60 protein-coding genes and 2 tRNA genes (1 of these 62 running past the window's edge) are annotated in these 57,347 nt (G+C 44.0%); 26 read left to right on the top strand and 36 right to left on the bottom strand.

Annotated features, from left to right (window positions below; genetic code table 11):
• The 8 genes from HY805_04925 to HY805_04890 form a co-directional block, all read right to left on the bottom strand.
• Window positions 1-1,749, bottom strand: partial view of an HD domain-containing protein gene (locus HY805_04925; GenBank protein MBI4823557.1) — the 5' portion only. Its footprint begins 228 nt before the window's first position; only the first 1,749 of its 1,977 coding nucleotides appear in the window; the start codon lies at window positions 1,747-1,749; its stop codon lies off the left edge, out of view.
• A 200-nt stretch (window positions 1,750-1,949) separates the two neighbouring features.
• Window positions 1,950-2,023, bottom strand: a tRNA-Met gene (locus tag HY805_04920).
• Window positions 2,024-2,054: 31 nt separating this feature from the next.
• On the bottom strand, window positions 2,055-3,167 hold the full coding sequence (rodA, locus tag HY805_04915; GenBank protein ID MBI4823556.1) for a rod shape-determining protein RodA: 1,113 nt from the start codon (window positions 3,165-3,167) through the stop codon (window positions 2,055-2,057).
• Window positions 3,160-4,899 carry a penicillin-binding protein 2 gene (gene mrdA, locus HY805_04910; protein MBI4823555.1) on the bottom strand — a complete coding sequence of 580 codons (1,740 nt, stop codon included), beginning with the start codon at window positions 4,897-4,899 and terminating at the stop codon, window positions 3,160-3,162. The genes rodA and mrdA overlap by 8 nt, the downstream gene beginning before the upstream one ends.
• On the bottom strand, window positions 4,892-5,350 hold the full coding sequence (mreD, locus tag HY805_04905) for a rod shape-determining protein MreD (GenBank protein MBI4823554.1): 459 nt from the start codon (window positions 5,348-5,350) through the stop codon (window positions 4,892-4,894). The genes mrdA and mreD overlap by 8 nt, the downstream gene beginning before the upstream one ends.
• Window positions 5,347-6,126 carry a rod shape-determining protein MreC gene (gene mreC, locus HY805_04900; GenBank protein MBI4823553.1) on the bottom strand — a complete coding sequence of 260 codons (780 nt, stop codon included), beginning with the start codon at window positions 6,124-6,126 and terminating at the stop codon, window positions 5,347-5,349. Before mreC ends, mreD begins: the two co-directional genes overlap by 4 nt.
• Window positions 6,126-7,160, bottom strand: coding sequence for a rod shape-determining protein (locus HY805_04895; protein ID MBI4823552.1), 1,035 nt, complete (start codon window positions 7,158-7,160; stop codon window positions 6,126-6,128). Before HY805_04895 ends, mreC begins: the two co-directional genes overlap by 1 nt.
• The gene (locus HY805_04890; GenBank protein MBI4823551.1) at window positions 7,160-7,594 is read right to left on the bottom strand and encodes an RDD family protein; all 435 of its coding nucleotides are present in this window, start codon (window positions 7,592-7,594) and stop codon (window positions 7,160-7,162) included. The genes HY805_04895 and HY805_04890 overlap by 1 nt, the downstream gene beginning before the upstream one ends.
• A gap of 50 nt (window positions 7,595-7,644) precedes the next feature.
• On the opposite strand from HY805_04890, the gene HY805_04885 reads away from it, so the two are divergent.
• Window positions 7,645-8,412 (top strand): hypothetical protein, encoded by a 768-nt coding sequence (locus tag HY805_04885; GenBank protein MBI4823550.1) that lies wholly within the window; start codon window positions 7,645-7,647, stop codon window positions 8,410-8,412.
• Between the two features lie 54 nt (window positions 8,413-8,466).
• Here the strand turns inward: HY805_04885 and HY805_04880 are convergent, their stop codons facing one another.
• Complete coding sequence (locus tag HY805_04880) at window positions 8,467-10,113, bottom strand: DUF4388 domain-containing protein (protein ID MBI4823549.1); 1,647 nt, start codon at window positions 10,111-10,113, stop codon at window positions 8,467-8,469.
• 116 nt (window positions 10,114-10,229) lie between these two features.
• On the opposite strand from HY805_04880, the gene HY805_04875 reads away from it, so the two are divergent.
• A complete protein-coding gene (locus HY805_04875; GenBank protein MBI4823548.1) occupies window positions 10,230-10,457 on the top strand; it encodes a tyrosine-type recombinase/integrase in 228 nt (75 codons plus the stop codon).
• Between the two features lie 294 nt (window positions 10,458-10,751).
• Here HY805_04875 and HY805_04870 read toward each other — a convergent pair whose 3' ends face one another.
• Window positions 10,752-10,976 (bottom strand): DUF2283 domain-containing protein, encoded by a 225-nt coding sequence (locus HY805_04870; protein MBI4823547.1) that lies wholly within the window; start codon window positions 10,974-10,976, stop codon window positions 10,752-10,754.
• A gap of 12 nt (window positions 10,977-10,988) precedes the next feature.
• Window positions 10,989-11,225 (bottom strand): hypothetical protein, encoded by a 237-nt coding sequence (locus HY805_04865; protein MBI4823546.1) that lies wholly within the window; start codon window positions 11,223-11,225, stop codon window positions 10,989-10,991.
• 264 nt (window positions 11,226-11,489) lie between these two features.
• On the opposite strand from HY805_04865, the gene HY805_04860 reads away from it, so the two are divergent.
• The 3 genes from HY805_04860 (at window position 11,490) to HY805_04850 (ending at window position 13,191) form a co-directional block, all read left to right on the top strand.
• Entirely contained in the window at window positions 11,490-11,654 is a 165-nt protein-coding gene (locus tag HY805_04860) for a hypothetical protein (GenBank protein MBI4823545.1), read from the top strand.
• 233 nt (window positions 11,655-11,887) lie between these two features.
• On the top strand, window positions 11,888-12,235 hold the full coding sequence (rbfA, locus tag HY805_04855; GenBank protein MBI4823544.1) for a 30S ribosome-binding factor RbfA: 348 nt from the start codon (window positions 11,888-11,890) through the stop codon (window positions 12,233-12,235).
• The gene (locus tag HY805_04850; protein ID MBI4823543.1) at window positions 12,232-13,191 is read left to right on the top strand and encodes a bifunctional oligoribonuclease/PAP phosphatase NrnA; all 960 of its coding nucleotides are present in this window, start codon (window positions 12,232-12,234) and stop codon (window positions 13,189-13,191) included. Before rbfA ends, HY805_04850 begins: the two co-directional genes overlap by 4 nt.
• Here the strand turns inward: HY805_04850 and rfbG are convergent.
• The 16 genes from rfbG to HY805_04770 all read right to left on the bottom strand — a co-directional run bounded on the left by rfbG (window position 13,169) and on the right by HY805_04770 (window position 31,162).
• The gene (gene rfbG, locus HY805_04845; protein MBI4823542.1) at window positions 13,169-14,269 is read right to left on the bottom strand and encodes a CDP-glucose 4,6-dehydratase; all 1,101 of its coding nucleotides are present in this window, start codon (window positions 14,267-14,269) and stop codon (window positions 13,169-13,171) included. The two genes, HY805_04850 and rfbG, sit on opposite strands and share 23 nt — an antisense overlap.
• On the bottom strand, window positions 14,262-15,032 hold the full coding sequence (gene rfbF, locus HY805_04840) for a glucose-1-phosphate cytidylyltransferase (GenBank protein ID MBI4823541.1): 771 nt from the start codon (window positions 15,030-15,032) through the stop codon (window positions 14,262-14,264). The genes rfbG and rfbF overlap by 8 nt, the downstream gene beginning before the upstream one ends.
• Before the next feature lie 12 nt (window positions 15,033-15,044).
• Entirely contained in the window at window positions 15,045-16,421 is a 1,377-nt protein-coding gene (locus tag HY805_04835) for an aspartate aminotransferase family protein (protein ID MBI4823540.1), read from the bottom strand.
• A 3-nt stretch (window positions 16,422-16,424) separates the two neighbouring features.
• Window positions 16,425-17,996, bottom strand: a complete 1,572-nt coding sequence (locus HY805_04830) for a B12-binding domain-containing radical SAM protein (GenBank protein ID MBI4823539.1) — start codon at window positions 17,994-17,996, stop codon at window positions 16,425-16,427.
• A gap of 96 nt (window positions 17,997-18,092) precedes the next feature.
• The gene (locus HY805_04825) at window positions 18,093-18,734 is read right to left on the bottom strand and encodes an HAD family hydrolase (protein MBI4823538.1); all 642 of its coding nucleotides are present in this window, start codon (window positions 18,732-18,734) and stop codon (window positions 18,093-18,095) included.
• Window positions 18,727-19,386, bottom strand: a complete 660-nt coding sequence (locus HY805_04820) for a cyclase family protein (protein ID MBI4823537.1) — start codon at window positions 19,384-19,386, stop codon at window positions 18,727-18,729. Before HY805_04820 ends, HY805_04825 begins: the two co-directional genes overlap by 8 nt.
• Window positions 19,370-20,287 (bottom strand): NAD(P)-dependent oxidoreductase, encoded by a 918-nt coding sequence (locus HY805_04815; GenBank protein MBI4823536.1) that lies wholly within the window; start codon window positions 20,285-20,287, stop codon window positions 19,370-19,372. Before HY805_04815 ends, HY805_04820 begins: the two co-directional genes overlap by 17 nt.
• Window positions 20,284-21,180: a phosphoglycerate dehydrogenase gene (locus tag HY805_04810; GenBank protein MBI4823535.1), complete on the bottom strand. Its 897-nt coding sequence runs from the start codon at window positions 21,178-21,180 to the stop codon at window positions 20,284-20,286. Before HY805_04810 ends, HY805_04815 begins: the two co-directional genes overlap by 4 nt.
• Window positions 21,177-22,967, bottom strand: coding sequence for a hypothetical protein (locus tag HY805_04805; protein ID MBI4823534.1), 1,791 nt, complete (start codon window positions 22,965-22,967; stop codon window positions 21,177-21,179). Before HY805_04805 ends, HY805_04810 begins: the two co-directional genes overlap by 4 nt.
• Before the next feature lie 2 nt (window positions 22,968-22,969).
• Complete coding sequence (locus HY805_04800; protein ID MBI4823533.1) at window positions 22,970-23,827, bottom strand: FkbM family methyltransferase; 858 nt, start codon at window positions 23,825-23,827, stop codon at window positions 22,970-22,972.
• Window positions 23,824-24,546 (bottom strand): SDR family oxidoreductase, encoded by a 723-nt coding sequence (locus HY805_04795; protein MBI4823532.1) that lies wholly within the window; start codon window positions 24,544-24,546, stop codon window positions 23,824-23,826. Before HY805_04795 ends, HY805_04800 begins: the two co-directional genes overlap by 4 nt.
• A 3-nt stretch (window positions 24,547-24,549) precedes the next feature.
• Window positions 24,550-25,287, bottom strand: a complete 738-nt coding sequence (locus HY805_04790) for a cytidylyltransferase (GenBank protein ID MBI4823531.1) — start codon at window positions 25,285-25,287, stop codon at window positions 24,550-24,552.
• A gap of 13 nt (window positions 25,288-25,300) precedes the next feature.
• Window positions 25,301-26,803 carry a B12-binding domain-containing radical SAM protein gene (locus HY805_04785; GenBank protein MBI4823530.1) on the bottom strand — a complete coding sequence of 501 codons (1,503 nt, stop codon included), beginning with the start codon at window positions 26,801-26,803 and terminating at the stop codon, window positions 25,301-25,303.
• Entirely contained in the window at window positions 26,796-27,806 is a 1,011-nt protein-coding gene (locus tag HY805_04780; protein MBI4823529.1) for a radical SAM protein, read from the bottom strand. The genes HY805_04785 and HY805_04780 overlap by 8 nt, the downstream gene beginning before the upstream one ends.
• Entirely contained in the window at window positions 27,807-29,585 is a 1,779-nt protein-coding gene (locus HY805_04775) for a hypothetical protein (GenBank protein ID MBI4823528.1), read from the bottom strand.
• Window positions 29,582-31,162: a lipopolysaccharide biosynthesis protein gene (locus HY805_04770; GenBank protein ID MBI4823527.1), complete on the bottom strand. Its 1,581-nt coding sequence runs from the start codon at window positions 31,160-31,162 to the stop codon at window positions 29,582-29,584. Before HY805_04770 ends, HY805_04775 begins: the two co-directional genes overlap by 4 nt.
• A 131-nt stretch (window positions 31,163-31,293) precedes the next feature.
• On the opposite strand from HY805_04770, the gene lhgO reads away from it, so the two are divergent.
• From lhgO to HY805_04715, 11 genes are all read left to right on the top strand, one after another.
• Window positions 31,294-32,499: an L-2-hydroxyglutarate oxidase gene (gene lhgO, locus HY805_04765; protein ID MBI4823526.1), complete on the top strand. Its 1,206-nt coding sequence runs from the start codon at window positions 31,294-31,296 to the stop codon at window positions 32,497-32,499.
• A 62-nt stretch (window positions 32,500-32,561) separates the two neighbouring features.
• Window positions 32,562-33,272, top strand: a complete 711-nt coding sequence (locus HY805_04760; GenBank protein MBI4823525.1) for a nucleotidyltransferase family protein — start codon at window positions 32,562-32,564, stop codon at window positions 33,270-33,272.
• Window positions 33,269-34,279 (top strand): kinase, encoded by a 1,011-nt coding sequence (locus tag HY805_04755; protein MBI4823524.1) that lies wholly within the window; start codon window positions 33,269-33,271, stop codon window positions 34,277-34,279. The genes HY805_04760 and HY805_04755 overlap by 4 nt, the downstream gene beginning before the upstream one ends.
• 1 nt (window position 34,280) lies before the next feature.
• The gene (locus HY805_04750) at window positions 34,281-35,447 is read left to right on the top strand and encodes a DegT/DnrJ/EryC1/StrS family aminotransferase (protein ID MBI4823523.1); all 1,167 of its coding nucleotides are present in this window, start codon (window positions 34,281-34,283) and stop codon (window positions 35,445-35,447) included.
• 11 nt (window positions 35,448-35,458) lie between these two features.
• Window positions 35,459-36,397: an NAD(P)-dependent oxidoreductase gene (locus HY805_04745; protein MBI4823522.1), complete on the top strand. Its 939-nt coding sequence runs from the start codon at window positions 35,459-35,461 to the stop codon at window positions 36,395-36,397.
• On the top strand, window positions 36,390-37,331 hold the full coding sequence (locus tag HY805_04740; GenBank protein ID MBI4823521.1) for a GDP-L-fucose synthase: 942 nt from the start codon (window positions 36,390-36,392) through the stop codon (window positions 37,329-37,331). The genes HY805_04745 and HY805_04740 overlap by 8 nt, the downstream gene beginning before the upstream one ends.
• A gap of 8 nt (window positions 37,332-37,339) precedes the next feature.
• Window positions 37,340-38,164, top strand: coding sequence for a transketolase (locus tag HY805_04735; GenBank protein ID MBI4823520.1), 825 nt, complete (start codon window positions 37,340-37,342; stop codon window positions 38,162-38,164).
• Window positions 38,161-39,111, top strand: a complete 951-nt coding sequence (locus HY805_04730; protein MBI4823519.1) for a transketolase — start codon at window positions 38,161-38,163, stop codon at window positions 39,109-39,111. Before HY805_04735 ends, HY805_04730 begins: the two co-directional genes overlap by 4 nt.
• A gap of 58 nt (window positions 39,112-39,169) precedes the next feature.
• Window positions 39,170-40,639 (top strand): cobalamin B12-binding domain-containing protein, encoded by a 1,470-nt coding sequence (locus HY805_04725; GenBank protein MBI4823518.1) that lies wholly within the window; start codon window positions 39,170-39,172, stop codon window positions 40,637-40,639.
• A complete protein-coding gene (locus HY805_04720; protein ID MBI4823517.1) occupies window positions 40,629-41,147 on the top strand; it encodes a hypothetical protein in 519 nt (172 codons plus the stop codon). The genes HY805_04725 and HY805_04720 overlap by 11 nt, the downstream gene beginning before the upstream one ends.
• A 5-nt stretch (window positions 41,148-41,152) precedes the next feature.
• Window positions 41,153-43,180 carry a hypothetical protein gene (locus HY805_04715; protein MBI4823516.1) on the top strand — a complete coding sequence of 676 codons (2,028 nt, stop codon included), beginning with the start codon at window positions 41,153-41,155 and terminating at the stop codon, window positions 43,178-43,180.
• A gap of 15 nt (window positions 43,181-43,195) precedes the next feature.
• Here the strand turns inward: HY805_04715 and HY805_04710 are convergent, their stop codons facing one another.
• Window positions 43,196-44,176: a glycosyltransferase family 2 protein gene (locus tag HY805_04710; GenBank protein ID MBI4823515.1), complete on the bottom strand. Its 981-nt coding sequence runs from the start codon at window positions 44,174-44,176 to the stop codon at window positions 43,196-43,198.
• Window positions 44,177-44,179: 3 nt separating this feature from the next.
• Window positions 44,180-45,739, bottom strand: coding sequence for a B12-binding domain-containing radical SAM protein (locus HY805_04705; protein MBI4823514.1), 1,560 nt, complete (start codon window positions 45,737-45,739; stop codon window positions 44,180-44,182).
• 260 nt (window positions 45,740-45,999) lie between these two features.
• Between HY805_04705 and HY805_04700 the strand changes: the two genes are divergently transcribed.
• Together HY805_04700 and HY805_04695 are read left to right on the top strand one after the other, a co-directional pair.
• The gene (locus HY805_04700) at window positions 46,000-46,221 is read left to right on the top strand and encodes a DUF433 domain-containing protein (protein MBI4823513.1); all 222 of its coding nucleotides are present in this window, start codon (window positions 46,000-46,002) and stop codon (window positions 46,219-46,221) included.
• Window positions 46,218-46,583 (top strand): DUF5615 family PIN-like protein, encoded by a 366-nt coding sequence (locus tag HY805_04695; protein MBI4823512.1) that lies wholly within the window; start codon window positions 46,218-46,220, stop codon window positions 46,581-46,583. The genes HY805_04700 and HY805_04695 overlap by 4 nt, the downstream gene beginning before the upstream one ends.
• Before the next feature lie 92 nt (window positions 46,584-46,675).
• Here the strand turns inward: HY805_04695 and HY805_04690 are convergent.
• Window positions 46,676-46,749, bottom strand: a tRNA-Pro gene (locus tag HY805_04690).
• A gap of 145 nt (window positions 46,750-46,894) precedes the next feature.
• Here HY805_04690 and HY805_04685 point away from each other — a divergent pair.
• From HY805_04685 to HY805_04665, 5 genes are all read left to right on the top strand, one after another.
• Window positions 46,895-47,143 (top strand): hypothetical protein, encoded by a 249-nt coding sequence (locus tag HY805_04685; protein ID MBI4823511.1) that lies wholly within the window; start codon window positions 46,895-46,897, stop codon window positions 47,141-47,143.
• Window positions 47,144-47,281: 138 nt separating this feature from the next.
• Window positions 47,282-48,064 (top strand): C-GCAxxG-C-C family protein, encoded by a 783-nt coding sequence (locus HY805_04680; GenBank protein ID MBI4823510.1) that lies wholly within the window; start codon window positions 47,282-47,284, stop codon window positions 48,062-48,064.
• 127 nt (window positions 48,065-48,191) lie between these two features.
• Window positions 48,192-48,356, top strand: coding sequence for a hypothetical protein (locus HY805_04675; protein MBI4823509.1), 165 nt, complete (start codon window positions 48,192-48,194; stop codon window positions 48,354-48,356).
• Between the two features lie 180 nt (window positions 48,357-48,536).
• On the top strand, window positions 48,537-49,001 hold the full coding sequence (locus tag HY805_04670) for a nitrous oxide reductase accessory protein NosL (protein MBI4823508.1): 465 nt from the start codon (window positions 48,537-48,539) through the stop codon (window positions 48,999-49,001).
• A 6-nt stretch (window positions 49,002-49,007) separates the two neighbouring features.
• Entirely contained in the window at window positions 49,008-49,427 is a 420-nt protein-coding gene (locus HY805_04665; GenBank protein MBI4823507.1) for a DUF2318 domain-containing protein, read from the top strand.
• A gap of 142 nt (window positions 49,428-49,569) precedes the next feature.
• Here HY805_04665 and HY805_04660 read toward each other — a convergent pair whose 3' ends face one another.
• Entirely contained in the window at window positions 49,570-49,890 is a 321-nt protein-coding gene (locus HY805_04660) for a winged helix-turn-helix transcriptional regulator (GenBank protein ID MBI4823506.1), read from the bottom strand.
• A gap of 83 nt (window positions 49,891-49,973) precedes the next feature.
• Between HY805_04660 and HY805_04655 the strand changes: the two genes are divergently transcribed.
• Complete coding sequence (locus HY805_04655) at window positions 49,974-50,210, top strand: hypothetical protein (protein ID MBI4823505.1); 237 nt, start codon at window positions 49,974-49,976, stop codon at window positions 50,208-50,210.
• On the opposite strand, the gene HY805_04650 is transcribed toward HY805_04655, so the two are convergent.
• Window positions 50,193-51,701: a DUF3373 family protein gene (locus tag HY805_04650; GenBank protein MBI4823504.1), complete on the bottom strand. Its 1,509-nt coding sequence runs from the start codon at window positions 51,699-51,701 to the stop codon at window positions 50,193-50,195. The two genes, HY805_04655 and HY805_04650, sit on opposite strands and share 18 nt — an antisense overlap.
• A 363-nt stretch (window positions 51,702-52,064) precedes the next feature.
• Here HY805_04650 and HY805_04645 point away from each other — a divergent pair, with 363 nt between their 5' ends.
• Together HY805_04645 and HY805_04640 are read left to right on the top strand one after the other, a co-directional pair.
• The gene (locus HY805_04645) at window positions 52,065-52,940 is read left to right on the top strand and encodes a cytochrome C (protein MBI4823503.1); all 876 of its coding nucleotides are present in this window, start codon (window positions 52,065-52,067) and stop codon (window positions 52,938-52,940) included.
• A 21-nt stretch (window positions 52,941-52,961) separates the two neighbouring features.
• Complete coding sequence (locus HY805_04640) at window positions 52,962-53,270, top strand: hypothetical protein (protein ID MBI4823502.1); 309 nt, start codon at window positions 52,962-52,964, stop codon at window positions 53,268-53,270.
• 47 nt (window positions 53,271-53,317) lie between these two features.
• On the opposite strand, the gene HY805_04635 is transcribed toward HY805_04640, so the two are convergent.
• The 4 genes from HY805_04635 to HY805_04620 form a co-directional block, all read right to left on the bottom strand.
• The gene (locus HY805_04635; protein ID MBI4823501.1) at window positions 53,318-53,674 is read right to left on the bottom strand and encodes a hypothetical protein; all 357 of its coding nucleotides are present in this window, start codon (window positions 53,672-53,674) and stop codon (window positions 53,318-53,320) included.
• Window positions 53,652-54,740, bottom strand: a complete 1,089-nt coding sequence (locus tag HY805_04630; GenBank protein MBI4823500.1) for a tetratricopeptide repeat protein — start codon at window positions 54,738-54,740, stop codon at window positions 53,652-53,654. Before HY805_04630 ends, HY805_04635 begins: the two co-directional genes overlap by 23 nt.
• A 67-nt stretch (window positions 54,741-54,807) precedes the next feature.
• Entirely contained in the window at window positions 54,808-55,341 is a 534-nt protein-coding gene (locus HY805_04625) for an epoxyqueuosine reductase QueH (GenBank protein MBI4823499.1), read from the bottom strand.
• 55 nt (window positions 55,342-55,396) lie between these two features.
• The coding region (locus HY805_04620) for a hypothetical protein (GenBank protein ID MBI4823498.1) at window positions 55,397-57,347 on the bottom strand (1,951 nt) is incomplete at its 5' end.

The following is a 57,347-nucleotide window of genomic DNA, read 5'->3' as shown; positions in this document are numbered from 1 at the left end:
AATGCCGTATGGGTAGCCTGTTCCATCGTATCTTTCGTGATGCTGAAGTATGGTCTGCCTTACACCTGATAAGGTTACGATTGGCCCTAAAATCTCATCCCCTATGAGTGGATGTGCCTTAAGAAGGCTGAACTCCTCGTTTGAAAGCCTTCCTGCCTTGTTCAGGACAACAGAGTCTATGCCAATCTTTCCTATGTCATGAAGTATTGCGGCATGCTCAAGCACCTCTATCTCCTTATAATCAAGTCCTATATATTTTGCCAGCTCAACGGAAAGCGACCTTACCCTTTCGGAATGTCCCTTTGTGTATCTGTCATTTGCCTCGAGGGCATTGATAAGGGACTGAATAGTGCCAAAGTAGTTAACCTTCACTGTCTCATAAAGCCATGCGTTTTCTACTGCAACCATTGCCTGATTTGCCATTGTGATTAGAAGCTCTAACTCCTCCTGAGTGAAGTGTGAGCCGTCAACCTTCTGCTCAAGGAGCATGCCACCCACAACCTGCCCCCTCATCTTTAGAGGCACACCAATTATAGAGGTAGTTATCTCAGAGGGCTTCTGTTGGAGGTTGTTTTTGCTTATGAAGATACTTCTTCCTTCGCTAAGGAGGTCATTGTAAAGCGGATGGAAGTCCAATGAAAGGTCGCTTGTGTCTTCTATTCCCATACCCCGTTTATACTGAAGGGTCAGCCTGCTATTGTCCCTTACGAGATGAATGGAGCCCCTTTCGACATGGAGCATATCTGCGGTTATCTTTATGATAAGCTTTACAAGCTCGTTTGTCTCAATCACTGTGGTCAGGACCCTTCCTACCTCGTTTATCTTTTTGAGCCTCTCTACCATCTTTTCGAGCTCTATGTTTTTCGTCTTTACCTCTTTGGAAAGGCTGAGGACCGCCTTATTGGCTGTGTCAACCTCTTTAATCTTATATTCGAGGTGGCTGTTTAGCTCTTCTAATTTTCTTTTATGCTCAAGCTCTGTTTTTACCTTTGAGATTTCTTTTTCCTTTTTAAGGTTTTTATCATAAAGACCCTTCATCTCAAAGACCATGTCGTTAAATGCCCTGCCTATAACGGTCAGCTCATCGTTTTCCTTAAGCTCTATCTTTGCATCCCAGTTGCCTCCTTCCACTTCCTTTATGGTCTTCATAAAGCCTTTCAGGGGATTCATGACAAACCTCGATATAAGAATGCTCAGCACTACTGCGACCACAAAGACTGTGAGGATATTGGAAAATATCAGGAACTTCTTTATTGCAACCATATCATCTTTGTTTTTTGAAGCGTTATAGCTTATCTCCAATGCTCCAATAGTCTTTATGCTTGAGCTATGACAGCCATAGCATTGGGGCTTGTTCTGGATACGGAGTGTGTGCGTTAATATATCCTCTTTTGTTGCGATTTTCATCGGGTCTGTATAGGCAATGGAGTTATATTCTTTTGACTTTCTGCCTATTTCCTTCATATCGCTGGATTTAAGGATATAGCCGTCATCCGAAATAATTCTGAGGCTTTTTATCTCCCTGCTTTTCCCGATGCTTTCAAGCAGCATCTGAACTTCCTCTGTCTTGCCCTTTGACATGGCATTTTCAATGCTTTTAAGGACAATATCTCCCTGCACCTCTAAGTTCTTCATCTCTAAAGCTGTCATCCTCTTGCCTTGAGCATTAAGGACAATGGCAGTTGAGAGACTTATTGTGAGGAGTATAACGAGGGCTATGGCTGTTATAATCTTTGTCTTAAGTAACATATCCTAAATTCTACCAAAAGTTTTCAAGGCAACAATCCTTATTAATATATAAGCAAATTATATGCCTATTAATATGTAGAAGAACCCTTGAATTTACTGCTTTTTGGGGTTGAATCACATAGATTAGGTAGTTTTTTCACGCATTTTGCTTGAAAACACACAGGCAATTATAAAATCGTGCATTGGTTGGAAAAGAAAGCTGGCGGTGCAGGGATTTGAACCCCGGACACTGCGGATATGAGCCGCATGCTCTAACCGACTGAGCTACACCGCCTTAAGAGAGAATTATAACAAATCCTCTCAGGCTAATAGAAGAGGTCAAATCTCCTTGCCCTTATGCTTATGAGTATGCCGACGGCTATGAAGTTACTGAGGAGGGCTGTGCCTCCGTAGCTCATAAAGGGAAGCGGTATGCCAATTATGGGCAGAAGCCCCATTGCCATGCCCATATTAAAGACAATGTACATGGAGAGCATGAATGTTATGCCTGTTGCAAGCAGTCTTCCGAAGTCATCCTTTGCGTTTTTTGCAGTGTCTATACTGCGATAGACAAATCCTAAATATATGAGAAGCAGGACTATACTGCCCAGAAAGCCCCATTCCTCGGCAAACATGGAGAATATGAAGTCCGTATGCTTTTCAGGAAGAAACCTAAATGGCCCCTGTGTGCCCTTGAGAAAGCCTTTTCCCAGAAACTTGCCTGAGCCTATGGCAACCTTTGACTGGGTTATCTGATAGCCAATTCCACTGGGGTCTACATCAGGCTCCATAAATGCCACAAGCCGATTTTTCTGGTAGTCCCTGAGCTCATCCCAGAATATGTTTCCAAGAAATGGGATGGATATAATGCCTGCAATAAGGAGAAAGAAAACAACATTTCTTTTTACGCCCCTTATCAGGGTAAGGAATGCAAACAGAAGAATCAGGATAAGTGCTGTTCCTAAATCAGGCTGTTTCAGGAGCAAAAAGAAGGGAAGTGCAGTAAATGCAAGGAATGCCTTTATGACAGCCCATCCTGAAAGAGGTGCCTTTATCAGGGTCAGATACCTTGTGAACATCACGACAAAGCAGAGCTTGAAAAGCTCGCTTGGCTGAAACGAAAACACCCCAAGGCTTATCCATCTTTGAGCACCTCCGCCAGCCCTGCCTATTATATATGTGGCAAGAAGAAGCCCGATACCCAACACATAAATAATGTAGGATGCCCTGCCCAGCCAGACATAATCAAAGCTTACGACTGTGATGAGGCCAATGATTCCAATGAAAACCCAGATGAACTGCTTTATATAGAAGTTCGAATGTCCTCCTTCTTCAAGGGGTCGGGTTGCACTAAATATTGTGATAACTCCAATTAGGCTTATGAGTAAGACCGTAGTAAGCATGAACCAGTCGAAATTCTTTATTAGGTATTTATTCATCTTCACCTGCCTTCAGGTGCCTTGAAATGTATGCCTCAATAGCTGCCTTTGCAATTGGTGCGGCGGCTGAGGCTCCATGTCCACCATGCTCTACTAAGACTGCTATAGCCACCTGAGGGTTTTCATATGGTGCATATGCAGTAAACCATGCATGGTCTCCGAATCTACCGCTTGCCGAACCTGCCTTTGATGACCTGACCTGTGCGGTTCCTGTTTTTCCTGCTATTTCCACGATTTTGGATCTTGCCGAATGGGCTGTTCCGCCGGGCTCATTGACAACCCCCCAAAGGGCATTCCTCAGAATTTCAAATGTCTTTTGGCTTATATTAAGCCTCTTAATCGGCTTTGGCGTCTCCTCAGGCAGGATTAGCGTTACATCATACATGTATCCGCCATTTGCAACGATACTTATGAGTCTTGCCACCTGAAGAGGTGTCATGAGCACATAGCCCTGTCCGATAGATGTAATATAAGTTTCTCCCTGATACCATGGCTGTCCCTTAGCCTTTATTTTCCAGTTCTCATCAGGCATAAACCCGGGCTTTTCTCCTTTGACCAGTTCAAGACCGCATGGACTGCCTACACCTAACTCACGCGCATATTCTGCAATGCTATTAATACCTGTTCGTCTGCCTGCTGTGTAAAAATACACATCGCATGACTGCACAAGAGCGTCATGAAAAGAAAGGGTTCCGTGTCCAGCTTTCTTCCAACACCTAAAGCTCCATTTCCCATGTGTCAGTCCGCCAGAGCAGGTAATCTTTGTTTCAAGGTTTATGGCTTCCTTTTCAAGGGCTGATATCGCAGTTACAATCTTAAACACAGAGCCTGGTGGATACTGGCTCTGAAGTGCCCTATTGAGCATTGGAAACCTTCCGTCATCCCGAAGCCTGAGCCAATCCTCAGGGCTTATTCCTTTTGCAAAGAGATTAGGGTCAAAAGATGGTCTGCTGACAAGTGCCAGAATCTCGCCTGTATCGGGCTTTAGAGCAACGAGGGCACCTGCACGGTTTCCGAATGCTGTTTCTGCCTCTTTCTGAAGCTGGATGTCTATGCTTATATGCAGGTCTTTGCCTTTAACAGTCGGCACTTCGCCAACCACTCTCAATTCCCTACCTAAGGCATCGACCTCTATAATCTTCTCTCCTGGAACCCCCCGCAAGATGTCATCAAAAAGTTTTTCTATGCCCCACTGCCCTATGAATGCCTCAGCCGGAATATCCTTAAGCCCAGGGGATTTTGCCTGTTCCGGGTTTAACTTTCCAAGATACCCTATTACATGGGCTCCTACATCTCCATAAAGGTAATGTCTTGCAAGGTCCACCTCTATTTGAATGCCCGGATAGTCCGAGAGCCTTGCCTCTATGAACGCCACCTCCTTCATGCTTAGCCTTTCCTTAAGCCTTATCGGCTCAAAAGGTTTTCTATCTTCGATCTTCTTTTGAACATCTTCCTTGCTAACTCCAAGAAGCTCTGAGATCGACTCTATGTCAACAGTATCCGCAGCTTCAGGAAGAAGAATGACACAGTAATAGGGCATGTTTTCTACAAGCGGAATTCCATTCCTGTCGTAAATTACTCCTCTTGGCGAAGGTATCTTTATCCTCTGAAGTCTGTTTTCCTCCGAAAGTCTTCTTAGCTCATTGCCCTGAATAAGCTGAAGCTGAAAGAGCCGACCTCCAAGCACAAGAAATATCAGGGTTATGACATAGGCTATTTTTCTTTCAGTCATTGCCTTTTGGTCTGATGAACAGTCCTACTACCGAATTTAACACTGCCTGTCCAAGGATAAAATACAGTGCATGGAGAACGCTTGTGGACATCCCATGGAAAATAGAGATCGAGATGAACGACACTGCCCTGTCTATAATCGTGGCAGTCCCAGCACCTATGATGCCAATGAACGGAGTCCATCTGAAAAATAATAAGCCTGTAAGGGATGCCGAGAAATACCCCGCCACGCCTTTGCCAAGAAGGTTTGGACCAAGCATACCTCCTGAAAGGCTATCCGAGACAATGCCAATCAATGCACCAAAGGCAAGCCCTTTAAGATGGCCGTTCCTTAGTCCAATTGAATATACAATCAGCGTACTAACAGAAGGCATTATGCCCAGTACCCGAACCTTTGCCTCAAGGACAAAGGAAAGCACAATAAGAAGAGTATAGCCCAGTCCGCTCATCACCTGAGAACGATTACCTCCTCGACCTTCATAGTATCTACGAATAAGGTTACCTCTATATCCTGAAAGAGTTTTCTGTCAGACTTAAATACACCTGATATATAGCCTATGCCCAGCCCTGGCGGGAAAAGGCTATCGAGCCCGCTTGTAACGATAACCTCCTCTTCCCTGACAGTCTCCACAGTGCTTATATACTGGATTATGCCGTGCCTTCCACCTGAGCCTGAAAATATGCCCTCTGCCCTTCCTGCCTGAAGCCGAACTCCAGCTTTGAATCTTTTATCCGTGATTAAAAGCACGGATGAATACGAGTCATAGACCTCATGGATTTTCCCTGCAAGACCTTTTACCGTTATAACTGCCATGCCCTTTGTTATGGAGTCTGCCCTGCCCTTATCGATAATGAGTGTATGAGACCACAGGTCATTTCCCCTTGCAATGACTGAAGCAGAAACAGGCAAACCCTGTTGTCTCTTCTTAAGGGAAAGCAGATCTTTTAGTCTTTCGTTTTCAAGCTCAATCTCTTTAAGTTTCTGGTTTTGAAGTCTCAGGAAGGCAATAGCGTTTCTCATGTCCTCAATTTCTTTTTGCGTGATTGTGAGGTTTTCTATCGAGGCACTTATGCGATAGCTTACCTGCCTAATGGAGTCGTTTAAGAGGTTCAGGGGATGCATGAGAAATCCGAGGGGCATTATCGGGCCTTTCGATGCCTGATAAACCATCATGGTGACAGTTACTACAAGAAATACTAAGAAGACCCTAAAGTGTTTCTTTGACATTAAGAATAAAGTGCTATTTTTTTCAGAAGCTCAAGTTCATCGAGCATCTTACCCACTCCCCTTACGACTGCTGTAAGAGGGTCATCTGCCACCACAACTGGAAGCGCGGTCTCTTTTTTAATAAGGCTGTCAAGTCCTTTTAAGAGTGCCCCTCCGCCTGCAAGCACAATGCCCTTGTCAACTATATCTGCGGCAAGCTCAGGGGGGGTGTTCTCTAAGGTGACTTTTATCGTGTCCAGTATTATGTTTACAGGCTCGGCTAATGCCTCTCTTATTTCCGCCTCGGTAATCAGGATGGTCTTTGGTATACCTGACAGTAGGTCCCTTCCTTTTATGTCCATGGACATTGGCTTTTCGCCATCCAATGCATATGCTGAGCCAATCTCTATTTTAATCTGCTCTGCCGTCCTATCGCCTACCATTAGATTGTATCTGCGTTTGATGTAAGCCATTATGGACTCATCCATCTTATCTCCGCCAACACGGGATGCCTTACTGAACACTATCCCATCTAAGGATATGACTGCAATGTCCGTTGTTCCGCCTCCTATGTCAACAATCATATTGCCTGATGGCTCTCCAACAGGAAGACCGACTCCTATGGCAGCCGCCATAGGCTCTTCTATAAGATAGACCTCTCTTGCACCTGATGCCAATGCCGCATCCTTGACAGCCCTTTGCTCTACCTGTGTTATACCAGAGGGCACGCCTATTATCACCCTTGGGGAGACAAAGCTCCGCCTGTTATGGACCTTCGTTATGAAGTATTTGAGCATCTCTCCTGTTGCATCGAAATCAGCTATGACGCCGTCTTTCATAGGCCTTATTGCAATGATATTGGAAGGGGTTTTGCCGAGCATCTTTTTAGCCTCTATTCCGACTGCAACAGGCTTTTTATTGTCCCTTCTTACAACGACAACCGATGGCTCATCGCAGACCACGCCCTTGCCTTTCACAAACACAAGCGTGTTTGCCGTGCCAAGGTCTATAGCAAGGTCATTTGAAAACCACCCTAATATGTCATGAATGAACATCAGGTCTCCTTTTCGCCTTCGGCCTGAACCACAGATTCAATAACCATAGTCTTTGATATTTCGTCTCCAAGACGCATTTTCTCTGCACTGCCAAGCAATAATATAAATTCGAAGGTAACTATTGCAGATAAAAAGAGCCATCCGACAATCGGGATTTTCCATAAGAGAAGTCCAGCTCCAAAAGGACTATTTCTCAAAATGGACTCCCTTAGAGAGCATGCTCTTCCATCCGCTAATACCACTTTAAGTCCTGTAAGTCTTTTACCGAGGCTCCTACCTTCAAAAAGCCCATCTCCTATAAGTATATAGCCAACCCCTGCAAGCCAGCCTGCCTTTGGCAATGCCTCAACAGCCGCAAAAACCAATATAAAATCAATTGCCTTAGCTACAACCCTGAGTAAAAGAGTGGCTCTTTTAGGCTCAGTTACCATCATTAGATAATAACATTCAGGAAAAGGTTTTTACAATATCCCTTGTGACCTCATTGGATTTTCTGCTAATCTATAAAGACATGGAAAGGCATATCCATATTACCTCAAGCTCACAAGGAGAGTTCGAGACTACTGTTTTCTTAGGCGTAGATAAATACCTCGTGCAGACAGAAGATATGGGGATTAAGACTGCTAAGATTATAACTAAGACCTACAGGAAGGGACAGATACTTTCAACCATAACCACTGATTATAGAGATATCACGAATGAGCCTGACCTCAAGGAGAGGGTCCATGACCTGATGCACAAACAGCATAAGCAAGCCATTAAGGCACTTCACGAGGAGGCAAGGACCCCCTCTGAGTATCTGAATAGTGTATTGGTGTTACTAAGAAGGAAAAACAAAAAAGCCGCTATTTCTCATTTGGAGGAGGCACTTCAAATCCATCCTGATGAGCCATTTTTGCTTTCATACTATGGCTGTCTTCAGGCAATAGTGGAGAAGCGATACAAAGAAGGCGTAAGCACCTGCAAAAGGGCAATCGAAAGGCTAAAGGCATCTGTGCCCTTTGGAGAGGAGTTTTTTTATCCTGTGTTTTATCTTAACCTTGGAAGGGCTTATCTTGCAGAAGGAGACCGAAAAGAGGCATTCGGGACATTTATGAAAGGGCTCTCCTATGATAACGAAAATAAAGACCTTCTATGGGAAATAAAAAAATTAGGCATAAGAAAAAAGCCTGCTATATCGTTTCTTCCGAGAGGTAATCCCCTGAACAAATACATAGGGCTTTTACTTTCAAAGGTCTTAAAGGGAAGGTAGTTACCCTTTAGGTATATTCAGGGATTTCATTTTCTCTACAAGACTTTACAGAACTTATTCCAATGTGATTCGTGACCTTTCGTCTATGATTGCAGATGCCTCAAGGAGAAGATGTATGGTGTCCATATTTATATTTTCCTCAGGTGCAGCTGGTCCATGCAGTATACCGAATGTGCCTTTTTTCCACCTGAGCATTTCAATGAATGCCTCATTGCCCTTAAGCCCTTTGGCAGAGGCATAAACAACTTTCCCATGATGAAGATAGAGCATACCCTTTAAGCTATTACTGGAAATGTCCACCTTTGCGGTTTTAAGTCCTATGTGAAGTATCTGTACTATATCTGTAAGACCAAAGTCCTCAAGCGAGCCTGTCAGCCCCTTTCCTTCCACTTCAGCAGGCAAAGGAAGGGCTTCCTTGCCGAGAAAGGATGTTATTTTCTGGGAAATCTCGGCTACATTAAGGGGTTTTTGAACATACACAAGGTTTTTTCCTTGGAAGTTCCTTGGGTAGTGTTTATCCGGAAGTATCAGGATAAAGGGCTTGTCTTTGACAGCAGGAATCTCCTGAATAACATTGTAGAACTGAAGGAAGGAGTTTTTCTCCAGCATCTCCACATCAGCCACTATGATGTCTGGAGCCCTTTGTTTTATAAGCCTTATGGCATCGAAGCTATTCCCTGCATGAACAGTATCTATCTCATCGGCATTCACACTGAGCTTGATTATGGCAGAAAGCGCTGGCTGTCTTTCCAGTATGAGAAGGCATCGTCTTTGTCTTTCCTTTGGTTCGAATTCCTTTATAACCTCAAGGAAAACCTCCACTGTCTCTGGGTCAAACTGTGTTCCTGCTTTTTTCTTTATCTCCTCTATTGCAGAGTCTTTTTGTAAGGCCTTTCTATATGGCCTGTCAGAGGTCATAGCACAATAGGAGTCTGAAACCGCAATAATGCGTGCCCCTATTGTAATCTCCCTGCCTTTGAGTCCGAGGGGATAGCCTCTGCCATCGTAATGCTCATGGTGCTCAGAGATTATAGAGTCTACATTCCACGGAAATTTTATCTGTTTAAGGATTTGAACCGTGGTCAGGGGATGATTTTTTATTGGAGTAAGCTCCTCCTCTGTGAGGCGTTTTCTTTCCTCGAGAAGTTGATGTTGAATTCCCACTTTTCCAATATCCCTTAAAAGCGCCGCCATCTGAATAGCATCCACCGTATCTTCTGAAAGCCCCATTTTCTCTGCGATTTTTCTCGAAAGCTCTGCCACAAAATGGTCGTTGTTAAAGAAATACCTGTCATGGACCTCGAATATCTGTAGAAGCCTATCTGCAAATGTGAAAAAGAACTGCTTAAGTCCGCTAAGTTTATGGCTAAGCTGTGTTTCCGATTTCAGGGAAAGCTGAACGAACTTTTTGAACTCCTCTCCACCTACTGAAAGGTTCTTGCCCTTAGCAGAAACAGGGCCAAGAAAGAGGATATTTATGCCAGGCTTTATGGCATCGACAATCTCTTTGAACTCCTCGACCTCTATGCCATCGAGGCTCTGGCTGGCAAGCACAAGGGAGATATCTTCTGTTTTAAGTATATGCACTGCCTCAAGAACCCTTGAGGTCTCAAAGACACTGAGGTCATCGCCTCCAATAAGCTCACCGAGCCTCTTAGTCTCCTCCCTATCTTCGTTAAATATCAGGATATGCGCACCCATAAGTTTAGTGTAACATTAGATAAAATAATGTCAAGTGGAAAGCTCTTGGAGAGACCTTGACAGGAAGGAGGCGGCTGATTAAGATAATGAAACTTGAGGTCTTCATATTTTAACGAATTGAAGGACAACATCGTAAAAAGGCTGGAGTTAGGAAAGATATTACAGTGCATACCTTACGGCACAGTTTTGCAACTCATTTGCTGGAAAGCGGAACTGATTTAAGATATATCCAAGAGCTGTTGGGGCACAAAAATAGCAAAACTACCGAGATTTATACTCATGTTAGCAGTAGAGACTTTATGAAGATACAAAACCCTTTAGACCAGATTTTGGAAGTAAGATGAATAATCTACAGGTATGGATAGACGACAACGTCGCCTATCATTCCAAAATTGGGCAAAAAGCGACACTGTCGTCTATGAACGAGTTATATGAAATTTTAAGAGAGGGATTGCACTTCCCTTTTCATCTTATTGAATTTTCTTATCTGCTTGATATTTACCTGAACTCTATTTTTGATTATTCCCGAACAGTATTTTTTCAAAAATTCTTTCAAAAATATTTGATCTGACGGATTTAGAAATTGCTTCTGCTGAATCCCGAAGCTTCGGGATCATGTTTTTGGTGCTAAACCTGTCTCAAGCCGATGATGCAAGCAGAAGTTTTTTTGCAGGCAGGCTTGTTATCTCTAAATCATTAAGATTGAGAATCTTGCTTGCATGGTCTATATCAATGCCTACAATATTATTGCTCTCGTCAAAGTCCACGACTATGCCTGGGGCGATTTCTAAGGACTCTACGCTTGTTTTCTCGGAAAGGTCAATATAGAGCGAATCAGTATCTGCATAATATTTTATCTTCATAAATACCTCCTTCTATGGTTTAAATCCTCTATCAAGGAAGGCATTGTGTATTGTAATGCCGTCCTCAAGCGTAACGACCCTCAGATACCTTCCTCCTAACTCCTGTATTTTACCCCAAAACCTAATCCTTTCTCCATGCTGAACTTCTTTTTTATATGGATTTTCAATCACTTTTCTGCACATCTCAATTGTAAGATATGGTCTCTTACGCAAGATTTCATTTCTGAAATATGCAGTTGTTTTTTCCATCCTGTTATTCTAAGTAGCTCCCTTCTCCCTGTCAAGGACAATAAAAGAGCAGGAGGGCAGTAGGGTATGTTAGAGATTGCTTCTGCTTACACACCCCTGACCCTCTTCCTGACCCAATGCCATATCGCTTGCTAAAGCCTGCAGCTACATTGATTAATGACAAAAAACCTCTTGACAAATCAAAAATCATGCCTTATACTACTAACTATAGTTATAATAGATTATAGCTTAAAAAACCATAGTTAGGAGGTTGAGAAAAGACTTATGAGTAAAAAAATCTCAAAAGAAAAAAGAGTAAGTGCAAGGATTTTACTTGCTGAAGGTAAGCCCTACAGGGAAATAGCCTCTACACTTGAGATGAGCATAGGAAGTGTGCATAACATCGTAAAAGAGCCAACTGAGAATTTAAGCCCGGCTCATAGAGGCTGATGAAAAAGACTGCAACTTGAACAAAATGAAAAAGATTGAACACTCAAACGATAAAAATGAAGATAATTCAAGCACTTAGGGAATTCAACTTGAACCTATAAAAAAAGGAGATGGCAACGATTATTACTCCATCAAGATTCTTACATGAGGCAACAGGGTGGATAGCTCTTTTATAGGAGTCCTGTTCAGGGGCTTTAATGACATTCCTGCCCGAAAATGTTAAGCTTTAAATCATGCTTCCTTATAAGCGTTCCCATAGAGTAAGTCATCTCATAAAAAAAGAGATAGCTGACATTATCATGAACAGGGTTAAAGACCCGAGATTGGGTTTTGCCTCTGTCACCGATGTAGAGGTCACAGAAGACCTTAAGCTCGCAAGGGCATTCATCAGCGTCCTCAAGCCCGAAGAAAGAGAGACGACGATGAAGATATTGGATTCGGCAAAGGGTTTCATCCGTGCCGAGCTTGCAAAAAGACTAAGGATGAAATTCATACCTTCTCTGGAGTTCAGGCTCGATACCACATCCGATTATGCAAGCAGGATTGAGTGCCTTCTTAAAGAGATAAAGGAGAAACATTGAACGACATCAAGGATATAGCCTCTTTTATAAAGGGAAACGATTCATTTGTGCTTGCAACGCATGTAAACCCAGAAGGAGATGCCTTAGGCTCGGCAATAGCACTCTCCATGGCACTTTCTGCCATAGACAAAAAAACTATCGTATATGACAGGGACCCTGTTCCTGAGTTTTATAAGTTCATGCCTGGCTGGGAAAGGGTCAGAAATAGCCTCGATGGGCTTAACACCTCGTCTATGCCTTTAATCCTCCTCGATTGCAATGACCCTGAAAGGGCAGGGGTTGAAAACCTGACATTCAAGCACACTGCAGTCATAGACCACCATGAAGTAGAAAGGGGCTTTGGAGATATAAGGTGGATAGAGCCATCTGCACCTGCCACAGGACTTATGGTGTATCGTCTCATCAAGGAATTGGGCATAAGTATTACAGAGGATATTGCAGTGAACCTTTATACAGCCATTGCAGTTGACACAGGCACATTCAGATACAACAATACGACTCCCGAGGTTCTAAGGATTGCATCTTCTTTAGTAGAGGCAGGCGCACTGCCCAGCGTAGTGGCAGAAGGGCTTTATGAGACATGGTCTCAGGAAAGATTCAGACTCCTTTCAAAGACCCTCGAGACCCTCGAGATTATAGATGGCATTGCAATAACAGTTATCACAAAGGATATGTTCAAGGATACAGGAGCCTCCTCGGATGACACAGAGAACTTTGTAGGTTATCCCCGAATGATGAAAGACATAAATGTATCTGCTCTCTTTAGGGAGCTTGCCGAAGGTTCGGGATGGAAGGTAAGCCTCCGCTCGAAAAAAGACCTTGTTAATGTGGCAGTTATCGCAGAGTCATTTGGAGGCGGCGGACATAGAAACGCCGCAGGGTATAAGATAAAAGCTGATTTAAAAACCGCAAAAGAGCTTCTCCTTAAAAGCCTCAAGACGGATTTGTCCAGCTAAGAGCCTGTTTTTTTGATTCTAAAACATAGGATTTTATCTGTTTCAGGCAGAAGCCGAACATGTCTTTGTTATTACTATAGTAAGCCTTATACCATTCGGCAGTAAGCCTTACTGTTTCCTTGAATGGAAGCACTGCATGCCACTCAAGCAGGCTTAATGCCTTGTCGCATGAAAGCTTAAGGAGTGTAGATTCTTTTGTCTTGGCTGAGGCTATGTATTTCCATTTTGCCTTACCCCAGAAGGTAAGAAATGTCTCTACGAGCTCTCTTACAGGCTTATCGGTTTCCGTAGTAGGACCAAAATTAAAAGCCTCTCCATGAAGCCTATCCGATTTATAAAGTTCGACTCCGAGCCATAGATAACCGCTAAGAGGCTCAAGCACATGTTGCCATGGCCTTGTTGCCTCTGGAGACCTTATTATTGCCTCCTCGCCCAAAGACCATGCGCGCACACAATCAGGGATAACCCTGTCACCTGCCCAGTCGCCACCTCCTATCACATTGCCTGCCCTTGCTGTGGAGATATGTGCCCTTCTGCCATTGAAAAAAGATTTTATATAGGCATGTGAGGCTATCTCTGCACATGCCTTTGAGGCACTGTAAGGGTCATCTCCTCCAAGAATGTCGTTTTCCCTGTACCCCCAAAGCCATTCGTTGTTCTTGTAGCACTTGTCACTTGTTATTATCACCGCGGACTTCACAGATGGCGTTACGCGGATACATTCAAGAACATTCACCGTGCCGAGGACATTTGTGCCGAATGTAAGAGCAGGCTCTTTAAATGACCTCCTTACAATAGGCTGTGCCGCAAGGTGAAAGACGATGTCAGGGCTGTATTCCAAGAAAACCTCCTTGAGGCGATTTATATTACGGATGTCTCCTTCTATGTGAGTAATGTGCTTTTGGATATTCGAGACAGTGAAATTGCATGGCTTAGATGGAAGATAAAGGGAATACCCTATGACCTTTGCTCCGAGAGAGGTAAGCCAAATGGCAAGCCACGAACCCTTAAACCCTGTGTGCCCTGTTACAAGCACTGTCTTGCCTTTGTAGAGTCCACGAAAGAGATGCTCAGTCATCATACACCTTCCATGGAGCATTGCCACTTTGCCAGAGGGACTCAAGCACATCCCTGTCCCTTGCAGTGTCCATGCACTGCCAGAATCCTTCGTGCTTGAAAGCCATAAGTTCACCGTCTTTTGTAAGGTTCTCGAGAGGGTCTCCTTCAAGCACAGTGTCATCTCCATGAAGATAACTAAAGACCTTTGGCTCAAAAACAAAAAACCCTCCATTTATCCAGCCCTCTCCTGTCTGGGGCTTTTCCTTGAACTCTATAACCTTATTGCCTTCAAAACTCATTCCGCCAAATCGGGCAGAAGGCCTGACTGCTGTCACAGTGGCAATCCTTCCATGGGATTTATGAAACTCAATTAGTTTTTTTATATTTACATTCGAAACGCCATCTCCATAAGTAAGCATGAATGTCTCTTTGAGCATGTCTTTTAGCCTGTGGAGCCTTCCTCCTGTCATTGAATTAATCCCTGTGCCAATGAGGTGCACGAGCCAGTTTCTCACCCCGTTGTTTGATGCAGTCACCTTTCCTGTCCTGAGGTCAATTGTGAGGTTACTCTGGTGGTGGTAGTAGTTGAGAAAATACTCTTTAATCATCTCACCCTTGTACCCTAAGGCAAGGATAAACTCCTTGAACCCATGGAAATCGTATATGTTCATTATGTGCCAGAGTATTGGTCTTCCGCCAATTTCCACCATTGGCTTTGGCCTCCACTCAGTCTCCTCCTTGAGCCTTGCGCCCATTCCTCCACAGAGTATAACTGTCTTCATAGAAAACCTCCTTCAGGCATATCCGAGCCGCCTTTCCACTGCAGTTATGGCTTCGTCTAAAATCTCAAGCCCTTTAATCGCGGTTTCCTCATCCATGATAACCGGAGGTGCGACCCGAAGAAGATGGACAACCGGGACTCCTGCGATTAACCCACGCTTAATGCACTCAAGATAGACGGCACCTCCAGCCTCTGCAAGCGGCTCCTTCGAGACCCTGTCCTTTACAAACTCGATTCCGAGAAGACAGCCCTTGCCACGGACATCCCCTATGATAGGGTGACTGTCCTTTAATTCATTGAGCCTTCTCAGGAAGAACCTGCCGAGCGTCACGGCGTTTTCAAGCAAGCCCTCCTCCTCAACCACCTCTATGACCGCAAGCCCTGCGGCGCAAGCCATCGGGTTTCCGCCGTATGTGGTGGACATGCCGAGGGGCTCTATCTCTTTAGCGTATGTGCTTTTTGTGAGGAGTGCACTCAGTGGGAAACCGTTGCCGAGGCCTTTGCCGAGCGTTACGATTTCAGGCTCTACGGACCAGTGCTCGCAGGCAAGCCACTTGCCGGTCCTTCCTGAACCTGTCAGTATCTCATCTGCCATGAGAAAGATGCCCTTGCTCCGACAGAACTCCGAGAGCTTGGGCAGGAAGTCATCCGGCGGAACCATCGAGCCGCCCCACCCTTGAATGGGCTCCACGATGAATGCCGCTACATTGTCTGCGGTGACCTCTCTAATGAAGAGGTCATAGAATTCGATATACCTGTCGGTGTCTATTGTGCCGTCGGGTTTCGTCCATATGGGCCTGTATGGGTCGGCCCTCGGAACCATGTAAAACCCCTGAGGCCTGGCCACATTGTGGGTTGCGTTTATTCTGCCCAGGGATGCCGCGCCCATGGTCTTTCCGTGATGGTCCTGATAGACAGTTATGACCTCGTACTTGTTAGTAAGCCTCCGGGCCACCCGTATTCCGAACTCGATTGCGGTTGTCCCGTTGTCATAAAGGTGTATGTAGTCAATGCCGTGTCCTGTGAATGCGGAGAGCCTTTCGAGGTATCTGCTTTTTACCTCGGTCATATAGTCATGGCAGTTCATAAGCCTATTTGCATATCTTGCCACGGCCTCGGACACCTTGGGGTGTGAGTGTCCCAGGTTCGTAACATATATACCGGATGAAAAGTCCAGAAACTCGTTTCCGTCCACATCCCTCAGGATGACGCCCTTGCCTGAGTCAAATACAACCGGGCAGAGCTTGACCCTTCCAGTAAAGCTCGAATGTCCGACCCCTCTTGAGTAAAGCTCTTTGGATTTCGGCCCGGGCAGTTCGGTCTTCATAACAGGTAAAGCCGGCTTCCACCATGTTCTGTCATAAGGTATGTCGAAGAACTTTTCGTCCATCTCTTAAAAGGGCTCTATCATAGGCATCTGCCGCCCTTCGTCCTTTGCCCTGAGTACCTTATCGAGGATGTATTTCCTGTCCATAACCTTGTCATTTATTATCGGATAAGGGATTCCACTAATGTCCCCGAAGATGAACTTCAGCCTCCTTGAGCCTTCTATCTCCGCAATTTGCTTGGCCACGGCAGGGACATTCAGCTCTGTGAAAAGCTCGTTGGCAAGCACAGTCGCCCTTTCATAGAATATGTTGTCCTCCAGTGTGAGATAGGGGCGAAACTTTGCCGCGCTCTCTTTCATGTACCTGAAATGGAACTTCGCAAGGTCATCGAGAGACCATTGGATGGGCTTGTCGGCAAGCTTCTCTGCATAGCTGAATATGGGCGTCCCTGGGATTGGGCTCAGTATGTAGCAGTTGGCCCTCACGAAGGGGTTTATTTCCTTGAGCCTTTTCATAAGGTCTATATTGAGCTTCGTTTCCTCGTCCCTCTCTGTGGGCACGCCAAACATGAAGTTGTGCACAGTGTTAATGCCCGACTTTCTCAGTAGTCTGTTTGTCTCGATAACCCTCTCGGCAGGTATCACTTTTCTCAATATTTTCTGCAGTCTCGGCGAAACCGTCTCGATGGAATAGCAGACCGTCTGGCATATACCCTTGAGTAACTCGATGGTCTCTGGCTTGAGGTTATTGATATTCGTCCAGATATGCTCTATGTAATAGCCCTTTTGCTTGATGTGCTCAAGGACAGGAGCTACTTTTTTGAGGTCGTAGAGGAAATCATCGTCCCCAAATGTAAATACATTTATCCCAAAATTCCTGTTCAGGTATTCAATCTCCTTTATTACATTTTCGGGTGACCTCCGCCTGTAACGGAGGACGGCCTTGACCTGCTTTATGTCCTTGAGGTAGCAGAAGGAGCAGTTGTACTTGCATCCCCTGCTTGTATAGAGGTTGATGAAATACGGCACTTGGCGGTAATTCACCCTGTCTTTGATGAGGTCCCAGCCAAAGTCCTCGCTCGTGTATATGGAATCGAGGTCTTCGGCATAGACGAAGTTCCTGTTTATCACTTGCTTGCCGGCCTCCTTGTATCCGAAGCCGGGTATGTCCTTCGGTTTTTGCCCCTTCCTCAGGGCATCTAATAGGGTGAAGAACGAAAGCTCCCCCTCCCCGATTATTACATAATCAACTGGCAGTTCCTCAAGTATAAGCTCGGCGGCTAGATGGACGAGCTTGCCTCCCCATACGACAGGGATTTCCGGGGCTGTCTCATTTATCATCATTGTAATCGCGATGGCGTTTTTAGTGAACTTTCCGAGTATCACGGAGAGTCCAATTGCGAGAGGTTTTTCCTTTATTAGGTCTTTCAATATCCGCTTGTAGTCAGGCTCGACATGGGTGTCGAGGATGCGGACATCATAGCCCTTGTCTCTGATGTAAGCCCCAAGGTTCAATATGGATACAGGTGGGTCTTCCCTCGAGACAGTCCTCTGCCTTGCGCCCATTGAGCGCGCAATCTCAGGGTCTACATCTTCGTCGTGGCCCGGATTTATAAGAACAACAAGCTCTCTCTTCATATTTCTATTATAAAATAAAACATGGAATGCAATCCATAATCGCATTGCGTCCCAAATCTGCCGATAGACTTTAGCGCTACTCCTCGTATTCATAGTTCAAAGCCCAAGCTCCATCACACAGTCAGAGATACTCTTAACCCTCCTTACATTTAACCCCCTCCAGAGCCCTTCGGTCTCTGAAATGGCGCGGGCAATAAAGCCTGTTCCTGTCTCCTTTGCGGCATCGTAATCCGTCATCGCATCTCCTATGAAAACGACCTCATCTGCCTTGAGATTATAGGTGCTAAGGACTTTTCTTACAAGCTCTGTTTTTGTCTCTGGAGAGCCGTATATGCCATCAAAAAAATGCTCTATGTTTCTCACCTTCGCTATAAGCCTCATCTCCTCCTCAGGTGTGCCTGACACTATGAAGAGCTTAACCTTTCCATGAAGCCTCTTCAGGCATTCTGATGCACCATCAACCTCTGGAGCAGTCATAACGCCTTCAAGAACAAGCTCCTTGAATCTTTTGCAGAGCCTTTCGAACTCCTCCTCTGGCAGAAGACGCCTGAGAATCTCTTTGTATATGTATCTGAATTTCTCGAATCTCGATACCCCTCCATGCTCAAGATGGTATGCAACTATTTTATTTACAGTCTCTGCCCCTTCTTTTTCAAAGAGCCTTCTGAATGCCTCTGTCTTTATATTCACTGATTCTGCAAGGACTCCGTCAAAATCAAAAATTACTGCCTTAAGCATCTATAACTCCTATCAAGGTACATGGAGAACTGTCAATGCCTTCCATGTACAGAGGCACTGCAATGACCTCTTTTAAACCTTTTAGCCTCATAGAAAGATCAACATCCTCTATAATAAGTATTGGGTTTTTGCCTCCAAGCAGAGCCCTGTGGGTATTTCTGCCTTCTTGCCGATGAAGCGGGGATGCCACTGATATGCAGTCTATGCCTATTGCCCTAAGTCGGGGACAAGATGTCTTTAGCCATTTGGCTGTCTCAGGAAGGATATATGGGTTTCTGGATATATAGACCTTTCTGCCTCTCAGCTTGAAAAACCCTGTCCTTATAAGAAGCAAATCAGTGGTTTTCTTTACCCTGCCTTTAAGGTCAGAAGTCCTGATTGGTTCGTCCTGTCCTTTTGGACAATCAAGAACAAGAGGTTTTTTAAAGATTAATTCTTCTACAGTGTAGTCAGCTACCTTTCTGCCCGAGTTATGAAAATGATTCGGGAAATCTATGTGTGTTCCTGTGTGGTTTGATAAAGAAATGACATATGTATTACAAGAATCCCCTCTCAGGATGCTCTTTGCCTGTTTTATTATTATAGGCTCTGTCTTGGGATAAAGGGGTGTGCCCTCATCTATGTTATAGGAGACTCTAACGAGCCTTTTCATCCTTGATGACAAGACCATTTAGTGTAGGGTAATGGTGAACCTTTTTATAAATGTCATAAAGGCATTCCATGATTCCCTGTCCAAGGTCATGGTAGCTTTTACTTACAAGCCTTTTCCCCACCCTCGGTGCAAATGTATATGGTGTAATCTCGTAATGATAAGTCTCTGAAGGAGGAAGGAACTCTAAAGAGATTTTATTTTCAAGCATCTCTTTTATCATGAGCATAAGCTCTTTAATCTTTATCTGCTGGTAGCCTGTGATTATGACTGTCTGGTTTAGGAACTCATTGGAGAGTATATCCACGCTTGCCACTGCGGCATCCTTTACATGTATGTATTCCCTTATCTCTTCTCCATCTCCATGCCTTACTATTTTGCCTTCTGTAAGGGCTTGCTTGAGCGACCTGTATATCCAGTTTCTTTCATCGCTTCTTGGGCCATAAAGAGAGCCGTATCTCAGAATTGTATAGGGAAGCCCAAATGTCTCGTAGTAGTTTTCTATTATAAGCTCTGATGCCTGTTTGCTTGAGCGATAAAACGAGCCTGTTTTGCTATATACATAAAGTGTGCTTGCATAAACAAACCTCTTTACGCCTGCCTTTCTTGAGCACTCAAGAAGCACTGTGTTTCCTAAGACATTGAACCTTATGGTTTCAAGGGGCTTTACTTTTGCCTCCTCTATGTCTGCAAGCCCTGCAAAGTTATAAACCACATCTGCACCAGAAAGAGACTCTGAAACTGAAGCCTCATCCATTATGTCTCCAACAACCATCCTCTGAGACGCACTGATATACGGAGATGGCTTGAGGTCAAATACTGTAACTTCATGACCTTTATCCGTAAGGGCATCAGCCACATGACTGCCTAAAAACCCACTGCCTCCAAAAACCACTGCCTTCATCCCATCAATCCTTTCAAAAGGTTATCCACTGCCTCTTTTTCCATCCGGGTCCTTGCCTCAAGAGCATAAGAGCCTATATGTGGTGTAAGTATAACATTTTCAAGCCCTTTGAGTTTGCCATCATACGGCTCTTTTTCAAAGACATCCAATGCCGCACCAGCAAGATGTCCTTCCTTAAGAAGCTCATAAAGGGCCTCTTCATCCACCACCCCTCCCCTTGAGATATTTATGAGCCATGAGCCTTTTCTCATTAATCTCAGCTCCTTATCTACAAGTATCGTCTCTTTTTGAGATATATGAATTGTTACAATATCAGCCCACACAAGTAAATCCTTAAGGGATAGCCTTTTTATGTCTTTAGCAGAAACTGCAGGGTCTGTGTAGGCGACCTCCACAGAAAAAGGCTTAAGGAGCTCAGAAACCTTTCTGCCGATTCTTCCAAAGCCTATAATGCCAATATTTTTGCCCTTTAGGAGATTGCCCATCTTTTTCTGCCATTTCCCTGCCTTAAGGTCAGAGTCCATGCGATTTATTTTTCTTAGGAGATTAATAATCAGCCCCACTGTAAGCTCAGCCACTGCGAGTGTTGGTGCATCAGGCGAGTTAAAGACCTTTATGCCCAGCCTTTTTGCAGTTTCCATGTCAACATTATCAAGCCCTGTTCCGCATCTGGAGATGACCTTTAGTAAAGGCAATTTTTCAAGCACCCCTCTATCGAGAGGCTCTGTGCCTGCTATGATGCCAACAGCATCCTTTGCAAGCTCAGCCACCTCATCGGAGGTGAGCTTTCTTCCGTGGGGATTGGTTTTTACGGATAAGCCCGCATCCTTAAGTTTTTTCAGGGGGACACCATCAAACTCTCCAAATGTAGAGGTTGTAATTAAAATTATCATATAAGAAATGCCTCCATTGCCCTTTCGCTTACAGGCTCAAAGATATCGCTTACCGAGACCTCAGGCACTTCAGCCTTGCCTGAAGAAAGAAGATTTTCTACATCCTTTTTTATATCAGAAGGAGTATAAACTGGTTTTCTATAGAAATCAAACCACTCTGTGGGGTCATGAGAAAGGGAAAGCTCGCTTCCCACATTCACATAGGGGATGCCTAAGATGCAGAACTCCAAAAGTGCTGATGTTGCCATAAGTATTCCGCAGTCAACCTCCTCAATTATGCTATAAAGCTCTCTGTCTGTAAAACTGAAATTGGGGGGCATCTGGTAGTTGCTTTCTCTAAAAAACTCCACAATCCTTTCCCTGCTCATGAATGGATGAGGCTTTATGGATAGCTTGATGTCAGGCATTTCCTTGAGTGCATGGTAGACCTTTGAAAGTAACTCCTTTGTCAGTGTTGGCTCAAATGGCGTTAACAGAGCTATCTGTTTTCCTTCTGACTTTTTCTCTTTAGTCTTAAGGTAATGCATGTAATCATACATGAAGGCTGGACCAATGGCAATCCGCTCTTTTGGAAACCCCTCACCTTCAATAATACGCATCATCTTCTTTCCGCTTGTAACCAGCCTGTCAGGAGCATATGTATATTCCCTGCCTGCACAATATAGGTTGAGAAAGTTCGGGAAAAAAGGGGCATGCTGATAGCTCAGTATTTTTGTGCCCTTCAGGTATTTTCTTATGCCGAGCCTGAAGAGCTTTTCAGGAAGAAGATTCTCATAGGAATCAATGTATATATCAGGCTCTATACCATTTTCCTTAAGCCTTTTTGCAAGCCTGTAATTCAAAATGCTTTCATGAACAAGCTCCATCCTCAGTGCCTCTTTAAAAAGCCTTCTAAGATTAAGCCCCTGAAAATGTATGTCTTTTATCCTTATAAGTTTCTGCCTTAGATAGACCCAGACGGCAAATAAATAGTCAGAGAGCCTGTAGTAGCTATACTCAATGACGAATTTCCCCTGAGCACCTTTAAACCACCTGAATGCCTTCCTGAACCATCCAACTGCCCTCAACCCGCCTCCTCTTATATCCAGTATCTTTGCAAAGGTTATGACCTCATATCCTTTGTCTTTGAGCCAGTCAGAGAGTCTTCCGAAACACCTGTCTTTGAATCTTCCATCACTGCTAAGGCTTTTTTCGTTCACACAGCTGAAAATCAGATATTTCTTCTTGCCTTTATCGAGGTCTTTTCCCTTGAGTTTTCTCAGATATAAAACCGAAAGTAAAACCTTTATAAGCCCTGCCATAAGGAAATAAAAAATGTATGCATAGCCCTTTAGAGTCTGCTTGAGTCGGTCAAAAACTGCTATCCTTTGGTTAAGTAACACAGAGTCCGTATGAGTTGACTTAAGGGTCTCAAGCACAGCCCAGCTATCGGATATAATGCAGATATTGCCATCTGCCTTAATGGCATCTTCTGCCATGCTCAAGTAGCATATATTCAGGAAGAGATTGCTATTAAAGGTATTTTTTTCGGCTAACTTAGTTGCCCACCACTCAGTAGAGTCATATCTTTCTCCAAGGTCTGCCATCAGGCTGAGGAATGGTTTTCTGAGTGCCTTTGCCTTCATGGCAAGGACATTACCTGTCTTAATCCTCTCTGCCTTCAGGCTTGCCTCGTAAAACATAAGTTTCTGATAATCTCTCGAAAGAAAAAGCCATCTCTTTATACTGTGCTTTTTTATACCATTTAGAATGTCTTTTCCTTCTGATACATTGCATAAGAGTATCATTCCTATTTCCTGACAAATATATAGTTGAAGACCTTCGAGAACGGCCCGGTATCGAACATGGGCGCATGCCCCCTATATTTTACATCAAACCCCAGAGCCCTTAAGTCCTCTATTAATTTCAGGTCCTCTTTCAGCTCTTCATTTATCTCCACCAATAGGGATTTCAGCCTCCTGTCGCTCAGGGTATTCCGTGCGCCCTCTATGATTTCCTTTTCCAGTCCATCCACATCTATTTTGATATGAGAGGGGAATTCAGGATTATACATCTCTATGAACCTGTCGAGGGTAAAAGAGATTACTCCCTGCTTAAATGCGGACTTCGTAGGTCTTCTGAGATGGTTAATGGGTTTACCAAAACTATGTATGGCCATGCCCGGGGTGAATTCTGACAGATACAGAAAGTCCAGTTTATTGACATTGGAAAGTGCAATATTTATGCATGTTACTTTGTCCTGCAAGTCGTTGAGGTACACATTTTCATTCAGCAGGGCGAAATTCTGCGATTCGGGCTCGAATGCAAGCACTGCTTTAGTTTTTCCTGTTACCGCCGCATATACGGTGTAGGTTCCAACATTGGCACCGATGTCATAGAGGACATCGTCAGGGCTAAAGCCATCAATCCATTTGATGGTCTCCGGCTCCTTTGTAAATAAAGTCATAGCCCTCCAGTAGGGAGTAAAGGTTGGGGTGAAGAAAAGAAATGTGTGTGCGCCATTTTTGACTGCGGTGACAGGTCTGTGTCTGGCGGATACCAGCAGATATAATTTCCGAATTATAGGCACGGCACAAAACGCACGGGCACAAGCAGTAGCAACTTTTATGAGAATGTTCTTTAGGAATTCTGCAGGTTTAATGCTCATTCCCCTCCTGCCACTGCTATGACCTCATTTGTGATAAAACTGTTTTTGTCACTTCCAAGGTAATAGACCATCTCTGCAATATCTGCTGGAGAGCCCATCCTCTTAAGTGGTATCATTTTGATTCTCTCTGACATATCCTTTGGAAATTTTTTGTGGAATTCGGTGTCAATCACACCAGGTCTTACAGTGTTTACGAGTATATTATAGTCCGCTCCTTCTCTTGCCAGCGTCTTTGTCATGCCTTCAAGTGCAAGTTTGGAACAGCCATAATGCACGGAGACGCTTGAGCCTCCATATTTTGCCGCTATCGAGCTGATATTTACAATCCTTCCAAATCGCCTTTTCTTCATCTGCATAAACAGCTTAAAGGAAAGCATCATGGGTGCAAATGCATTAACCATAAATGTCTCTGCTATATCCTTAACCGTAAGGTCAGTGAAATGCTTCTGGGTTACATATGCACCTGCATTGTTGATGAGGCTATGAACTTCAAATCTCTGAAGTTTCTTTAGAAGCCTTTTAATCTCGCCTTCGGATGAAAGGTCAGCTTTAAACAGGGTGCATTCCACACCATATCGATTTATTGCCTTTTTTAATTCTCCTGCCTTTTCATGAGAGGAGAAATAATGCCCAAGGATATTCCAGCCTTCTTTTGCAAACCTGAGGGCTATCTCCCTTCCGATGCCGCCTGCTACTCCTGTGATCAAGACTGTTTTCATTCTCTATACCTCAGAAAAACCGTGTTCTTTAAGCCAAAACTCAACCTGTGGTATTTGCCATTTGTAATCAACATCCAATCCTCCCCACTGCTTGAGGGGATAGATTTTCTGACCCATCCATTTCTGTGGAAGAAGCCCTTCTTCGAGCCTCTCGAGGCATCTCGGTCTTACGATAGAGACTCCCATGTCCGCAAACCAGACATCTCCCTGAGAATCCCTGTCGCATGAAAGGCTCTTTGGGTCTCCGAATGTCTCAAATGGCACAAATGGATGAAGTAGGCCATCTCCACCAATCCTTCTTGCCCTGAGGGGACTCCACATATTGTACCTTGAGACACTCACTGCCGAGTCATACTCCGGGTGCTCCCTGAGCACTTTTATCCCCTCTGAGATGGAAGCAGAGGTAACTGTTCCTGCATTACACATTAAAAGGACAATAAGCTCTATCTCAACCCCTTTATTCCTTTCCTTTGCAGTCTCATAGGCATGGACATAGACATCCTCTCCTAAAGCAGTCTCAGTTGTAAGCTCAGGGGGTCTCTGAATGATTTCAATATTGTTTTCCTTTGCGAGCCTCATCAACTCCTCATCGTCTGTTGAAAGATAAACCTTATCTATCTCAGGACAGTCTCTGGCTGCCTTCATTGGATAGTAGGCAAGGGGTCTTCCTAAGACTGGATATAGGTTTTTGCCTGGAAACCCTTTGCTTCCTTTCCTACCCATAAGAAGCGCAATAACCATCTTTAATAATACCTCACTTAAAATACTCCTTAAAATATATCTCCCTTAGCATGGCAAGCATCTTATCTCCCTCCTCGTTCAACTGCTCTGCTATCTTAATCTTATCAAAATAAGACTCAGGCATCTTCACATAAAGCGGGAATGTCCTCACAAGCCCTTTTATCTCATTAGATGGAAATTGGGGCATCCTCAATATAGAGCTTCTCATAAGACTGTCAGTTTTTGCATTGGGTTCAAGATAGCCTTTTTCAATGCAGTACTGCCTGAGAGGCGTGCCCCTATAGGGGACAAAAAAATACGCATTGATGCTGTCTGCCTTTATCTGCCTATTAAGCTTAATTGTGTCAAACACAAGCTCCCTCGTCTCGTCAGGAAACCCTATTATATTGTTGACTGTAACGGGAATTTTACTTTTTTCGAGTATCCTGAATGCATCTATGACCTGTTCATTTGTAAAATGTTTCTTGAGTACCTCTTTCCTGAACTTCTCATTGCCATGCTCGATGCCTATAGACATCCTGTTACAGCCCATATCCTCAAGCATCTTCACCCGCTTTTCGGTTATGGTCTCGATGCGCGTTTGGCACCAGAATGGAAGTCCAATCTTCTTGTACTGCCTCGCAAACTCTTCGAGGTCTTCCTCCTTTCGGGCAAAGAATGTCTCGCTGTTAAAATAGATATAATCTGCCTTGTACCTTTGTGCCTGATGCCGTATCTCGCCTGTGAGCTTTCCTACGGACTTCACCCTGAAATACTGTCCAGAGCCCGAATCGAAATAAAGCTTTCTAAGCGACGGTGCTGCGCAGAAGGTGCAGCTGAATGGGCATCCCCTGTCAGAGGAGACCGGTATCATCCTGAATATCCTGCCCTGCATCGGCCTGAAGAGCCTCTTTTCGTCGAATATGCCCAAATCTTCATAGGGAAGAACATCTATGTCTATAAGCTTCCGCATATCGTTCTTATAGAGCTTCCCGCTTGTTTTCACCCATAGGTTCTTTATCCCGGTTATGTCTTTTCCTTTTTTGAGGGCATTAGAAAGCTCTACAACAGCCTCCTCGCCCTCGCCAAGGCATATCGAATTTAGGATCTCGTTTTCTATTGCCTCCTCAGGCGAAAAAGTGGGATATACGCCACCCATAATTATATGGATGCCCCTTTGCCTTATTCGTCCCTTTGCCCTTTCGGCGAGGGAAAGACCTAAATCGTATGTGTCGTCCGTTGCACTTATCCCTATAAGGTTGGGGTTAAATTCGTCGACTGTCTTTAAGAAGTCCTCATATACATCGGTTTCTTTATAATCTACGCCCTGCTCTTTAAGGTTGAATCTTCTAATCTGCATATGCTCGACCCTTATCTCGTCTACGCTTTTTTCGGCTGTTTTATAAAGGGTGGTATCGAAAAGCCTTACCTTAAAGCCTGCCTCTTTAAGACATGCCGCAAGCAAAGAGACATTCGATGGAAGGAGGTTTACCATCTGCAGATTCGGATATACGAGTAAGACCCTGAAATCAGCCATCTGTTTGCAGTGCCGCCTCCTTTCCGACGAGCTTCAGTATCTCACTGTCACGGAGATAACAGCCATCGCAAGCAGAAACCTCGTGTGCCATGCCATTTTTATGGGTCTCCCTCAGCTTCATTAAAGAAGCCGAATGCCATCCATCTTTTACATTCATCTCATTTACATTTCCTAATGAAAGTAAGCCATCGTCATCGTGGTTACATGGAAGAAGGGTTCCGTCCCACCAGATAGCCATCCTCTGGAATATCTGCGGACATGCCCATGGATATTTAATATCCTTCTTTTTGACCTTCATCTCCTTATAGTCGAGATAGCCGACCTCGTCAGCCTTATCGGACCAGAATGCCTTATATTCCTTAAACGAGCCTTTTAGCTCAGGAAGAAGAACTGTCTGAACCCTGACCTTTGGATGCCCTACACCGAGTTTTCTTTTTAATGACTGAATGCCTTCTATGTTTTCGATTACTGTCTCAAACACCGCACCGGGTCTGTGCCTTTCGTAGACCTCTTTTGTATAGCCCTCAAACGAGATTGAAAGCCTGTCAAGCCCTGCATCAATGAGCCTTCTTGCCCACCCTCTGTCAAGGAGCATTGCATTGGTGTTGAAATAGACATCTATCAAGCCTTTAGCCTTTGCATATCCAACGAATTCATGGAGCTTTGGATGCAAAAGTGGCTCGCCCCTGATATTAAACTTAACACCGTAAAGCCCTTTTTCAGCACCTTCGTCGATGACCTTTCTTACAGTGTCCTCTGATATAAAACCCCTTCTTATCTTACTTCCCCTGAATGTAGTTGCACAGAAAGGGCATTTGAGGTTACAGGCACTCGTGACCTCTATATCTATGAAAAGCGGGAACTCTCCAACATGAAATGTCTCTGGCCACTCCTTCCATTTTCTTCTGTAGTCTTGAAACCTCTCATCTTGCCTTCTAAAGAGGTCCTCGCCTGCAATGTGATGGAAATTTGCATTTGCCTCTATTATTACATTCTTAGCCATCTAAGCCCTCTTAATAATTTTAACACATTCTGCCTCTGCCCTTTTAGCACTGTTTCCGTCATCAAGGTGTGTGCCATATGCCCTTATGTATTCCCTGTTTTTTGTATCAGCAGGGTATTTGCCTGTTTTCAGGAACCCATCGAGCCTACTTATAAGCTCCTCAGGGGTATCTGTGCAAACTGCCCTTTTCTTAAGGAGTAGCAGTGCCTCTGGTATAAAGTCCAGATGCTTTATGGTTACGAATATCGGCTTTTCAGTCAGGCATGCCTCATAAAATGTGGTTGCGGGACAGTCGATGACAATTGCCCTTGCACCAGAAATCAACTCAGAGAACCTTCCTTCTGATTGAACTCTGATATACGGGGATAGAGGCTTGATTGGGATGTCACCCATTATTGGCATTGGATGTTTTTTCCATAATACTGCCTCATCGATACTTTCAAGATAACTGAGGATTGTCTTGACAGTTCTATAGTATGAATTATCTGAAAACGGAGGGTCAAATCCTAAATAAAACCAGTTCATATAAAAATTAGTAGTTGCATAAAGGATATAGCTCCCCGAGATGCTTTCTGAAAGAGTTTCTTTTAGTCTGTCAAGTTCAGGTGAGCCAACTGCAATAGTCCTTCCTGAGAAACCGAGATTCTTTATTTCATTTTCATAATGGGCTTTTGAGCCCTCACCAAAAGCAAAGTAAGCCGTAGTAAACCTTAGCTCACCTTCTACCATGCCATAGGTCTTTCTGTTTCCGCTTTCTCCGTGAGACCAGCATATAACTGGTTTTCCTTTTATGAATGCAATGTGTGCCACAAAGCTTAAAAGCGGATACCAGTATCCGCATGTAAAGACCCCAGAGACTTTGTCAATCAGTTCTGATACCTTCCTATAACGAGATGAAAAAAACTTTATTGACCTAAGTATAAGAGAAATCTGCCTGTCGATGAGTCCGCCATAGTCGACTCCCATGAAAATAAAGCTCAAAGAAGGCATATCGATGCCATCGAGAGAATAGTTTTTTACCTTATGCGGAATCCTCGCCCTTAGGAAATACCTTATGCTAAAGGTCTCTCTGAATGTCCTTCGCTCCATAACATCAACCCAGTTATATACGCTGCCTAAGACAAGCACGCTCTTTTTGCCAAAAGAAGGTAGTATATGATGAATTCCCTTTTTAAAACCGTACATCCTTAGTATTAAAAGTATTGGCAGTTTATCTAAAAGGAATTCCTTAATCGCGGCTCTTATATTAGACTTCTGAGCATTGACACTATATTTTATTATTTTTATATTGCCTTCCATAGCAGAAAGAATTAATCCATAAAGGGATTCCTTTGCGCCGAATATGAAGTCCATCTCAAGAGGCAGTTCTTTTACTGACCCGAAGCCCACTATGGCGTCAGGCGAAGTGGCTGAGATAACTTTTTTTAACTGGAATATCTTTGAATGCACCCCGCTTATAAGGACCCATAAAAGATGCTCAAAGTATGTGCCTGCCTTTAGCTCGATACCTATGGTTTTCTTTGAGTAGCCGATTGAGATTCTGTCAAGTGTATCCACTACGGAGTTTACAAATCTCTGTGTATCCTGTCTGATAGCCGAGAGTTCTTCTGACCTATAGAAGTTCTCTGGTATCACATAGCTTATCCCTTTTGAGTCTAAATGGGGCATTACAAACGGACTCAGGGCACAGTAGATTATCGCGTAATCTTTATAAGCCTGCCTGATTTTTTCAAATTCCTCAAACTGCTCTTTGGACTCTAAGAAGACAAGAAGCTTCATCTGCCTGTCCGACCAAAGGTCAAGACCCCTCTGACATTGTCTAACATTGTCTTAAACTCATCCCTCCTAACCCCTGTAAGTGTGGGGTATAGATATATGACAGCCACAACTCCCAAAAGATATAAGAGTAAACTGTTAAATATCAATAAAGGTATAGAGACTGTAACAAATAATGAACTGAGAAGCCATCCTGTCACTGTCTTTGCCCCAAAGGCACATAGAAGAAGTATTGCTACTGCAACTAACTGATACCAGAAGTCAAACCTCCATTTGTTCATCCTCGATATTATGTAAACCATTATGTTTGTGCCGATAAAGTTAAGAACTACTATCTTTAGTGCCATTCCTGCTGATGCCAATCCAAGCCCGGGAATGCCCAGATATGCACCCTGTGGTGGAGCAAGGATAAGATAGGTCAAAGGGATACTTATTGCCATAAATGTAACTCCTATGTTCCTGTATATAACTGTGTGTCCTCCAGCAAGCAATACTGTGTGTGCTATCTGCCCTATTGCCTGAATTAAAGGGAAAAGGAGGATGATGCTTAAAGCAATCCATGCTCCCTCATATGATGGCCCTACGAGCCACACTAAAAGCTCCCTCGAAAATGGGATAAGAAAACAACTTAAGAGAGCGCTTAAGAAATAAAGTATCCTCGAGACCCTGAAATAAAGCCTTTTTATGCCTTCATAGTCGTGTTTTTCCACTGCCTCGGCAGTCTCCTTCCAGAAGACCTGAAGCATAGAGGCAGTGGCTATACTGCTTAAAAAAGTAAACCTGTACCCTATTGAGTAATAGCCCTGCTCCTCTGCACCACCGAATCTCTGAAGGAGCCAGTTGTCAGCAAACATGTATGCAAAATTCATCCATGAGTAGGCTATAAGAGGATAACAATATGCCTTAAATTCCTTAAAAACACTTCCAAGGCTTTCGGCACCCACAGCCTTCGCTAAAAGCCCCTCTTTGAGTCTCCTTGAAAGAAGGACTGCAAAGAAGATGTATAAGCCTCCTATGAATATAAACAGGTTACTGACCGTAAGAACATTTATCTTTATCATCAGAAGGATAGCAAGCACATAGACCAATGAAAGGACAACATTATATGTCTGCACGATGATAGTTGCCCTGATGGACTCGCCTGCCTGGCTTACTGACTGCCATAGCTGGTTCATGCCAAAGCTTGCAAGCAGGGAAAGAAGGACAAGACCAGTTTCATGTCCAAGCCATATCTTCTGCCTCAGGACTTCGGGCAAAAGCACGGTTGCAAGTAAAACTGCAATAATGAACTGGAGTGCGGTCCATGAGATATAGTAAAGGTAAAAGGCAGATGCCCTCTTTCTTTTAGATATAAAGGTATAAAAGGCATTTGAAGTACCCATGTCAAGGAGAGTACTGATGCTTGCAAAACTCATGAGTAGAAAATTGAAGTTTCCAAACCCCGATGGGCCAAGTGCCCTCGCAATAAAAAGCCCTGAAAGAAAGCTGAGGACAAACCTTATGAGATTAGCTATAAGGGTTGTAAAAAACCTGGCCCTTACACTTTTGCTGTCTTTAAATAGAGAGAGCCTTTCTATCATAGTATTAATCAAGTAGTGTAGTATACACACTGCCTGTTATGCAAACCTTAATAGGTTCCAGTAAGCATCTCATTTTCCGTGATAGATTTTCCGAGACTCATTAAGAATCCGATGTGCTAAAATAAACTGTTATGGCTAAAAATACCACTGGTGCGGATTTCCTGATATGCGGGGCAGGAATAGTTGGACTTACCATCGCAAGAGAGCTTCTCATAAAAGGCTATGAGAATATCGTCCTCATCGAAAAAGAAGACTCATTGGGAAAGCACGCATCAGGCAGAAATAGTGGTGTTCTTCATGCAGGGATTTATTATTCTCCAGACACGCTCAAGGCAAAGGTATGCCTGAAAGGCAATCTCCTGATGAAAGGCTACTGTAAGGAAAAAGGCATACCTGTCTTAGAGACAGGTAAGGTTATAGTTGCAAAGAACGAAAAAGAGCTTGAAACACTTAAGGAGCTTCGAGAAAGGGCACTAAAAAATGGTGCAAGGGTGGAGATGATAGATGAAAAACAGCTTTCCGATATAGAGCCTAATGCCAAAACCCACTGCCAGGCTTTATATTCTTACGATACCGCTGTTGTCGAGCCAAAAGGGATATTGAGAAGCCTCTACGACGACCTTATCTCTTCAGGAAAGGTAAAAATCCTTACTAAAACCGCCTTTAGGGGACTCAAGGGCAATAACAGCGTTTTAACGAATAACGGAGAGTTGAGCTTTGACACATTCATAAACACAGCAGGTGCATATAGCGACAAGGTGGCACGCTCATTTTCCATTGGCACAAACTACAGGCTGATCCCTTTTAAAGGGATATACAGGAAACTCACAAGCCCTGCATCCAGCAGGATAAAAGGCAACATATATCCTGTGCCTGATATCAGGAATCCTTTTTTGGGTGTGCATTTCACGAGAAGCGCCTCTCAAGAGGTCTACTTAGGCCCTACTGCCATACCTGTCTGCGGAAGGGAAAATTACGGAATCCTAAGTGGCATTGACACCGAGGCTCCCAAAATCCTCTACAGGGATGCTGTGCTTTTTGCAGTTAACCCGAGGTTCAGAGAAGTGGCACTCACAGAGCCAAAAAAATATATCTTTAAGTTTTTCTTTGAGGATGCAAAAGCCCTTGTAAAAGACCTAAGGAAGGAAGATATAAAGCCCTCGGACAAGGCAGGCATTAGACCACAGCTTGTCAACTGGACAACAAAAGAGCTTGTTATGGACTTTCTCGTTATTAGGGACGGAAATAGCATCCATGTGCTGAATGCCATCTCGCCTGCATTCACAAGTTCTATGTCGTTTGCAGAACTCCTTGTCAGTGAATATGTGGCAGTATAAATTATAAGTTGCATTTTGGTATAGGACATGCTAATTTTAGTTGAAATTTTGCGGAGACAAACATGGAAGCAATTATCTTAGCAGGCGGATTCGGCAGGAGGCTAAAACATGTCGTAGGAGATGTTCCAAAGCCAATGGCAGATATAGATGGAATGCCGTTTTTGGCATATGTAATGGATTATTTATCAGGTCAGGGTGTAAAGAAAATCTTGCTTTCGGTTGGCTATAAATACGAGGTCATCAAAGATTATTTTGGCGCAGGGTATAAGGCAATGGATATAGAATATGTAATAGAAAAGGAGCCGTTGGGCACAGGCGGAGCTATCCTTGAGTCGCTAAGACATGCCCATGAGGACAATGTGATATGCCTTAATGGAGATACGCTTTTTATGGTTGACTTAAAAAGGCTCTTTGAGTTTCATCTATCGAAATCGGCAATCCTTACCCTTGCCTTAAAACCCATGGGTAATTTCACGAGGTATGGCAGTGTAATCGTAGAGAACGAAAGGGTAAAAGGGTTTAGAGAGAAATCCTTCAAGGGCTCAGGCTATATAAACGGAGGTATCTATGCGGTGAACAAAGACATTATGGGTTTTCTCGAGGGATACGGAAGGAGTTTTTCTTTTGAGGTTGAATTTTTGGAGATGGATATTGAAAATATAAGACCATTTGCCTTTATAAGCAATGGTTATTTTATAGACATAGGAGTGCCAGAAGATTACGAAAGGGCAAAGTCCGAGTTATGCTTTATCTTAAAAGGAGGCAGTAGATGATTATCTCAAGGACACCTCATAGGATATCGTTTTTTGGCGGAGGAACGGATTATCCTGCATGGTATCTCGAGCATGGAGGGAAAGTCTTAGGGGTGGCAATCGATAAGTATTGCTATATAAGCTGTAGAAAGCTTCCTCAGTTTTTCAAGCACAAACACAGAATCGTATACTCAAAGATAGAAACGGTTTTCGATATAGACGAGATTCAGCACCCATCCGTGAGAGAGACGCTGAGGTATCTCAAGATTAAAGTCGGATTGGAGATTCATCACGATGGCGATATCCCTGCGTGGTCAGGCATGGGTTCAAGCTCATCATTCACCGTGGGGCTCCTAAAGAGCCTTTATGCACTCGAGGGAAAAATCATTTCAAAGGAGGACCTTTATAAGGAGGCAATACATATAGAGCAGGACCTGATAAAAGAAAATGTTGGCTCTCAGGACCAGGTATGGGCCGCAGTAGGAGGCCTCAATGCCGTCGAGTTTCTGCAAAATGGAGAGATTCTCGTAAAACCGATTATAATGAAGGAGAGCTCACTCAAGAGCTTTGAGAATAAATTTATGCTTTTCTTCACAGGGCTTTCAAGAAAGGCATCGGAGGTAGCAGGAGAGCAGATTAAAAACATCCCGAATAAAAAAATGGAGCTAATGACCATGCGGGGGCTCGTTGACGAGGCAGAGGCAATACTTACATCCGATAAGGACGATTTTAGGGATTTCGGAAAACTCCTGAACGAGACATGGAAGCTTAAAAGAACCCTTTCAAGTCAGATTACCACAGGCGAGATAGACCATATATACGAGACTGCTATAAAAAACGGAGCTATTGGTGGAAAGCTCCTTGGAGCAGGCGGAGGAGGCTTTATAGTTTTCTATGCCGAGCCGGAAAATCAGGAGGCTCTTAAAAAAGCCCTTAAAGGGTATCTTCATGTGCCTTTCAGCTTCGATTTTTTAGGCTCCGAGATAATAGTTTATAAGCCTGATTATCAGGGAAACAGGGGTAGATAAAATGCGATACGAGCTTACGAGTTCAACATGCGGAGACGAGGAAAAACATGCTATGGCAGAGGTCATGCAAGGTGGTATGTTTACCATGGGGAAAAATGTAAAGGAATTTGAAGAGAGGTTTGCAGAATACTTTGGAATGAAATATGCGGTGATGGTAAATTCAGGCAGTTCTGCAAATCTTATTGCAATTGCCTCTCTCTTTTATAGATCGGAAAATCCCCTCAAGAAAGGCGACGAGGTAATAGTGCCATGTATCTCATGGGCAACTACATTTCACCCCCTTGCCCAGTATGGACTCAAGCTCAGGTTCGTGGACATAGACCTTCATACCCTTAATATGGACGCCGAAGAGCTTAGGAAAGCCATTACCCCAAAAACTAAGATGGTGGTTGCAGTCAGCATACTTGGAAACCCTTGCCAGTTTGACGAGATAACGAGGCTCTGTAGTGAAAATGGCATTATCCTTTTCGAGGACAATTGCGAGTCCATGGGCGCTACATTTAATGGAAGATACACAGGAACATTCGGAGTCCTGAATACATTCAGCACATTCTACTCCCATCATATCTCCACAATGGAAGGAGGTATTGTGCTCACAAACGACAGGGAGCTTTATAATATCCTCAAGTCCCTTAGAAATCATGGCTGGACAAGGGACCAGGATTCCGACAGCCCTATATTTGAAAGAAAGACCGATGATTTCTTCGAGGCATACAGGTTTATCCTTCCTGGGTATAACCTCAGGCCAGGTGAGATTCACGGAGCCATTGGAAATGCCCAGCTCGTTAAATTAGGGGATTTTCTGAAAATCAGAAGAACGAATGCAAGGCATTTCGTAGAGCGATTTAAAGACGACGAAAGGTTTATAATCCAGCAGCAGGTTGCTGGTGCAGATAGCTCATGGTTTTCATTTACAATGGTCTTAAACCCGAAGCTCAGGGTTAATAGGAAAATAGTTCTCGAAAAACTAAAAAATGCAGACATAGAGCACAGAATCATAACAGGTGGAAATATCCTGAGAAACGATGTCGTTAAATATTATGACTATGAGGTAACGAAATCAACCAATGCCGATATTGCCCATTATAGTGGCTTTTTTGTTGGCAATCATCCGCATGACATAAGAGATAAGATCGATTATCTCTATGAGACTTTGAAAAACATATAAAAGGAGACCCTATGAAATACAATATTCTGGTTACAGGTGGTGCAGGCTATTTAGGCTCAACCCTTGTGCCCGAACTCTTGAGAGTCGGACACAGGGTGACTGTGCTTGACAATTTCATGTTTGCACAAAACAGCCTTTTTGAATGCTGTTCAAACGAAAATTTCAATGTTGTAAGAGGAGATGCAAGGCAGGAGGATATCCTCAGCCCTCTTCTTAAAGATGTTGATTATATTATCCCCTTAGCCGCATTAGTGGGTGCTCCACTTTGTGGTAGAGATAAAACAGGAACAGTGACCACAAACAGAGATGCAATAGCCTGCATAGCAAGGCTTTCCTCTAAAGAGCAGAGAATCATTTATCCCTGCACAAACAGCGGATACGGTGTTGGAGAGAAAGGCATCCTCTGCACAGAGGACACACCCCTAAAGCCTATCTCTCTTTATGGCATTATGAAGGTTGAAGCAGAAAAGGTCCTGCTTGACAGGGGAAATGCGATTAGTCTCAGGCTTGCCACTGTGTTTGGCATGTCCCCAAGAATGAGGGTTGACCTCCTTGTAAATGATTTCACCTACAGGGCTGTGAAGGACCGCTTCGTTGTCGTTTTTGAGGGACACTTCAAGAGAAATTATATCCATGTCAGAGATGTCTCAAGGGCATTTATTCATGCAATGGATAATTTCCAAAAGATGAAAAACGAGCCTTATAATGTTGGGCTTTCGGATGCAAATCTCTCAAAGTTAGAGCTATGCGAAAAGATAAAAGAGGCAGTTCCTAACTTCATATACCTCGAAGCCCCAATAGGCGAGGACCCAGACAAAAGGGACTATATAGTGTCAAACGAAAAAATAGAAAGGACAGGGTTTAAACCCGTATATTCACTTCAGATGGGAATCAAAGAGCTTATAAAAGGATATACTATAATCACAAACAGTAAATACAGTAATGTTTAAAGACTCCAGGATATTTGTTGCAGGACATAAAGGACTTTTAGGCTCTGCACTTTTAAAAAAGCTCTCTCAGGAAGGCTACCAGAACATAGTTACTGCAAACCATGACCTGCTTGACCTGACTGATTCAAAGGCAGTCGATGGGTTTTTTAAAAAAGAGATGCCTGAGTATGTGTTTCTTTCAGCAGGTCTTACAGGAGGTATTATAGCCAACAAAACATACCCTGCGGATTTCATGCACATAAATATCGCAATTCAGGACAGTGTCTTTCAGTCTGCAGAGAGATATGGCGTAAGGCATCTTATATTTTACGGCTCTTCATGCGTTTACCCAAAGGACTGTCCCCAGCCTATAAAAGAGGAATATCTTCTTACAGGACATGTTGAGGAGACATCAGAGGCGTATGCAGGTGCTAAGATTGCAGGGCTGATTGCCTGTAGGGCATATAACAACCAATACGGCACAAAAAGGTTCATTGCATTACTTCCGAATTCCATGTTCGGTCCTAATGACAATTTTGACCCTGAAAGCTCTCATGTCATGTCTGCACTTATAAGAAAACTCCATTCCGCAAAGACTGAAAAGAAGGATAAGGTAGTCCTCTGGGGCTCTGGAACTCCACGAAGGGAATTCCTCTTTAGCGAGGATGTTGCCGATGCCTCGGTTTTTGCAATGAAAAATGCAGACAGGCTCGAAAATAAACATTATAATATAGGTACAGGTATGGACTATTCTATTCAGGAGCTTGCAGGAATCATATCCGGGATTGTGGGTTTTAAGGGTGAGATACTATGGGACAGGACAAAGCCTGATGGAACCCCAAGAAAGCTTCTCGATAACTCAAGGTTTTCTTCTCTTGGCTGGAGACCCTCAACGAGCATAGAGGATGGCATAAGAGCTACCTATGAGTGGTATTTAAAAAACATAAAGACCTAAGGAGGCAGATGAAGCTGAATATTTCTTTGGAATCCTTAAAGGAAAAGGCTCTATGGGTAAGGAAACAGACACTCCTTATCCATAAGATAGCACCTGAGACAAGGCTTGCCTCGTCCCTTTCGGCAGTTGAGATTTTAGTTTCATTATATTACGGAAAGATTCTTAATTTCGACCCCAAGAATCTTACATGGGAAGGTAGAGACAGGCTCATAGTCAGCAAAGGACATGGCTCTATAGCCCTTTATCCGATACTTGCTGACATGGGCTTTTTTGACAAGGAGGAGCTAATGAGGGTCTGTAAGGAGGATTCCTTTTTAGGAGGAATCCCTGACACCCTCATCCCGGGGTACGAGACCATAAACGGCTCTTTGGGACATGGTCTTGGTGCGGCATGCGGTGTGGCACTGGCTTTAAAAAGAAAGGGCAACGATGCAAAGGTCTTTGTCCTTATTGGAGACGGAGAGCTTTACGAGGGCTCTGTCTGGGAGGCAGTGATGTTCGGAGGACAGCATCGTCTCGATAACATCATAGCGATAATCGACAACAACAAGGCATGCATGCTGGGCAGATGCGAAAACATCATTAACCTCGAGCCCCTTCCTGAAAAATTCAGGACACATAAGTGGTCTGCCGAAAGGATTGATGGCCACGATACAAAGCAGGTCCATAAAACTTTCATGAGACTTAAAAGCGATAAGGGCAATAAGCCAAAGGTTCTGATAGCAGACACAGTAAAGGGCAAAGGGGTGCCAAGCCTTGAGTCCGACCCAATGAGCCATGTAAAGAGTCTAAAACCAGAAGACATAGATGATGCGATTGCGAGGCTAAGATGACACCTCCTACAAAGACAATGAGAGATGCCTTTATAGGAAAGCTCTGTGACAGAATGGTTGAAGATAAAAGGCTCTTCTTTCTCACGGCAGACTTCGGAGCACCCAAGCTCGACAAACTAAGAGAGGATTTTAAGGACAGGTTTATAAATGTTGGCATTGCAGAGCAAAACCTGATTAATATCGCAACAGGCATAGCACTTGAGGGCTTTACGGTTTATGCCTATGCCATTGCACCTTTTATTACCATGAGGCCATATGAACAGATAAGGAATAACCTTTCCCTCCTTGCACAGACAAAAGAGGTCAATATCAACCTCATAGGGGTGGGAGCAGGGCTGAGCTATGATGTATCCGGGCCCTCTCATCATTGCCTCGAGGATATTATCGTAATGAGGGCACTTCCCCATATCTCTGTTTTTTCCCCAAGCGACTGGGTGCTGGTTGAGCGGTTTGTGGATTATTCCATAAATGTAAAGGGACCTAAGTACCTGAGATTCGATTCAAAGCCCCTGCCACAAATCTATGATGAGTCCTCTGATTTTGACCTCAAAAAGGGATTTTATGAGCTATCGAAAGGCAAAGATGTCTGTCTCGTTTCAACAGGGTTTATGACACATACTGCCTTAAGTGCAGTCAGGGAGCTTGCCAATGAGGCAGTGGAAGTCGGGCTCATCGATGTGTTTCTGTTTGAGCCTAATGAAGAGATGTTTTTTGAGGCAATAAAGGGATACAAGACCGTTATAACGCTTGAGGAGGCATTTATAAACAGAGGGGGGCTTGACAGCCTTGTGTCACTTATACTTGAGTGCAGGGATTCCAATGCCAGAGTAAAAAGAATGGGCTTTAAGGACAGATATGTCTTTGAGCTTGGAGGCAGACTGCACCTTCATAAATTGAATGGGCTCGATAAAGAGGCAGTTATCAAAAAGATTAAGGAGGCACTATAAAGTTAGGTTGCTTCGTCCCAAATCTCAGGACTCGCAATGACGACTTATAATTTTCGGTATGTCCACAGTTGATATCGTACTGATTAATCCCGGAGACAGAAAGCAGGTCTATCAGGACCTTGCAAGGGATTACTCTGCTGTAGAGCCTCCTTTCTGGGTTGCGGTTCTTGCCTCATATCTCAGAGAAAAGGGGTTTGAGCCTGCCATCATAGATTCAAATGCCGAAAACATCACGCCTGATGAGACGGCAAAGAGGGTCTCTGAGCTGAATCCCCTTCTTACTGCAGTCATAGTCTATGGCTCTCAGCCATCTGCCTCCACCCAGAACATGACAATTGCAGGAAAGATATGTAGGGCTCTGAAAGAGGGCATAGAAGGAAAGGTGGCATTGGGAGGCCTTCATCCATCAGCACTGCCTGAAAGGACACTCAAGGAAGAGGCAGTGGATTTCGTCATAGAAGGCGAGGGATTCTATACCCTGACTGGACTTCTTCAGGCATTAAAGGCAGGAAGAAAGGATTATTCGGGCATACCAGGGCTCTGGTGGAAGGAAAATGGAGATATAAAAAGCACACCCCGTGCACAAATCGTCCGAGACCTGGATGAGGCACTTCCAATTGCCGCATGGGACCTCATCCCTATGGATAAATACAAGGCACATAACTGGCACTGTTTTGACGATATTCGTAACAGAATGCCCTATGGAGCAATATATACGAGTTTAGGATGTCCATACTCCTGTATATTCTGCTGTATAAATGCGCCATTTGGAAAGCCCGGGATAAGATACAGAAGCCCTGAGATAGTCGTCAAAGAGATAGACCTGCTGGTAAATAAATACGGCATTAAAAATATCAAGATAGTAGACGAGCTCTTCGTCCTTAGCGAAAAGCACTACATGGGGATTGTGGAGCTACTTCTCAAAAAAGGCTATGACCTGAATTTCTGGGTCTATGCGAGGGTGGATACTGTGAAGCCCGAAAACCTTAAGAAGATGAAAAAGGCAGGGATTAACTGGTTTGCCCTTGGGATTGAATCCGCCAACCCGAATGTAAGGGACGGAGCTCAAAAAAGGATGAGGGTCAGGGACATAAAAAAGGTTGTTGAGACTATTCAGGAGGCAGGCATCAGGGTTATAGGGAATTATATCTTTGGGCTTCCGGATGATACGCTTGAGACCATGCAGGAGACACTGGATATGGCAGTGGAGCTAAATTGCGAGTTTGCAAACTTCTACTCGGCAATGGCATACCCGGGCTCAAAACTCTATGACATTGCAGTGAAAGAGGGATGGCAGATGCCCTCTGAGTGGCACGGATTCTCCCAGCACTCCTACGAGACCCTTCCGCTTCCAACAAAATATATAAGCGCCAAAGAGGTCTTGAGGTTCAGGGACAATGCATTTCATCAGTACTTCGAAAACCCCGATTATCTTAAAATGCTCGAGGAGAAATTCGGGAGTCATGTGAGAGAGCATATAAGCGAGATGACTAAGACAAGACTTAAAAGGAGGCTGATTGAGGAATGACCCTGCAAGTAAGCTGTCATGGGCTTTGATTTCTCTACTCCTTTTAGGGTCAGCCATTTTTTGCCTCTCCTCGGAAAAGCCCCAGGATAGAACAAGGACAACTATAGAGAAGCCATTACTTGAAAGTGCATTCAGGGCAAAGCTAAACATTGAAAATCCAGTGGAGTTTGTGCCAATCTATATTCTTACCGAGCTAAGGGTAAAGGTAAAAAACCTTAGTGACATCACATGGCCTGCCGGGACAGGCAGACCTGATGAACCTTATAATATTTACCTCTCGTATCACTTATACTCTAAGGGCGGAAATTTTATTATGGACGGACCAAAGACGCCACTGCCTTACGATATCAAACCAGGCGAAAATGCCATCGTGTATGCAAAGGTTTTTTCCCACATGGAGGGAGACTTCCGAATGGAATTTGACCTGATCCAAGAAGGAGTTGGCTGGTTTGGACCAAAGGGCTCCAGAACCTCAACGATAAACATGCGCGTGATAACATCAGACTGATGAATATGTCATACTGGGAAAACATCTCTTCTAAAAAGTTAATCCTCATCTTTTTTAGTTTCAGCCTTGCCGTTTATCTTCCTGCCTTCATCGTGGACTTTGCCATACACAACGATTACTCTGTTTGGGCTAACGAGGAAAAGAACTTCTTAGGGTTTCCCGAAACAAACTGGCTGGTTGCGGTTGGAAGGCCGATTAACGCCCTACTCTTGAACATCCAGTTCTTCTTTATAGAGTCAATCGAGGATTTTGCAATTGCAAGGATTGTGAGTTTTTTAACTGCAGTGCTCTTTTGCCTTGTCATTAAGAGGTATCTTACGAGCCGATTCCATCTGCAGCCTTCTTTCAGCGCAATGCTTGCATTCAGCATCCTTACTCTACCCTCTGTGCAGGTCTACACGGTGTGGGCAACTAACTTTGTGCCAGGAAGCCTCAACATACTCATAGCTGTTTCCTCATACTATATTCTTGAAAGGGCAGACAGTAAAAGCCGGAAGGGTAAAGCCTATTTCCTCCTTGCATTTTTTGTCTTTTTGGTCTCCCTCCTCGTGTATCCGCCAACTGCACTAACAGTGCTTTTGTTTCCATTTGCAAGGATTATTTTTTCAGAGCCCTCCGAGTGGCAAAAGACACGCAAGCTACTGACAAGGGACCTGCTGTTTACTACAGCCGGAATGTCAGTTTATTATGTGGCACACAAGTTCTTAATCCTACCTTTTCTTGCCAATAGATATGCACCCATAAGAAAACAATTGGATGTTATCATGGCACATCCAAAATACGAGCTTTCCATAACAGGAGACTTTATCGAAAAGGCAAGGCAGTTCCTTAAACTTTCCGGGGTAGCTCTCTCTGGGGCATGGCACCTTGCATTTGGAAGCAAGGTAGCACTGGCGGTTCTTGTCCTTTTACTTGTGGGCTGTGCTTTGGTGCTTTACCGTGGCAGTAAAGGCAGTGGCTCCATTGGTCGGAAGGCTCAGATGCTGTTTTTTGTAGTCCTTCTTATTTTGCTTGCCAATACTCCGATGCTTGTTGCAAAAGGCTCTTTTGTAACATATCGCTTCGTATTCGTATACTCTGCCATGGCAGTAATCGGTCTGTTTTGGCTTCTGCATAGGCTAAGCCTTTCCGGGCTCAAGCGATTTAGTTATGCAATCATGGTATTCCTTGTGGTTAGCTCAGGAGCACTTACCCTTAGAAATATGACTCAAACTGCTATAAATGCAAACATCGAGCTTGAATTTGTTCGCCAGAAGATAGCCTCGTTTGACGATCCCCCAAGGCTCCAGAACATCTCGTTTATTACTGTCCCACGGGGCGCTATCTTTACTGACAGCGACCTTAGATACGAGTTCAGGTTCGGCACAGCAAACTTCAACCATGTATCCTCAATCGTAGTGGCTGTGCTGGATGAAATGGGCATTGAAGATGAAGACATTAAAACCACAACATCCTATTTAGGGAACAAAAAAACCCGCATCTTGAAGGATGACGACACACTTATTATTGACATGAACGAGGCAAGACTTGTAGGAGGCAGATATGAGGATGAGATATCGATAACAAGATTTTATGCCTCCTCTAAAGGGACAAGCCCGGCAAGGGCATTTGACAGAACTGATTCTTCGTGGAAGGCAACCGATTACCCCCAGTGGATTGAGATTTCTTATCCAATAGACGAAAAAATAACAAAGTATGCGATAATGAGCGTATCTCCTGCGGTTATACCGCTTAACTGGCAATTAGAAGCCTCAAACGATAGAACAAACTGGGTTGAAATAGACAGACAGACAGATAAAATCCCTGGGGCAAAGGATGCCCACCTTATTCAAGGTGTTTTGGTCCCGAAAAGCTGGAGGCCCCTTACACTGGATAAAGATCTCAATTGGGTTGAGGCTAAAGGAGATGAACCGGTTTATGTAGTGGAGAAACGAGTCACCTTGAAGAAACCGAACTTTTATAAGAATTACCGCTGGGTCTTTACAGCCGGAAACAGCAGGCTGATCGAGATAAATGAGATACTCCTTGAGTAGGCTTTCTTAGAGCTTTCAAGGGTCATTAAACCCGTATGTGTCTTTGACAATATAATTAGGCCTTTTTTTCGTCTCATTGAAGATTGAGTTTATATAAAGCCCCAGCACTCCTATAGTAATAAGCTGTATGCCTCCAAGAACTAATATTATTGCGGCTAAGGCAGACCAGCCAGGAAGGGCAAGTCCAAGGAATTTCTGGATGAATACCCATATGAGAAAGAGGAATGCACTGCTTGATATGACAAAGCCGCTAAGAAGGGCAAGCTTAAGAGGCACATCCGAAAACGATATTAGTGCAGAATCCAGAAAATTGCTAATCACCTTCCAGCTATAGATTGGGAATTTAGTTTCTCCTGCATAGCGGGGGTCTCTGTCGTAGAAGACCTGCCTTTGTTTAAACCCAATCCATGAAATCAGTCCCCGTGTAAATGGCTTCTTCTCGTGGAGTCTTATAAGCTCATTTACAGCCCTTCTTGAAATAAGCTTGAAGTCCCCTGAGTTTGCCGGAATATCTATGTTCGAGACAGTCTTGAGAATCCTATAGCCAAGCCTCGTGAGCCAGAGCTTAAATGGATGCTCGCCCTTCCTTGTTCTTCTTGTGGTATAAACGACATCCACATCGTCTTTCCTCCATTCCTCGATAAGCGCTGGTATTAGCTCAGGAGGGTCCTGAAGGTCAGCATCCATGTAGAGGACAACATCTCCCTTTGAGTATTTCAAGCCTGCCATGACGCACACAGAGACCCCAAAGGTTCTGGACATGTTTATGACCTTGATATCGCCATAGCCTTTATCCTGCTCAAGGAGAAGCTCTAAGGAGTGGTCAGTCGAATCGTCATTTACGAATATTAGTTCGTGCCCTTTAATCCTGTTTTCTTTAAGCTCTCCTTCAAAGACATCCCGAAGCCGTTTTATCAACTCTGGTATGACCTCTTCTTCATTCCGAAAAGAGAAAACTACCGAGACAAAAGGGCTTTCTTTGGATAAGAGGTTCATATGTTATTTTATCATCTTGGAGGACCTGTAGAATATCTTCTTCCTGAGATATCGGGCAACCCTCAGCTCTGGAAGCCGTTTGTAGAATTTGTGTTTCAGTCTCCATCTATAGTATGACTGCATGGGCACTAAGACAGAGGAAAAGAATGCTCTCCAGAACTTGTTTTCTATTCCGCCTGCTACATTTCCAATTGCATGGGCAAGGATGCTAAGATAGCTTATATTGCCTATCCAGAGCCTCTGTCTACGGTTAAACCATGGAATCTGTCTTCCTTCGAGGTCATAGTCATCTAAAATCCAATCTGCCCAGCCCTCAAGACGGTCAGGAGGCCTGAGCCCAAGGGACAGTGCAAGGTCATACATAGGGGTGCAGGGGAATGCAGTATATGTAGGCATTGTTTCAAGCTGTGCAGAGGGGTTGTCCCTTCTCAGTCTAAAGCCAAAGTTAATCGTGTTGTTTATCTCCTCTATGGTCTCTGTTGGAAACCCTATAATCAGGGAATAAGCCGGGATGATTCCATGCTTTTTACATCTCAGGTTTGCCTTTATGGTGTCTTCTATATGAAAGCCCTTCTGGATTAAATCTAAAATCCTGTTGTTTCCGGATTCAGCGCCAAACTTCGTAATCTGGGCGCCGCTTCGCTTAAGAAGCTCCAGGTTTTCGTCTGTAAACCTGTTAAAGTCATCTACCCTCGAGCCAGTTGCATACCATAAGATATTGTGACCACTGTTGACGATGTTTTCGCAGATAGTGAATGCCCTTTTGGGGCTTACATAAAACTCATCGTCCCTTACCCATATACCTGTGAGCTTGTATTTTTTTACAGGCTCAAGAATGATATCCATTGCACGGTCAATCGTCATAGGACGCCATTTCTTCTGGAGTATGCTCGAACTTAGGCAGAAACCGCATCTGTGAGGACAGCCCCTGCTTGTCTGCCCGACATCCAGTGTTCTCGGACTGCCTTTAAGGAAATAGTTATCAGGCGTGATATAGTCTTCCACATTAATCAAATCCCATGGAACAGGCAGAAGGGTGTTGACATCGAGAAGTCCCTTTGGAGGGGTTATAGTGACACCACCTCCGTTTTTAAATGCAATGCCGCTAATGCCATCAAGGGGCTGTTTTTTCTCAAGTGCTTTTACTAATTCTAAAAATGTTACATCTCCTTCGCCCACAACGACAATATCTACATTTTCGTTCTGAAGGGTCTGCTCAGGAAGAATCGTTGGATGAGGCCCTCCCCAGACTATGGGGATTTTGCCTCCTGTAAGATGCCTTACATAGCTTGCCATCATAATGGCAAAGAAAACCTGTGTACCAGTCATTGTGGTTACGCCAACGCAAATCGTATCGCTTGACAGAGACTGCTTGATTGTACCTTGCCAGTTGGCATCACGCCTCATGTCAACTATCTTGACCTTATAGCCTGCGTTGTGAACAGGTGCGGCAACTGCCAGCGAGGAGTGAGGAGGAGCAACCGTATGCCCTCCTATATCAAGTCCAGTCTTTGGATATAGAAGAATGATGTCAGCAGATGAGTTTTTGCCGAGATTAGCCATATAATTAAATTTTAATCTAATTGTGAATTTTTTTCAACGGTATGTATGGGTTCAGGACATATGAGACAAGTTATACCCCCCTCGAGGGTGATTTAATTGACGCATTCAGTCTCATATGTATCTGAACCCATACACGGTATCCCTCATAGATGGTCGGGGCGAAAGGACCCGAGCAGGGATTATAACACCCGAGGCTGTCGTAAGAGTTATAAGATTAAAAAGAAAAGATTCTGTGATAAAATAGATCTGGAGGTGAGAAAATGAGATTCAACAGGATAACGGTTGATCCCGAGGTTTGCTCCGGCAAGCCCTGTATAAGAGGGCTGAGATTCCCGGTCTCCCGGATTCTCGGGCTTCTCTCTGCCGGAGAGACAAAAGAATCTATACTAAGGGTATATCCTTATCTTGAGCCGGAAGATATTGATGAGGCATTGAGATATGCGGCATGCCTTGCTGACGAGGAAATCATGGAGTTTGCATGAATTTCCTCGTGGACATGCCTGTCTCGCCCGAGGTTGCGAGATGGCTTACCGAAAAGGGACACGACGCCGTTCACGCCTCTGACATCGGCCTATATACCGCTAAAGACAAAGAAATCCTTGAAGAAGCAAGAAAACAAGAAAGAGTCATCATTACCGCAGACCTCGACTTCCCGCAAATTCTCGCTCTGAGCAAATCAAAAGACCCGGGGATTATTCTGTTCAGAGGCGGTAATTACAATGAACAGGAAATGCGCACCCTTCTAAGCAGAGTGCTTGAAAGCGTTAAGGAAGACAAAATCCAAAATTCCATAACCGTGGTGGACAGAGCCCGTATACGCCGAACCACCCTTCCGATTGACTGATATATAAAAAAACACTCAAATGATATTTAAATGCAATCCGTTGCGTTGGGCGGTAAACCACGTGTGCGGCATTAAATTCTCCTTTAAGCTAATCGGGGCGAAAGGATTTGAACCTTCGACTCCACGGTCCCGAACCGTGTGCGCTACCGGACTGCGCTACGCCCCGATTTAAAGATAATAAAAATCCCCAACAGCAATGTCAAGTCAGAAAGATGTTGTGTCGTCAATTATCAGATAATTTAAATTCACAATTTGAAGTTGACAGACCCGCACCCATTTGTTAATCTTTTTTTATGCGGTTCATAGGCATCTTGCTACTTATTTTCGTTTTGTCCATACCCCTTTTTATATCTCCGATTAAGATGCATACAGGAGAGGTCATTATGACACTCGATGTCTGTAGCAGTCAGGCTCATGGAAGCATCGATGAGATGTGCATGACAGTTGAGCCTGTCTTTGATATGTTATCTGCAGAAACCATAGGGTTTCTTTTAGAGAAGCCCTCTGAATCTTATCATTTCATAGTCCAATCTGCTTTAGATAAGCCACCTACAGTTTAATCTTTCAGCTCCAGAGTGTAAATTCGTTTCACCGATACGCTCTGGTATTACTTCTCCCCATAAGCAAACTACCCCTGCACCCATTGGGTGCAGGGGGCTTTTTGAAAATATTAAATCTAATATGGAGGTAAAACACTTATGATAGATATAAAAAATGAAAATCTCTCAAGGAGAGAGCTATTAAAAGGTGCAGGCAAGCTTGCCATTGGAACAGCCATTGTATCAGCAGGAGGACTTACACTGATTTCAAAGGCAGAGGCTAAAGAAACACCACTGCCATGGCCATACAAAAAGTTGGATCCTGAGGAGGTTGGGAAAATAGCCTATGAAAACTGGTATAAGGGATTCTGCTGTTATTCAGTTGCAAGCGGAATAATCCTTCCCCTCAGAGAAAAGATTGGAGAACCCTATACCTCATTCCCCGTAGAATCCCTTGTATGGGGTCACGGTGGGGTGGTAGGATGGGGAACGCTATGCGGAACAATGCTTGGAGCCAGCGTTGTTACATCTCTCATATGTGGACCCGGCGTAGCTAAAGACGGCGAACAGATTGCCAATGAGGTGATACATTGGTATGCGGACACAGAGCTACCAATTTATACCCCTAAGACTCCAAAGACAGCTGCAGAGATGATAAAGAGCAAGAGTGATTCTCCTTTATGCCACATTTCAGTTGGCAAATGGATGAAGAAGGCAGATAAAGGATTCTGGACCCCTGAGAGGAAAGACAGGTGTGCCAGGCTCTCTGCTGATGTAGCAATGCGGACAGTGAAACTCTTGAATGACTGGGCTGATGGTAAGTTTAAGGCTGAACACAAACTCCCTGCCTTAGTCTATAATATAACTTCCCAGCATAACTGCACGGAGTGTCATGGCTCGGCTGTACCCGAGATAAACACAAAGGGTAACCCGACCAAATAATGTAGCGTCTCGGATGCATCGGGGAAGGGCATCGCCCTTCCCCGCAAAAATCTCTAAGGAGTCAGGATGTTCGGTCTTGGAATGACAGAATTAATAGATAGAAAAATTTGAAAATATTGAATTTAATATGGCGGTTTATGGAGCAAATGCTGTTGGTGGGGTTATAAATGTAATCACAAAGAGCCCCTTTGAAAAAATAAGAGAGCTCAAATTCGGCTATGGAAGCAATAACACCCAGATGTATAACCTTATCTATGGAGCCAGCATAGGAAAGACATTTTTACATTCTTAGGAAGTAGGCGGTCTACGGATTCATGGAGGCAGTGGAATGAATTCAGCACAAATCAAGGTAGCCTCAAGGTAGGACGGCTGATTGATGACAGGACCTCTTTGGAGGCTACCTTTACTTACACAGCGGCTGATTTACAGCTTCCCGGAACCCTGACAAAATCACAGTTTGATGGAGGTGATTATGATTAGAGATTACAAAGAAGGTCAGAGAAATTTGCTTGGAGTTTTGTTGGTATGCCTTTTGGTAGTGGGCTTTTCGGTGAATGTATTTTCCCAGCCAATGGAGATTGGAGAAGGTGCGATGTGTGCTGAGTGCGGAATGAAGGTTGATAAGGCATCTCCATTCATAGCCCAAATAGTAACCAAGGATGGGAAACTCCTTTCATTCTGCGATGTCGGAGACATGCTCATCCACTATAAAAAGATGAAAGAAAAGCCTGAAACCGTATTTGTCAAAGATATGACCTCAGGCACATGGATAGATGCACTCACCGCACATTATGTAAAAAGCTCTGAGTTTTCAACACCAATGGGCTATGGTATCGGTGCATTTAAAGACAAAGACTCTACCTCTAAGAAGGGTGCTCTGATGACATTCAATGAGGCAATGGAGATGCCTGTCAGGATGCCCATGAAGATGCATTAAAAAGCCATGAGGAATTTAGCAGTAATCTTGGCCATATTTGCATTTTTTTCCTGTAAGGGCAATGCCTCTTATCCACCGCCTCCACTTAGGGGCGATATGGTCGAACTGGATATAAGGGATCTGAAAGAGAAGCTACCTGTATTTTACTCATATATCTATGAGGGCAGGAGAGTTAATTTCTTTGTCCTAAAGATAAACGGCAATGTCTCTTCATTTTTTGATGCCTGTATGAAATGCTATCCAAAGAGGCTTGGCTATTTTCCGGAAGATGAAAGCCTCGTGTGCAGGGCATGTGGAATAAAATACCCTATCGATGCCCTCAAAGGCATAGGAACCTGTTATCCCATAGGGCTTGAGGGAAGAGCTGAGAAGGACAGCTACATAATAGAAAAAGGAGAGCTAATCAAAGGGACACAATATTTTTAACCTTTCTATATATAAATTATGGATATTAGAAGTAGAGATTGAGTAATCAGAAAAAAAGGAGGGGCAATTTGACCCCCCTTTTCTAATTAGATAAAAACAGTTTTTCAGCTTGAAGACATAGAAACTTCTCTAAATGAGAAGCTTAGGCATTTATGAGCTTGCTTCTTTCTTTCATCTGTTCTGTAAGGACCTCTTTCATGAGGAGGCATGCCTTCACTACCTTTGGGTTTGCAATGCTATAGTAGATATTGACACCCTCCCTTCTTGACCTAAGTATCCCCTTGTGCTTCATCAGGGAAAGGTGCTGTGAGATATTAGCCTTTGGAATGCCGAGTATTTGAACAAGACTGGTTACAGTCTTTTCACCTGACTTAAGCACATCTATTATCTCAAGCCTTTTCGGGCTTGCAAGGGTCTTACAGACCTCAGCCTGTAACTCAAAGAGCGTTTTACTTTTATTCATAACATAATATTTTATCCATTCAGCACTAAAAGGTCAATAATGCGAATTGCCTCATCAAAAATCTACTCGTAATAGAAAGGCAAATGGAACCATATCAGAGAACTCTTGAGTCAAAACACATAGACAAAAATACCAAGAGAATTCTTAAGAGGCAATATGAAACCCTGAATCCATCTGAGCTTAAAAGAACAATCTCAGGACTTTATGTGAGACTCACAGGAGTGGCAACTTCAAAGATTAAGGCGAAAAAAGAAAAGGGGAAAGCACAGAGGGTGCTCTCCCCCTCAGGAGGGTTACTGTGTTTAGAATACTACCTCTAAAGTGAGGTAGATGTCGTATGCCTTGTCAATGGGCTGGAACATCTGTGCGTTTCCGTTTGCGAAGTCGTTTGTTGTAAGCTTGGCTATCTCTCTCGGTGCGCCCACCCAGTTGTTGGAGCCCGTGTGTTTGAAGTCATAATACTGATAGCCGAGCCTAAAGAACACCTGCCCGCGCTTTGCAATGGGTTTTCTGTTCAGGGACTGTATCACATAGACCTCGTAGACATCACCTCTTGTGCCGAGCTTGCTTGTCCACATGTCATCTGCCGCAGGGGTAAAGGCTATCCAGTATTTGGAGCCGTGGTTGTATTCTGCGCCAATCTTGGTGCGGGTTTTCTCTACATCATATCTGCCTCCAACATAGACTGCCCAGCCTGAGTGGTCCTCCTTCACCGCATCATAAAGAAGTCCTGCACCAGCTGTCATCTCAGGGGCACCGTCATTGTCGTTGTCAATGCCATAGGTGAACATGTTGTTATTGGGTTCTGTCTTACTAAGTCCAGCGCTTGCAAAGAGATTAAGATTGGCAACTTTTCCAGAGACCGTAGTTCCATATTGCACTATGTCGCCGAGGTTTGTCCTGACGCCTGCATCGGGCATGTTGTCAAATATGTTAAATGCTTTGTTTGTTTCAACCTCCACGCGAAGGGCATCTGTCTCTATCGCAACTATGTCTAAGCCAACCATTGTGACATCCTTGATGCTGTTACCCTGAAGGTTTTTGAAGCCTGAGTCATAGCCCTTCCCGTAGCATACCTTTGCATAAGCCCCTGGAAGCCCGCTTATCTCAGGAGCAACACCTAATGAGGTGCCGTCAAATGCATAGTCAACGAGTATGCCCTGCACTCCGCCTGTGCCTACCTTCTCTTCATTCCTTCTATAATGTGTGGGAACTCCACCTGTTGAGGGTCTCCTTCCAACAGAAAACCAGATGGGCTTACCGAGTATTTTCAGTATGGTGAAGTCTGCTTGGTCAACTCTGAGGATGTTATCCTCAGGAACATGCGTTACTGAGCCGTCAAATGTGCCATTAGCCCTGTCAGCGAAGTATGCACCCTGAACGGGTGTTTCGGTCTGATGCCCCCAGACCTTGTAAGCAGCAAGCTTTGCTGTTGCATAGACATTCTCTACAGGATTGACAACAATGCCAAGCCTGAAGCGGTTTGTAAAGATGGGGTCGTTCTTTGCATCATAACCATTTATTGAGCTTGCGGCGTTGAAATAGAAGAGGGGCATTCCGTTATAATATGTCCCTCTCGGTAGCGCAAGGGTGTGGTCATGGACCTTGCCCTTGAGACTGTCAATCCTTGTCCTCAGGTCTCCATTTAGCTTAAGCCATGAGGGCCACTCAGCCTTTCCTGAGGACATCTTGAGTTCTTCAACCTGCTTCTTAAGCGCTTCTATGTCAGATTTTAGCTCTTCTTCGCTGGCAGAGGAGAGGGTAGGGATAAGAAGAAGTGCCAAAAGCAGGAATACCAAAATCTTTCTCATAGGTTACCTCCTTGGTGTGATTTTTAATTAGTTTAGCAAAAAGAAGTATCTTTGTCAATAGATTTCTAAACTTCTTAGTTTTGAAATAGTAAAGTCTTCATACTATTAAGATGAACCTGTTATCCCATAGTGCTTGAGGGAAGAGCTGAGAAGGACAGCTACTTGATACAAAAGGAAGAGATAATCAAAGGGGCTAAATACTTTTAATATATGACCTAAATTTATAAATTGACAAATTGGTTGTTTTTTTGTATAAGTTGAGTAAACGATTCTTTGTATTCAAAAAGGGGGTGAGAGATGAAACTATACTATGCCGATGCGATATAAAAAGAGGAGTACAAGCACGATACGAAAGGAGGAATTATGAAGTATCTGAAAATGCTACTGTTAATAGCGATTGTAGTAGTGCCTGTTTCGGTTTATGCAGGCGCAAAGAGCATCGATGAGCTTGCAAAGATGTATGATAGTAGTGATTGTAAGGGCTGTCATGCCGAGATTTATGCCCAGTGGGAAAAGTCCCATCATGCAAGGCCTCTTATGGGGGTCAAAGGCGGATTAATGCTTGTGCCTGTGGTAAAGGAAAGTGCGTTTTCACCAAAGGACAAGGATGGCAAGGTTGATCCTAAAGTGGCAACAGCAAAGAACTTTCCCTGCTTCAAATGCCATCTACCGAATGCATTGGATGCAGAGAATTCGTTTTTCGCAGAGGTGGCACAGGCTCTCTTAGACGGCAATAAGGAGAAAATAAGCAAGCTTCAGATTACATGTACCGTCTGCCATAACACCAAGGCGATTCTTCACAAGCGTGAGCTTGGCGAGCCTGAAAAGGGCGTCATCTATAGCTCAAAAGACAATGATGCACATCCAGGCGGAAAGATTAAAAAGAGCGCAATATTTACCAACTCGCTCTTTTGCGGACAGTGCCATGGACTTGGTCCTAACCTTGAATTCGACCAGCCATTTCAGTGTGCAAATCTGTATGGCAGTTATCTCCATAACTATATATCCTCAGGCGGAACAAAGACCTGTCAGAACTGCCACATGCAAAAAGGCGACCACCTTATAGCACCTGATTGGAACGATGAAAAGGCAACGGTAGAGCTCCTCGGCAAGGCGATTTCCCTCGATGTGCAGACCGTCGGATACGATTGGCTGAGAAAGGCAGGCACTTATGTGTCTAAGGTTGTCGTGTCCACAACGATAACTACAACTGCCGGGCATAGAACCCCTGATGGCTGACCATCTCATAACAGAGTGGTCATGGAAGTGACCGCAAAATACAAAGACAAAGATGGTAAGGATGTAGAGAACAAGCAGGAAAGGCATTATCATCCGCAGGCTACGAACTGCAGGGACCACAAGATGAAGTATGGAGCACATTGGAAGGTGGCAAACCTGCGCGATACGAGCCTTCAGCCGATGAAACCTAAAAAGGAGACAATGGAGTTCGACCTCCCCGAGGGTGTAAGGGAAGCCGATGTGACAGTTAACCTTTTCTACGAACTTGGCAACCCTGAGCAGAAATATCCGATTCACTCAGTAACCAGGAAGGTAACTCTCGACAGATAAACACTATAAAGAGGGGGCATTGCCCCCTCTTTGTTTCAGCTTACGGATTAAAACTCTCCCTCAACCTTTGGAACAACGGAGCGAAGGACAAACCTGCATTTTCCATAGTTACCATCAGGCTTTATGACCATGGCAAAATAGTAGTCCGAGTTTATCTTTCTGAGGACGATTCCGCAGAGGTCAGAGATAATAGAAAACTCCTTTGCCTCTCCAAGACCTAAGTTTTCAGCTGCTATGCCAATATCCTTTATCATCTGCGATGCCTCTGCTCCAAGGTCATCGAGACTTAGGAGCTTCTCGGTAACATACTCTTGAACAGGCATCCCGTCTTTGCCTATTATCATGGCAGACACAGCACCGTCAACCCTGTCTACTGCTTCTTTAAGAACTTCTGAAAAGCTCACTGCCCCTCTTTTTTATAGCATTAAGAAATGTTTCCAGTCTTACCACAAGCACTTCCTTGTCCTTGCCAAGAAGTTTAAGAAGTGCCTTTAACTCATGCGTTCTTTGCATTACCCGTTTATTCTGAGGGTCGTCTTTAAGGAGTGTCTTATATGTGCGCATTGCCTCATAATAATTTCCCTCTGAAATAAATGAATCCGCAAGGACTAATGAGGCATGAGACACAGTCATAGGTGTCTCGGAGATTGCCTCTTCCTTTGGAAGAACTTCCTCTAAGGGCTCCTCATGTAGCCGCATAAACTCATCTGTCTCCTCTGGTAAGGCAGCTTCAGCCAATAGTTCCTCTGGAATAGAGATAGCCTCTTCTGGCAGGGATACCTCTTTGAGCAATTCTTCTGCCTCTTCTATAGAGAGAGCCTCTGAAGACTCTTTTATTATTTCTATTTCCTCGGTTTCTTCTTGATATGGTTGTTGAGCAAGGGTCGTTTCATCAGGCATTACAAATTCAGGCATTTCCGTAGGGATTTCCACAGGCTCTTCGGATGGCAGTTCCTCTGTGAGAATCTCTAATGTTTCAGCCTCTTCTAAGGCTGGTTGCTCGGGTATAATCTCTTCGAGTTCAACTGGTTCAGCCTGTAGAGGTTTTTCGGCAGTTAATTTTTCAGAGGCAAACTCCTCAAGTTCCTTGATTGCAGAAGATACCTCTTCATCGAGGGGATTAAGTTTTAAGACTGTCTTATATCGGGCTAAGGCAGATTCGGTATTGCCCATACCCATATATATCTCTGCAAGTTTTCTCTGGGCAAAGAGGTTATCGGGTATAGCCTTTATGACCTTCTCGAACTCGTCCCTTGCGGCTTCCTGCATACCCTTTTCGAGAAATATCTTTCCGAGTGCTACCCTTGCACTCATGTATCCGGGCTGAAGCACAAGCCCTGCAGATAAGGTCTCTATAGCCTTATCGAGCATTCCTGCTTTTTTATACTCTTCGGCAAGAGGAACAAAAAGCTTTGAGGCAGGGTCTTTTCCTACCTTCTCTCTGAGTTTTTCGAGATTGTCCATTGCCATTGTTTTGAATTTTCAACCAATTCGGCTTAAAAGTCAAGCTATACTTTACAGTTAAGCAGTTTAACTTTTATTTTATTAGATTGCCAGTGCCTGTGTCAATCATCGAAAACATACATCCACAGTATCTCTGCCTGTAAAGACCAAGCTCCTTTGAGACCCTTATACCCTCTTTCCATCCATGCCTCATGTCCTCAAGATAAAACGGAATCGAATAAAGCCTTTCCATCTCCCTTCCTGTCTCCACTATCAAATCGAACTTCTGATAAGGGCTTACAAGGAGTGTTGTGGTAAAGCCATCGAGCCCCATCTTTTTTGCAACCTCGGCAGTCTTTCCGAGCCTCACCCTGTAACAGACACTACAGCGGTCTTCTTCCTTAGCCACCTTGAGAAAGTAGTCAAGCCCGTAGTAATCGATGTATTCTATATCGAGGCTCCAGAGTCCATCGAGTCTCTTTAAGGCATCGAGCCTATTCAGATATTCCTCCTCTGGATGAATATTGGGGTTAAACCAGAGACCCTTTAACTCTATTTTTTTTGATGTAAGATTCTTGACAGGATAAAGACTACAATTTGCACAGCACATATGCAAAAGAAGCTTCATAGATAATTATAACAGAAAGAAGGGCTTGACGGTTATGAAGACTTAAACTTCCTCCTTACCACCATTCAACTGCCTTGACCTCTGCCTTTGCCTTATCCCTTCTTATCTCCTCTATAAAGAATTTCTTACCGTACCACCATTCAACTGCCTTGACCTCTGCCTTTGCCTTATCCCTTCTTATCTCCTCTATAAAGAATTTCTTACCGTCATAGAGGGGATTGTCTATCTCGATGGTATCTCCCACCTTTAAATCAAAGTGCTCCCAAAAAACAGGGAATGAAACAACAAGATATGGCATCTTTCTCTGCTTAAGGATGTGAGTAAGAACATTGTCTGCCATTGACTGAGTCCTTACGAATTCAAACTCAAATTCCTTTGGATATGAGCCATACTTCGTAGCAGAGGTAGAATCCGTTATCTTAGATGTTCCGTCCCAATCCGATTCCGAGCCTAATTTAGAGTAAGCCTTTTTGAATTTAGCAGAGAGGTCATTGGCAAGGGCATAGATTGGAATTTTTGAAAAGACAAATCTTGCTCCTTCACCAGCAAGCTCTTTATATGTGATTGTCCTTAAAGCCGAAGGTGCAGTATCGGCAAGGACATCTAAATACCACATGCCCTTGATATACTTGACAGTAGACCTGCACTCAAAGGCAAGTCTTTTTAATTGCTCGGAGGGCTTGATTTTAGAGTCAATCACAAAAGCAAATCCTGCTCCTGAGCATAAAATGCCATAATCCACACTTGCCTTATTAAAAGACATCGTATCAATCTCAGAAAAACTAAATCCCATCTTTTGAACTAAGAAATGCTTTATCACCAAGTCGGGTCTCTCGATGAGAGAGCCTATTCCTCCATATTTTCCATCAGGGTCTTTATAACCAGAGACGACTGCATGGAAGCGGTCTACTGTGCGGGTTGCAATAATGCCACCTGTTTTTGCCACACCTGTGGCTGGGTCTGAGGATGTAGAGGATGTATGCACCTCAAGCCACATCTCATAAACATAAAAGGATATATTACGAGCAGTGCTATTATTTTCTCCTTTATACTTAACCTGTGTCGGAACAGTTGTTCCAAAATATACCTTCTGTGTTACCTTAACACCGGAGGCATCTAAATCTATCCATAAGCCACCTTCGCCTGCAATCTTGGGGATTGCACCAACCACAGAAGAAGAAAATGTATGCGTAACGCAAAGATAAACTGCCGTGGGTGTTGGTCCAGTGTAAGCATTAAAGTTTGCTGTAATCATTCCCCATCCTAAATCAATCGTGTTGTTATTTCCCTGTAAATATGTGATGTCTGATTGGTCAAAGACATTTGCATCAACACCTGACCAGTTAAACCAGTTGCCACCATGACTCGCAGAGATGGGAATCCTCGTCTGTGTTGCTGGTGAGCTATGACCATGGCTTCCCTGAGAAATACCTACATCATCCTTTACAGCCTGAACCTTAATCTGCTCTGTTGCTCTGAGTTTATGTTTGCCATTCTCATAAACACCAGAGACACCTGATGTAACCCTTAAAAGTTTCCTGTCTATCTCAGCGAAGATGTCTCCCAGAGAGTGAAGCTCATGGCTTGCAAGAAGGCTATCATACTGTGCCTTATGCTCCCATGTCTCGGCACCTGCCCTATGGGATGTTGCAGTTGTCCCAGACTGAGCCCTCGTGAGTGTATTTAAGATATTACCTGATTTAGAGACATAGCCTATTTTTTCATCATCAATCCATACCGAGCCAGAGGAAGGAAACCTTGAGGCATCACTAAGCTCAAGGCTTACTGATGATGCAATGATGTCTGCCTTTAGGGTTGTCTTTGCACCCCAATCTGTCCTTAGGGCAGGCATGAGAATGTCTTTCCCATAAACGATTGGCTCAACCTTTCCAACATCCTCATAGGCATTTGGATAAGTGATTGTGTCAATCACATCCTGCTTCCACAATCTGTCTTTTGCATAGAGCATGCTCGATGCCTTTGCCTTAAAGGACATGAGGTCTATG

This window comes from Nitrospirota bacterium, assembly GCA_016207905.1.
Classification (GTDB): domain Bacteria; phylum Nitrospirota; class Thermodesulfovibrionia; order Thermodesulfovibrionales; family JdFR-86; genus JACQZC01.
The sequence above is the reverse complement of the archived record's forward strand: the minus strand, read 5'-3'. Positions and strand labels throughout refer to the sequence as shown.

Coding starts and splice junctions, on each gene's coding strand:
- HY805_04830 (MBI4823539.1), bottom strand. CDS start 17,996: ATGAAGAGAGAGCTTGTTGTTCTTATAAATCCGGGCCACGACGAAGAT.
- rfbG (MBI4823542.1), bottom strand. CDS start 14,269: ATGACTGAGCATCTCTTTCGTGGACTCTACAAAGGCAAGACAGTGCTT.
- HY805_04795 (MBI4823532.1), bottom strand. CDS start 24,546: ATGAAAACAGTCTTGATCACAGGAGTAGCAGGCGGCATCGGAAGGGAG.
- HY805_04800 (MBI4823533.1), bottom strand. CDS start 23,827: ATGAGCATTAAACCTGCAGAATTCCTAAAGAACATTCTCATAAAAGTT.
- HY805_04750 (MBI4823523.1), top strand. CDS start 34,281: ATGCGATACGAGCTTACGAGTTCAACATGCGGAGACGAGGAAAAACAT.
- HY805_04825 (MBI4823538.1), bottom strand. CDS start 18,734: ATGCTTAAGGCAGTAATTTTTGATTTTGACGGAGTCCTTGCAGAATCA.
- HY805_04835 (MBI4823540.1), bottom strand. CDS start 16,421: ATGGACGAAAAGTTCTTCGACATACCTTATGACAGAACATGGTGGAAG.
- HY805_04655 (MBI4823505.1), top strand. CDS start 49,974: ATGGAACCATATCAGAGAACTCTTGAGTCAAAACACATAGACAAAAAT.
- HY805_04630 (MBI4823500.1), bottom strand. CDS start 54,740: ATGGCAATGGACAATCTCGAAAAACTCAGAGAGAAGGTAGGAAAAGAC.
- HY805_04880 (MBI4823549.1), bottom strand. CDS start 10,113: ATGGGTGCGCATATCCTGATATTTAACGAAGATAGGGAGGAGACTAAG.
- HY805_04760 (MBI4823525.1), top strand. CDS start 32,562: ATGGAAGCAATTATCTTAGCAGGCGGATTCGGCAGGAGGCTAAAACAT.
- rbfA (MBI4823544.1), top strand. CDS start 11,888: ATGCTTCCTTATAAGCGTTCCCATAGAGTAAGTCATCTCATAAAAAAA.
- HY805_04775 (MBI4823528.1), bottom strand. CDS start 29,585: ATGAAGCTTCTTGTCTTCTTAGAGTCCAAAGAGCAGTTTGAGGAATTT.
- HY805_04865 (MBI4823546.1), bottom strand. CDS start 11,225: ATGGAAAAAACAACTGCATATTTCAGAAATGAAATCTTGCGTAAGAGA.
- lhgO (MBI4823526.1), top strand. CDS start 31,294: ATGGCTAAAAATACCACTGGTGCGGATTTCCTGATATGCGGGGCAGGA.
- HY805_04675 (MBI4823509.1), top strand. CDS start 48,192: ATGGCGGTTTATGGAGCAAATGCTGTTGGTGGGGTTATAAATGTAATC.
- HY805_04805 (MBI4823534.1), bottom strand. CDS start 22,967: ATGATACTCTTATGCAATGTATCAGAAGGAAAAGACATTCTAAATGGT.
- HY805_04735 (MBI4823520.1), top strand. CDS start 37,340: ATGAAGCTGAATATTTCTTTGGAATCCTTAAAGGAAAAGGCTCTATGG.
- HY805_04705 (MBI4823514.1), bottom strand. CDS start 45,739: ATGGCTAATCTCGGCAAAAACTCATCTGCTGACATCATTCTTCTATAT.
- HY805_04815 (MBI4823536.1), bottom strand. CDS start 20,287: ATGAAGGCAGTGGTTTTTGGAGGCAGTGGGTTTTTAGGCAGTCATGTG.
- HY805_04755 (MBI4823524.1), top strand. CDS start 33,269: ATGATTATCTCAAGGACACCTCATAGGATATCGTTTTTTGGCGGAGGA.
- HY805_04710 (MBI4823515.1), bottom strand. CDS start 44,176: ATGAACCTCTTATCCAAAGAAAGCCCTTTTGTCTCGGTAGTTTTCTCT.
- HY805_04870 (MBI4823547.1), bottom strand. CDS start 10,976: ATGAAGATAAAATATTATGCAGATACTGATTCGCTCTATATTGACCTT.
- HY805_04820 (MBI4823537.1), bottom strand. CDS start 19,386: ATGAAAAGGCTCGTTAGAGTCTCCTATAACATAGATGAGGGCACACCC.
- HY805_04740 (MBI4823521.1), top strand. CDS start 36,390: ATGTTTAAAGACTCCAGGATATTTGTTGCAGGACATAAAGGACTTTTA.
- HY805_04625 (MBI4823499.1), bottom strand. CDS start 55,341: ATGAAGCTTCTTTTGCATATGTGCTGTGCAAATTGTAGTCTTTATCCT.
- HY805_04895 (MBI4823552.1), bottom strand. CDS start 7,160: ATGTTCATTCATGACATATTAGGGTGGTTTTCAAATGACCTTGCTATA.
- HY805_04785 (MBI4823530.1), bottom strand. CDS start 26,803: ATGGCTGATTTCAGGGTCTTACTCGTATATCCGAATCTGCAGATGGTA.
- mreC (MBI4823553.1), bottom strand. CDS start 6,126: ATGTCAAAGAAACACTTTAGGGTCTTCTTAGTATTTCTTGTAGTAACT.
- HY805_04780 (MBI4823529.1), bottom strand. CDS start 27,806: ATGGCTAAGAATGTAATAATAGAGGCAAATGCAAATTTCCATCACATT.
- HY805_04665 (MBI4823507.1), top strand. CDS start 49,008: ATGAGGAATTTAGCAGTAATCTTGGCCATATTTGCATTTTTTTCCTGT.
- HY805_04730 (MBI4823519.1), top strand. CDS start 38,161: ATGACACCTCCTACAAAGACAATGAGAGATGCCTTTATAGGAAAGCTC.
- HY805_04810 (MBI4823535.1), bottom strand. CDS start 21,180: ATGATAATTTTAATTACAACCTCTACATTTGGAGAGTTTGATGGTGTC.
- rfbF (MBI4823541.1), bottom strand. CDS start 15,032: ATGAAGACAGTTATACTCTGTGGAGGAATGGGCGCAAGGCTCAAGGAG.
- HY805_04645 (MBI4823503.1), top strand. CDS start 52,065: ATGAAGTATCTGAAAATGCTACTGTTAATAGCGATTGTAGTAGTGCCT.
- HY805_04640 (MBI4823502.1), top strand. CDS start 52,962: ATGGAAGTGACCGCAAAATACAAAGACAAAGATGGTAAGGATGTAGAG.
- HY805_04660 (MBI4823506.1), bottom strand. CDS start 49,890: ATGAATAAAAGTAAAACGCTCTTTGAGTTACAGGCTGAGGTCTGTAAG.
- HY805_04745 (MBI4823522.1), top strand. CDS start 35,459: ATGAAATACAATATTCTGGTTACAGGTGGTGCAGGCTATTTAGGCTCA.
- HY805_04670 (MBI4823508.1), top strand. CDS start 48,537: ATGATTAGAGATTACAAAGAAGGTCAGAGAAATTTGCTTGGAGTTTTG.
- HY805_04695 (MBI4823512.1), top strand. CDS start 46,218: ATGAATTTCCTCGTGGACATGCCTGTCTCGCCCGAGGTTGCGAGATGG.
- HY805_04650 (MBI4823504.1), bottom strand. CDS start 51,701: ATGAGAAAGATTTTGGTATTCCTGCTTTTGGCACTTCTTCTTATCCCT.
- HY805_04890 (MBI4823551.1), bottom strand. CDS start 7,594: ATGATGGTAACTGAGCCTAAAAGAGCCACTCTTTTACTCAGGGTTGTA.
- mrdA (MBI4823555.1), bottom strand. CDS start 4,899: ATGACTGAAAGAAAAATAGCCTATGTCATAACCCTGATATTTCTTGTG.
- rodA (MBI4823556.1), bottom strand. CDS start 3,167: ATGAATAAATACCTAATAAAGAATTTCGACTGGTTCATGCTTACTACG.
- HY805_04700 (MBI4823513.1), top strand. CDS start 46,000: ATGAGATTCAACAGGATAACGGTTGATCCCGAGGTTTGCTCCGGCAAG.
- HY805_04770 (MBI4823527.1), bottom strand. CDS start 31,162: ATGATAGAAAGGCTCTCTCTATTTAAAGACAGCAAAAGTGTAAGGGCC.
- HY805_04680 (MBI4823510.1), top strand. CDS start 47,282: ATGATAGATATAAAAAATGAAAATCTCTCAAGGAGAGAGCTATTAAAA.
- HY805_04790 (MBI4823531.1), bottom strand. CDS start 25,287: ATGGTTATTGCGCTTCTTATGGGTAGGAAAGGAAGCAAAGGGTTTCCA.
- HY805_04860 (MBI4823545.1), top strand. CDS start 11,490: ATGAGTAAAAAAATCTCAAAAGAAAAAAGAGTAAGTGCAAGGATTTTA.
- HY805_04725 (MBI4823518.1), top strand. CDS start 39,170: ATGTCCACAGTTGATATCGTACTGATTAATCCCGGAGACAGAAAGCAG.
- HY805_04715 (MBI4823516.1), top strand. CDS start 41,153: ATGTCATACTGGGAAAACATCTCTTCTAAAAAGTTAATCCTCATCTTT.